36 protein-coding genes and 1 riboswitch are annotated in these 46,447 nt (G+C 46.3%); of the genes, 14 read left to right on the top strand and 22 right to left on the bottom strand.

Annotated features, from left to right (window positions below):
• Nucleotides 1–681 precede the first annotated feature (681 nt).
• The 12 genes from NFR98_RS09355 to NFR98_RS09300 form a co-directional block, all read right to left on the bottom strand.
• Entirely contained in the window at nucleotides 682–1,128 is a 447-nt protein-coding gene (locus tag NFR98_RS09355) for a threonine/serine exporter family protein (RefSeq protein WP_014096684.1), read from the bottom strand.
• Nucleotides 1,129–1,203: 75 nt separating this feature from the next.
• Nucleotides 1,204–1,953, bottom strand: a complete 750-nt coding sequence (locus NFR98_RS09350) for a threonine/serine exporter family protein (protein ID WP_014096683.1) — start codon at nucleotides 1,951–1,953, stop codon at nucleotides 1,204–1,206.
• A 660-nt stretch (nucleotides 1,954–2,613) separates the two neighbouring features.
• Nucleotides 2,614–3,687, bottom strand: coding sequence for a branched-chain amino acid aminotransferase (locus NFR98_RS09345; RefSeq protein WP_017552060.1), 1,074 nt, complete (start codon nucleotides 3,685–3,687; stop codon nucleotides 2,614–2,616).
• Nucleotides 3,688–4,026: 339 nt separating this feature from the next.
• Nucleotides 4,027–5,829, bottom strand: coding sequence for a carbon starvation CstA family protein (locus tag NFR98_RS09340; protein WP_251460000.1), 1,803 nt, complete (start codon nucleotides 5,827–5,829; stop codon nucleotides 4,027–4,029).
• A gap of 130 nt (nucleotides 5,830–5,959) precedes the next feature.
• Nucleotides 5,960–6,676: a LytR/AlgR family response regulator transcription factor gene (locus NFR98_RS09335; protein WP_251459998.1), complete on the bottom strand. Its 717-nt coding sequence runs from the start codon at nucleotides 6,674–6,676 to the stop codon at nucleotides 5,960–5,962.
• Nucleotides 6,670–8,433 carry a sensor histidine kinase gene (locus NFR98_RS09330; RefSeq protein ID WP_251459996.1) on the bottom strand — a complete coding sequence of 588 codons (1,764 nt, stop codon included), beginning with the start codon at nucleotides 8,431–8,433 and terminating at the stop codon, nucleotides 6,670–6,672. Before NFR98_RS09330 ends, NFR98_RS09335 begins: the two co-directional genes overlap by 7 nt.
• Nucleotides 8,434–8,668: 235 nt before the next feature.
• Complete coding sequence (locus tag NFR98_RS09325) at nucleotides 8,669–9,511, bottom strand: MetQ/NlpA family ABC transporter substrate-binding protein (RefSeq protein WP_071452179.1); 843 nt, start codon at nucleotides 9,509–9,511, stop codon at nucleotides 8,669–8,671.
• Between the two features lie 60 nt (nucleotides 9,512–9,571).
• Nucleotides 9,572–10,234: a methionine ABC transporter permease gene (locus NFR98_RS09320; protein WP_071452180.1), complete on the bottom strand. Its 663-nt coding sequence runs from the start codon at nucleotides 10,232–10,234 to the stop codon at nucleotides 9,572–9,574.
• Nucleotides 10,224–11,264 (bottom strand): methionine ABC transporter ATP-binding protein, encoded by a 1,041-nt coding sequence (locus NFR98_RS09315; RefSeq protein ID WP_061565294.1) that lies wholly within the window; start codon nucleotides 11,262–11,264, stop codon nucleotides 10,224–10,226. The genes NFR98_RS09320 and NFR98_RS09315 overlap by 11 nt, the downstream gene beginning before the upstream one ends.
• Nucleotides 11,265–11,336: 72 nt before the next feature.
• A riboswitch (SAM riboswitch) is annotated at nucleotides 11,337–11,444 on the bottom strand.
• A gap of 81 nt (nucleotides 11,445–11,525) precedes the next feature.
• The gene (locus NFR98_RS09310; protein ID WP_251459994.1) at nucleotides 11,526–12,305 is read right to left on the bottom strand and encodes an ABC transporter ATP-binding protein; all 780 of its coding nucleotides are present in this window, start codon (nucleotides 12,303–12,305) and stop codon (nucleotides 11,526–11,528) included.
• A 59-nt stretch (nucleotides 12,306–12,364) separates the two neighbouring features.
• Nucleotides 12,365–12,937: a hypothetical protein gene (locus tag NFR98_RS09305; protein ID WP_061565296.1), complete on the bottom strand. Its 573-nt coding sequence runs from the start codon at nucleotides 12,935–12,937 to the stop codon at nucleotides 12,365–12,367.
• Nucleotides 12,938–12,948: 11 nt separating this feature from the next.
• Nucleotides 12,949–14,127 (bottom strand): ParM/StbA family protein, encoded by a 1,179-nt coding sequence (locus NFR98_RS09300; RefSeq protein ID WP_014096673.1) that lies wholly within the window; start codon nucleotides 14,125–14,127, stop codon nucleotides 12,949–12,951.
• A 416-nt stretch (nucleotides 14,128–14,543) separates the two neighbouring features.
• On the opposite strand from NFR98_RS09300, the gene NFR98_RS09295 reads away from it, so the two are divergent.
• From NFR98_RS09295 to pepT, 3 genes are all read left to right on the top strand, one after another.
• Nucleotides 14,544–15,893, top strand: coding sequence for an MATE family efflux transporter (locus NFR98_RS09295; protein ID WP_035183145.1), 1,350 nt, complete (start codon nucleotides 14,544–14,546; stop codon nucleotides 15,891–15,893).
• Nucleotides 15,894–16,086: 193 nt separating this feature from the next.
• Nucleotides 16,087–16,881, top strand: a complete 795-nt coding sequence (locus NFR98_RS09290; protein ID WP_035183143.1) for a glycosyltransferase family 8 protein — start codon at nucleotides 16,087–16,089, stop codon at nucleotides 16,879–16,881.
• A gap of 62 nt (nucleotides 16,882–16,943) precedes the next feature.
• Nucleotides 16,944–18,176, top strand: a complete 1,233-nt coding sequence (gene pepT, locus NFR98_RS09285; protein ID WP_251459992.1) for a peptidase T — start codon at nucleotides 16,944–16,946, stop codon at nucleotides 18,174–18,176.
• A 520-nt stretch (nucleotides 18,177–18,696) separates the two neighbouring features.
• Here pepT and NFR98_RS09280 read toward each other — a convergent pair.
• Complete coding sequence (locus NFR98_RS09280) at nucleotides 18,697–20,199, bottom strand: DHA2 family efflux MFS transporter permease subunit (RefSeq protein WP_014096667.1); 1,503 nt, start codon at nucleotides 20,197–20,199, stop codon at nucleotides 18,697–18,699.
• A 965-nt stretch (nucleotides 20,200–21,164) separates the two neighbouring features.
• Here NFR98_RS09280 and uraA point away from each other — a divergent pair.
• A complete protein-coding gene (gene uraA / locus NFR98_RS09275; RefSeq protein ID WP_014096666.1) occupies nucleotides 21,165–22,445 on the top strand; it encodes a uracil permease in 1,281 nt (426 codons plus the stop codon).
• 207 nt (nucleotides 22,446–22,652) lie between these two features.
• Here the strand turns inward: uraA and poxB are convergent, their stop codons facing one another.
• Complete coding sequence (poxB, locus tag NFR98_RS09270; RefSeq protein WP_046721055.1) at nucleotides 22,653–24,377, bottom strand: ubiquinone-dependent pyruvate dehydrogenase; 1,725 nt, start codon at nucleotides 24,375–24,377, stop codon at nucleotides 22,653–22,655.
• Between the two features lie 426 nt (nucleotides 24,378–24,803).
• On the opposite strand from poxB, the gene deoC reads away from it, so the two are divergent.
• Both deoC and NFR98_RS09260 read left to right on the top strand, forming a co-directional pair.
• Complete coding sequence (gene deoC / locus NFR98_RS09265) at nucleotides 24,804–25,508, top strand: deoxyribose-phosphate aldolase (protein WP_172653422.1); 705 nt, start codon at nucleotides 24,804–24,806, stop codon at nucleotides 25,506–25,508.
• 142 nt (nucleotides 25,509–25,650) lie between these two features.
• A complete protein-coding gene (locus NFR98_RS09260) occupies nucleotides 25,651–27,396 on the top strand; it encodes an ABC transporter ATP-binding protein (RefSeq protein WP_019720308.1) in 1,746 nt (581 codons plus the stop codon).
• A gap of 519 nt (nucleotides 27,397–27,915) precedes the next feature.
• Here NFR98_RS09260 and NFR98_RS09255 read toward each other — a convergent pair.
• The 3 genes from NFR98_RS09255 to NFR98_RS09245 form a co-directional block, all read right to left on the bottom strand.
• Complete coding sequence (locus NFR98_RS09255) at nucleotides 27,916–28,572, bottom strand: queuosine precursor transporter (protein WP_014096662.1); 657 nt, start codon at nucleotides 28,570–28,572, stop codon at nucleotides 27,916–27,918.
• A gap of 11 nt (nucleotides 28,573–28,583) precedes the next feature.
• Complete coding sequence (gene queF / locus NFR98_RS09250; RefSeq protein WP_014096661.1) at nucleotides 28,584–29,084, bottom strand: preQ(1) synthase; 501 nt, start codon at nucleotides 29,082–29,084, stop codon at nucleotides 28,584–28,586.
• 278 nt (nucleotides 29,085–29,362) lie between these two features.
• The gene (locus NFR98_RS09245; RefSeq protein ID WP_251459990.1) at nucleotides 29,363–31,567 is read right to left on the bottom strand and encodes an MMPL family transporter; all 2,205 of its coding nucleotides are present in this window, start codon (nucleotides 31,565–31,567) and stop codon (nucleotides 29,363–29,365) included.
• A 288-nt stretch (nucleotides 31,568–31,855) separates the two neighbouring features.
• Here NFR98_RS09245 and NFR98_RS09240 point away from each other — a divergent pair, with 288 nt between their 5' ends.
• Entirely contained in the window at nucleotides 31,856–33,319 is a 1,464-nt protein-coding gene (locus tag NFR98_RS09240; protein WP_061086813.1) for an alpha-amylase, read from the top strand.
• 38 nt (nucleotides 33,320–33,357) lie between these two features.
• Here the strand turns inward: NFR98_RS09240 and NFR98_RS09235 are convergent, their stop codons facing one another.
• A complete protein-coding gene (locus NFR98_RS09235) occupies nucleotides 33,358–33,618 on the bottom strand; it encodes a diguanylate cyclase domain-containing protein (protein ID WP_014096658.1) in 261 nt (86 codons plus the stop codon).
• A gap of 26 nt (nucleotides 33,619–33,644) precedes the next feature.
• Here NFR98_RS09235 and NFR98_RS09230 point away from each other — a divergent pair, with 26 nt between their 5' ends.
• The 7 genes from NFR98_RS09230 to NFR98_RS09200 all read left to right on the top strand — a co-directional run bounded on the left by NFR98_RS09230 (nucleotide 33,645) and on the right by NFR98_RS09200 (nucleotide 43,400).
• Nucleotides 33,645–34,370 carry a GntR family transcriptional regulator gene (locus NFR98_RS09230; RefSeq protein ID WP_014096657.1) on the top strand — a complete coding sequence of 242 codons (726 nt, stop codon included), beginning with the start codon at nucleotides 33,645–33,647 and terminating at the stop codon, nucleotides 34,368–34,370.
• Nucleotides 34,371–34,516: 146 nt separating this feature from the next.
• Nucleotides 34,517–36,895 carry a phosphoketolase family protein gene (locus NFR98_RS09225; protein WP_041818266.1) on the top strand — a complete coding sequence of 793 codons (2,379 nt, stop codon included), beginning with the start codon at nucleotides 34,517–34,519 and terminating at the stop codon, nucleotides 36,893–36,895.
• Between the two features lie 243 nt (nucleotides 36,896–37,138).
• Nucleotides 37,139–37,963 (top strand): STAS domain-containing protein, encoded by an 825-nt coding sequence (locus NFR98_RS09220; protein ID WP_035183129.1) that lies wholly within the window; start codon nucleotides 37,139–37,141, stop codon nucleotides 37,961–37,963.
• Nucleotides 37,964–38,568: 605 nt separating this feature from the next.
• A complete protein-coding gene (locus tag NFR98_RS09215; RefSeq protein WP_071452437.1) occupies nucleotides 38,569–39,768 on the top strand; it encodes a saccharopine dehydrogenase family protein in 1,200 nt (399 codons plus the stop codon).
• A complete protein-coding gene (gene nspC / locus NFR98_RS09210) occupies nucleotides 39,768–40,895 on the top strand; it encodes a carboxynorspermidine decarboxylase (protein ID WP_071452190.1) in 1,128 nt (375 codons plus the stop codon). Before NFR98_RS09215 ends, nspC begins: the two co-directional genes overlap by 1 nt.
• A gap of 268 nt (nucleotides 40,896–41,163) precedes the next feature.
• On the top strand, nucleotides 41,164–42,240 hold the full coding sequence (locus NFR98_RS09205; protein WP_061565307.1) for an N-acetyltransferase DgcN family protein: 1,077 nt from the start codon (nucleotides 41,164–41,166) through the stop codon (nucleotides 42,238–42,240).
• Nucleotides 42,240–43,400 carry an alanine/ornithine racemase family PLP-dependent enzyme gene (locus NFR98_RS09200; protein WP_014096651.1) on the top strand — a complete coding sequence of 387 codons (1,161 nt, stop codon included), beginning with the start codon at nucleotides 42,240–42,242 and terminating at the stop codon, nucleotides 43,398–43,400. Before NFR98_RS09205 ends, NFR98_RS09200 begins: the two co-directional genes overlap by 1 nt.
• Nucleotides 43,401–43,434: 34 nt before the next feature.
• Here the strand turns inward: NFR98_RS09200 and NFR98_RS09195 are convergent, their stop codons facing one another.
• The 4 genes from NFR98_RS09195 to NFR98_RS09180 are packed head-to-tail and all read right to left on the bottom strand — an operon-like array spanning nucleotide 43,435 to nucleotide 46,364.
• Nucleotides 43,435–44,277 carry a cysteine ABC transporter substrate-binding protein gene (locus NFR98_RS09195; RefSeq protein ID WP_046721059.1) on the bottom strand — a complete coding sequence of 281 codons (843 nt, stop codon included), beginning with the start codon at nucleotides 44,275–44,277 and terminating at the stop codon, nucleotides 43,435–43,437.
• A gap of 27 nt (nucleotides 44,278–44,304) precedes the next feature.
• The gene (locus NFR98_RS09190; RefSeq protein ID WP_014096649.1) at nucleotides 44,305–45,042 is read right to left on the bottom strand and encodes an amino acid ABC transporter ATP-binding protein; all 738 of its coding nucleotides are present in this window, start codon (nucleotides 45,040–45,042) and stop codon (nucleotides 44,305–44,307) included.
• Entirely contained in the window at nucleotides 45,035–45,724 is a 690-nt protein-coding gene (locus NFR98_RS09185; RefSeq protein ID WP_251459988.1) for an amino acid ABC transporter permease, read from the bottom strand. Before NFR98_RS09185 ends, NFR98_RS09190 begins: the two co-directional genes overlap by 8 nt.
• Nucleotides 45,705–46,364, bottom strand: coding sequence for an amino acid ABC transporter permease (locus tag NFR98_RS09180; RefSeq protein WP_251459986.1), 660 nt, complete (start codon nucleotides 46,362–46,364; stop codon nucleotides 45,705–45,707). The genes NFR98_RS09185 and NFR98_RS09180 overlap by 20 nt, the downstream gene beginning before the upstream one ends.
• Nucleotides 46,365–46,447: the final 83 nt, after the last annotated feature.

Here is a 46,447-nt window from a genome sequence, read left to right as displayed (position 1 = left end):
AAGTGCTGTATCTGAGACGTAATAGACATTAGCCAGCACTGAATTTATTATGATTTTCTAGGTGCGAAAGTTGAGTACTTAACTAAACTATTTAAAAAAGCACTTTGCTTCCATATTTTCAACTGCTGTTTGGATTAAATACCAGCAAGCTGCACCAGCGGCAAGCGCTACCGAAATACATGCTATATAACTGAAAAAAATACAAGCCCATTTAAATGCTGCCTTATTAATACCTGACGCGCTAAGGTGTACGGCATGCTGGTCATTATATACCTTTTCACTAACAAGATTCCCCTGTTGATCAACTTCTGGAACTCTTCAGGATTTTGGGAATTTGCCAAGCGTTTTGATTAATATTTGAAGGGGCTGTTTGCAGATAGCTTTTTTTAAAAGTTTTCCTCAAAGTAAAGAGTTATCTGTAGTGTGGATTTCTTGAAGTGCTCTCACTAAATTTTTAAAACGTTATCTAAACGTTTTAAAGTTATCTTTTTAAAGATACTGTTTTCTAATTTTATCTCGCAAAAAAACTGGCTGCAATCGGGAAATCATGCTGCCTGCCGCCGATTTTGCAAATATACGGGATATCCCTAATACTCTTACCGTCAATATTCGACATCGTTCGCAGAAAAACGAGCAGAATAACAAGCGTTAGCCGGGCTGTCAGGCAAACCCGGCTTAAGGCTACTTCATTCTTTTTGGCCGTCTATCCGGTAGTTTTTTGATAAACTGGTTCGCCACTTCCGAAGCCACCAGCCCGATCGCAATTGCAATAGATAGAAGCAGCACTTTAGCGGCAAGCGATACGGCGCCGTTATAATCGTTTTGGACAAAGTGCCGCATGGCGTCATACGCAAGGCCGCCTGGCACAAGCGGAATAATCCCGCCGACCGTAAAAATCAAGATCGGCGTCTTATAAAAACGGGCAAACACCTGGCTGATCACCCCGACGAAAAAAGCTGCAATAAACGTGCCATACACGACGTTCTGCTCATACATGTAAAATAGAAAATAAATACCCCACCCGATCATGCCGGTAATCCCGCACTGGATCAACAATTTTCTCGGTGCATTGAAAAGAATGCCAAATCCCGCCGAAGCAAAAAAGCTGGTTAATAGCTGTTGGAACAACTTCCGTCACCCTTTTAAAAAACTGTAATCTTTGATGTGTAAAAAACGCAGGGGCCTTAAAAAGCAGGCGGCCTTTTAAAAAATCGTGAGTATAATCGCGATCCCGGAACCGATGGCAAATGAGGTTAAAAAAGCTTCTGCGCCTTTTGTGACACCGGAAAAAAGATGTCCCGCCATCAGATCGCGCAGTGCGTTGGTAATCGCCAGCCCCGGAACAAGCGGCATGACAGAACCGATAATGATTTTATCCAGTTCCCGGCCGATGCCTGCATGGACAAGGATGTAAGCTGTAATCCCGATCACAAGCGAAGCGACAAATTCAGCAAAGAAACGCACCTTTACGAACCGGTGAATGTAATGCGTGCTGAGGAAGCCAAGGCCGCCTGCAATACATGCGGGCAGAAAGTCAATCCAGCCGCCTAAAAAAATGATGACAAAACAGCCACTTGAAATCGCCGCAGCCACAAATTGTAGCCAGAGAGGGTAAGCTTCCTCTTCCGTTTCAATTTTTTTCAACTGTCCATACGCTTCCTTAAGGGTAATGCCCCGGTTGCTGATTTGCCGCGAGATGCTGTTGACCTGGTCGACTTTTCTCAAATCCGTTGAACGTTCGGAGATGCGGATCAGCTTTGTCAGCTCCGCCCCGTCCAGTGAAAAAATAATGGCAGTCGGGGTGACAAAGCTGTGTGACCCACTGATCCCGGCAGCCGCAGCAATTCTCGACATCGTATCTTCCACACGGTACGTTTCCGCGCCGCTCATCAGCATGATTTTTCCGGCTAATAAGCAAACCCTCATGACCTGCTGGGCTTCATTCTGATACATGCTCATTTCTCCCTATCGATTCACCTGCAATTATTTAACCACAGTTTGCCGGTCAATAAAATAGCCGGGCCATTTTTCAGGGCCGGCTTCTTAAATCATTTCCTTTAACGCAGCGAATTTCGAGGTCACCCGCTTATGCTGAACAAACGAATTTTCAACGGTTTATATTATGTTAAGGAAGAGACTCATTTTTCACCGCGTTCTTAACGTAGACGCGTTCTAAGTTAAGGAAGGAAACCCATTTCCTCCGTTTCCTTAACGTAGACGCGTTCTAGGTTAAGGAAGGGAACCCATTTCCTTCGCTTTCTTAACGTAGAAGCACTCTAGGTTAAGGAAGAGGACCCCATTTCCTTCGCTTCCTTAACGTAGGCGCACTCTAGGTTAAGGAAGACCCTCATTTTCCTTCGCTTCCTTAATGTAGACGCGCTCTAGGTCAAGAAAGTGACCCCATTTCCTCCGCTTTCTTAACGTAGACGCACTCTAAGTTAAGGAAGAATTTCCATTTCCTCCGCTTTCTTAATGTAAAGTCCATGACGCTTAAACTTGCGGCATGGACGTTTCATTGCGCTGAAAATAAATGGGCGTGATGCCCTTGTATTTGATATAAAAATTCCATTTCCGATGAAAAGCTGGCTAAATGCGCCATCTTTACGATCATCATTATTTTATTTCGACCGTCCAATGAAGCGGGTCTTCCGTTTTTCCGAGCTGGATGCCGGTTAGAGCATCATAAAGCCGGTTTGCAATCGAATCCGGCGCTTCAGCATGTGGAAGCTGCATCGCAACATCCTTCCAGCCGAGTTCGCCAACAGGAGAAATTACAGCTGCCGTTCCTGTGCCGAACACTTCTTCCAGCTGTCCATTTTTATAAGCATTATAAATTTCGTCTATGGAAATTTTCGTTTCCTTTACAGGGACGTTCCAGTATTTCAGCAACTCGATAACGGAGTCTCTTGTGACACCACCGAGAATACTGCCGTTCAGTTTCGGGGTGACGACTTCTCCGTTGATTTTAAAGAAGATGTTCATGCTGCCGACTTCTTCAATATATTTTCTTTCAACACCGTCCAGCCAAAGCACCTGGTCGTAGCCCAACTCCTCTGCTTTTTCCTGTGCTTTCAAGCTTGCTGCATAATTGCCGCCTGTTTTTGTAAATCCGACGCCCCCTGGGACAGCTCGGACATATTCATCTTCCACATAAATGCGGACAGGTTTCAGCTGGTCGCCGTAATACGAACCAACAGGAGAAAGGATGATCATAAATTTATATTCATGTGCCGGATGTACGCCAAGGCTAGGCTCTGTCGCAATAATGAACGGGCGAATGTAAAGCGATGTCCCTTCCCCGTCCGGAATCCAGTCTTTTTCAAGTTCAACAAGCTGCTTAATGGCATCAAGCACAATGGTCTCGTCTATTTGCGGGATGCTTAATCTCGCGCAAGACACATTCATCCGGGCAACATTTTTTTCAGGCCTGAACAACAGAACCCTGCCGTCCTTTGCGCGATAGGCTTTTAATCCTTCGAATACAGACTGGCTGTAATGGAATACCATTGCCGCCGGTTCCAATACAAGCGGTGCATACGGTGTTATTCTTGGTTGGTGCCAGCCTTCTTCCTCATTATAGTCCATGACAAACATATAGTCCGTAAAATGTTTGCCAAACCCCAATGATTCAACAGCCGGTTTTTCTTTTTTCACATCTGCTTTAACGAATTCGATAACCTGATTCAAACCGATAGCATCCCTTTCCAATACGTGAAATTATTATTTTCAATCTATTATAACAACTTTATGAAGAAAAGACCAGAGGCTTTATAAAATTTTTAAAATTTTTTGAGTGAAGCACTTTCCGAATCAATAGCAGATGCAACCTTAGCCCCCTTGTAAAATAGACTGCAGCAAAGAGCTGTATACATTAAAAGCGGAGAGACCACGGAAAATCGTGTCTCGCCGCTTTTTTCTAATATTCTTCCTTGCGCTGAGCAAATTTGCCAGATTATACAAGAATGCATGTAGAAAAAGGGCTCCATTACTAGCTGGTGCATGCAAAGTTTTCCCTTTAAAATGGCATCAAGCTTTCCTTGCCGATACCTCCAAATCCGGCATGGCAGGCGTTCTCAGCAGGTCGTACCAGTTCTTTAAAGCGGAGATCATAATGACGATCCCGAGAATGAGCATAATGATCGACAAAATGCCGTTCAGTACATTGTATCCCGCTGCGGCATGGTTCAAGTAAACATTTTTTACCATCCAATAACCGGCATAGTTCACCGTAACATACAAATACGCAAGCGGAATCAGGCAAGTGAACATATACCGCTTTTTATCGGCAATTTTCAAAATGACAGTTGCCCCGACAATCAGCCCAATCGAGGCCATCAGCTGGTTCGATACGCCAAACAACGCCCAGACGGAACCGATATCGCCGGAGTAGAGCAAATAGCCCCACATAAAGCAAGCCGCAGCACTTGTGAGAATCGATCCTGGCAGCCAGTCGGTCTTTTTGAGTGGTTTATACAATTCTCCTAAAAAGTCCTGCAGCAGGTAGCGTGCCACCCGTGTCCCCGAATCGATCGCCGTCAAAATAAACACGGCCTCAAACAAGATAACAAATTGATAGAAATAGGGTGCAAGATTGCTAAACCAGTGGATTTTTGTAAAAATATACGTCATGCCGACTGCAAGCGTTACTGCTCCCCCAGTTCTGCCGGCCAGGTCCATTCCGATTTCACTGCTTAAATGCGGAAGGTTGACAACATGCATGCCGAGCGTCTTAAAGACTTCCGGCGTGGAGTTGATGGCAAAATAGTCGGCAGGCTGCAGGGCGGTCGCAGCGACAAGTGCCATCACGCCGACAAGCGATTCGACAAGCATGGCACCAAATGCAACCGGCTTGATATCCGTCCATTTATCGAGCATTTTCGGCGTTGTGCCGGAGCCGATAAAGGTATGGAAGCCGGAAATCGCACCGCAGGCAATCGTGATCGAAATAAACGGCCAAACCGGTCCTGTCATTGTCGGGCCGCCGCCGTGGATAAATTGCGATAACGCCGGCATATGAATCGGCGGATTAATGATAAATACACCAATAATGAGGGCAATAAACACGCCGATTTTCATAAAGCTGCTCAAATAATCACGCGGTGCCAACAGCAGCCATACCGGAAGCGCCGCGGCAAAAAATGCATAAGCTGGAAGAATAATGGCCAATGTTTTCGGATCAAACGTAAGCCATTCGCCAATCACAGTATGCCGGATCCACGGCCCGGCAAAAACGCCCGCTACGATTAGGAGGAAACCGATCGTTGTCGTCAACTTCAAATTGCCGGTTTTTTTGTAAAACAAGCCAACGCCCATTGCAACCGGAATGGTGATCCCCACGGAAAAGGTGCCCCATGGGTTATTTTGCAGGGCATTTACGACAACCATGGAAAGACCGGCCATTGTAATTACAATAATAAACAGCATGGCAAGGCCTGTACAGAACCCGGCAACCGGCCCCATTTCCTCTTTCGCCACTTCGGAAAGTGATTTCCCTTTCCGGCGCATGGAGGCAAAGAGCACGACAGCATCGTGTACGGCACCGCCGATAACAGCGCCGATCAAAAGCCATAAGAGGCCCGGCAAATAGCCGAACTGCGCTGCCAAAATCGGTCCGACAAGCGGGCCTGCAGCCGCAATCGCCGCAAAATGGTGGCCGAACGTCACCCATTTATTGGTCGGCACATAATCTTTCCCGTCGTTAAACTCATGTGCCGGCGTCGGCGTATCATTATTCAGCTTTAAAACCTTTACGGCCATAAACGTGCCATATAAACGATAAGCAATCATTAAGATACAGATGGAGCCGATTACAATTGTAATCGCATTCATTTGGTGAAAGCCTCCTTTTTGTCATTCTCATCGCTTATATTTTATAAGTTTTGCACGCTGTAAAAGCTGTTTTCCGGCAAAATGTAAATATCATAGGATAAGAGGGCGAATTCAGAGGATGAAATGCATTTTAAATGCGGATAAACTGTTTTAACACATGCTTGTAAGTCCGGCTGACCGGAATATTCGCCCCGTCCCGCATGATTAGATTATAAGTGGAATGGAACCATGGCCGGATCTCGACAATGCCATCGAGATTGACGAGATAAGCGCGGTGGACGCGGGCAATCGACGTAGATGGCAGTTTCTTTTCTACATTTACCAGTGATTCTGTTATGGTATATTTTTTATCATCTGTCGCAATGACTGTCCGCCCGTCAACCGACTCCGCGTACAACAGTTTTTCAACCGGGATGATGACAATGCGCTCATCTGTTGTGACCGCCAGTTTGCCGGGATTTTTCGGAACAGCAGGACGGTCCCCTTCCAACATTTTTTTCACCTTTGCGACTGTCTGCGCCACCCTTTTTTCTTCAAACGGTTTTAAAATATAGTCTGCAGCATTGAGTTCAAACGCTTTTACGGCATATTCATCATAAGCAGTCGCAAATACAACGGCCGGATGCTGCGGATGGCGGCTGATTTCCTTCACGAGATCTATGCCGTGCTCGTTTGTCAGCATCATATCGACAAACACAATATCCGCCTCTGTTTCTTTCAGCTTCGCAAGCGCTTCTTTTACGGATCCGGCTTCGCCCGCCAATTCCACCTGCCCCGTTTTTTTCAGCAAGTAAATCAATTCATCTCGGGCCGGGGCTTCATCATCCACTACAAATGCCTTCAGCATATTCTCCCCCCCCATATTTCCTCTAATGGTATCGAAATGGCCACTTTGGTTCCGCCGGTTTTTCTGTTTTCAATCCGGAATACAGCACTATGCCCGTAGATTTCCTCAATTCTTTTCCGGATGTTCCACAAGGCTGTCCCAGTCCCCTCGGCCGAGTCGACAGCCACATTGCCAAGCGACTGCACCTGTTCTTTAGAAATGCCTTTTCCGTTGTCCTCCGTTTCCATGATGAATTTTCCGTTTTTCACACGTGCGCGGACAACAATAAACGGATTTTTCGTAAATTGTTGTGTGAAAGCATGGTGGACGGCGTTTTCCACCAAGGGCTGCAGTGTAAATGGCGGCACCATCGCTGTGTGTAAAAGCGGATCAATATCAAAATGAACATGATACCACCCCGGAAACCGTGCCTGTTCAATGGCCAAATAAGCTTTCACATGTTCCAGTTCTTTTTCAAGGGGGATCAGCATTTTTCCCGCCCCCTGCAGGTTGCTGCGGAAAAAGGCCGCGAGCTGCACGAGCAGTTCCCTTGCTTTATCCGCATCTGTCCGGACAAGGCATGTAATCGTGTTAATCGCATTAAAGAAAAAATGTGGGTGAACCTGGGCCTGGAGCGCTTTAATCTCGGCATCTTTCAAAAGTTTTCTTTGCAGTTCCGCCTCCGCCAGTTCAAGCTGGTTGGAAAACAACTTGCTCAAACCTTCCGCCAGCTCCTGTTCGACTGCGCTTAATTGTGATGCTGATGTAAAGTAAAGCTTTAACGTGCCCGCAACTTGTTCGCGGACAAACAGCGGCAGCACGATCGCCGCCTGGAGCGGGCAGCCTTCGTGGTTGCACTGGATTTCCTTAGCCGTTCTCGCGACCATGATTTTCCCGTGCAAAAGCACCCTTTCCGTCAGCTTTGTCGACATGCTCTCAAGCGGAATATGATGGTCCGATGCTACCCCTGCATGCGCCAGCACTTTTTCCCGGTCCGTAATAGCGACGGCATCAGCTGCTGTATGCTTCAAAATTATTTCTGCCGCTTCTTTGCATGATTGCATGTTCAGCCCTTTCCGGAAATGGGCTAGCGTTTCCTGTGCAATCTGCAGCGCTTTATGGGTCTGCACCGCTCTTGTCCGTTCTTCTTCCAGTAAAATCGTCTGGATAATCAAGATAAAAATAAACGTACCAAAGCCGTTAATCGAAATCATCGGTACCGCGATCAGGCGGACGAGCGCCACTGCTTCTTCAAAAGGTTTTGCTACTGCCAGGATGATGCCCATCTGTAGCATTTCCATTAAAACCCCAGCAGCGACCGCTTCAAGCGCAGCATACTTCCCGCGCACGTTAAAGCGTCTGCCAATAAAGCCCATGATAATGCCGGCAATCATCGTCGACAGGCTGCAGGCAATATCCGTATAGCCGCCGAGTGACAGGCGGTGGATGCTGGCAAGCAGACCTGCGCCGATCCCAACAACCGGCCCGCCCAAAAGGCCTGCAATCCCGACGCCCATGATTCGGGTATTGGCAATCGCACTTTCAACCGATAAATGCCCCTGCCCGAAAGCATGCGAGACTTTCCCATGCTCAATAACGATGCCGGTATAGTTACTAATGATGCCAAAAATTCCGAAAACAATAATCAGCACCAATTTTTCTTTCCATCCGTATTCCTGATGGATAATTTGCCGGAATGTCTTCAGCCGCGAGAGTAAAAAAGCAGCAATGACAAGAATCCCGGCCCGCTCAAGCATTACCGGCAAAAGTGTTGCCATAAAGGATCCCCCTTTGTTTTCCACCCGTCCGTATTGAAAACCCTTTCTTTTATTATAAAAGACTTCACCGGTTTTAGGAAAGCAAAAAAGCAGTGTTTCAAAAAGCCCAGCCAATAGAAAAACGGCGGGATACCGTTCGAACTGTATCCCGCCGTTTTTTTCTGCTATGGGGCGGATAAACCGCCTGTCTCTATGCCCGCTGTTTTTTAGGGGGCTGCTATGAAACTATTTGCCATCATTGTGTTTGCTTATAATCTTTTAAATACGATACCGGTTTATTGACCGGGACGGCTGCACCTTTATAATGCTTTTTGATGAAGTCAGAGACTTCTTTTGAATGATAAATGTTTACAATTTCTTTCAACGTTTTGTCATCCTTGTCCTTTGTCCGAGCTGCGATAATATTGATATACGCTTTGTTGCCCGCATCTTCACGGAAGATGGAGTCATTCGTCGGGTTTAAGCCGGCATTAATGGCCATATCGCAATTGATCACAGCGAGTGCCGAATCATCCAGGCCACGCGGTGTTTGGGCGGCATCCACGGCAGTAATTTTCAAATGTTTCGGGTTTGAAGCGACATTTTCAAGCCCGCCTTTTCCTGTGAAACCTTTTTTCGTCGTAATCAAGCCGGCTTTTTGCAGCAAAAGCAAAGCCCTGCCGAGGTTTGTCGGATCTTTCGGAATCACAACTTGGTCGCCGTCTTTCACTTCACTGACCTTTTTATATTTTTTCGAGTAGATCCCCATCGGCCAAATATTGGTTGTGCCGATCGCCGATAGCTTCAAATTGCGTTGTTTGATAAAATCATCGAAATAAACAACCGTCTGGAATGCGTTAATATCAATTTCCCCGTCGTTTAGTGCGAGGTTCGGCTGTACATAGTCGTCAAAGCGGACAATCTTAATATTGATATTTTTCTTTTTCGCGAGTTTCTGGATTAAATTCCATGTCGGAACTTCAGAAGTGGTTGTCCCGACTTTGATTGTCTTTGTGCTTGTACTGCTCGAATTGTTTTTGGCCCCGCATCCTGCCAAAACCAGGATCAGTCCCAATAATAGAATCGCAAATTTTTTCATCGCTGCTAAGTCCCCCTGAATTGAATTTTTATAAAAAAGGTGTAACCCTTTTTTCCAATATTATTTTCTCCGGATTTTTTTGGAGAGAAAGTTGCCCAATGTCTGGACAAGCTGGGTGAAAATGATCAGCGTGATCACGGTAACGATCATGACGCCTGTCTGAAACTGGTTGTACCCGTACGTAATCGCCAAATCCCCGATCCCGCCGGCACCGACCGCACCTGCCATCGCGGAAGCCCCAATCAGCCCGATGGTGGCAATCGTCAAATTGAGTACCATGGATGCCTTTGCTTCCGGAAGCAAAAACCGCCAAATAATCTGCCAGTTCGTCGCACCCATTGACTGCGCAAGTTCGATTGTACCTTTGTCAACTTCAAGCAGTGAACTTTCAATGAGCCTCCCGATGTAAAAAGCAGTGTACAACACGAGCGGCACAATCGCTGCCGTTGTTCCGATCGCTGTCCCGACAACCCAGCGTGTAAACGGAATGATCGCGACAACGAGAATAATAAACGGGATCGACCGGAAAATATTGATAATCACATTTAAAATATTAAAAATCCATTTGTTTTCCCAAATGCCGTTTTCCCGGGTAATAACGAGAATGACGCCGACCGGAATGCCGATGATGATGGAAATGAGTAATGATACAGCCACCATGTACAGCGTCTGGCCCATTGCCGTGAAAAATTGCGGCCAAAACCATGACCAATCAAATGCCATTTTTCTCCACCTCCCGAATGATCGCTTCGTGATCGTTGATGTACTGAATGGCCCGCTTCATTTCTTCCGGGTCGCCTTTCAATTCGACAAGCAGGTTGCCAAAAGGGATTCCCTGAAGTTCGGTGATCATGCCATGAAGCACATTCAGGTCGATTGAAAAATGTTTTGCCGTATTGGATAAGAGCGGCATATTGGTGGAAGCGCCTTTAAACAGAATCCGGTAAATACCATGCGGATTGTCTTTGCTGCTTTCATCGATCAGTTTTTGCACCGATGGCGGAATCGAATCATTCAGCACAGTTTTCACAAAGCTTCTCGCAATTTGCGTTTTCGGTTCTGTGAAAAGGTCGATTACAGGGCCCTGCTCCACAATTTTTCCGCCGTCCAGCACCGCCACTTTATCACAAATATCACGAATGACATTCATTTCGTGGGTAATCATCAGGATCGTAATGCCCAGCTCGTCCCGGACTTTCCGCAAAAGGTCCAACACGGCTTCGGTCGTATTCGGGTCAAGGGCAGACGTTGCCTCGTCACAAAGCAAGATGTCCGGATCTGTCGCAAGGGCTCTTGCAATACCGACCCTTTGTTTCTGGCCGCCTGACAACTGGTCAGGGTAGTGATGCATTCTCTCTTCCAGCCCGACAAAAGACAATAATTCTGCCACTTTTGCCTTTATTTCTTCCTTCGGGCGATGTTCCAGCACAAGCGGCATGGCCACATTTTGAAAAATCGTCTTTGACTGAAGCAGATTGAACTGCTGGAAAATCATGCCGATTTTTTTTCGCTCTTGACGTAGCTTGGCAGGCGGCAGGCGCACAAGGTCGACCCCGTTAACGAGCACTTTCCCGGAAGTCGGCCGCTCGAGCAGATTGACGCACCGAATCAGTGTGCTTTTCCCGGCACCACTGTAACCAACCACCCCGAAGATTTCCCCTTTTTCAACACGCAGGTTGATGCCTTTTAACGCTTCAACCTTTTTGTCCTTCCCTTTTCCGTATACCTTATGAATATCTTCTAATACCAGCATGTTGAAAACTCCTTCTGTTCCTTTTGGCAAAAAAAAACCTTCTTTCATTCGAAAGAGGTTTGCCGGTCAAGTGACTTATCTCTCAGAATGAACCATTCTGCAGGAATTAGCACCTTTCAAAAAAGATTTGAAGGTTGCTGGACGTCATCGGGCCTGTCCCTCAGTCTCTCTGGATAAGTTATTCATTTGTTATATTTAAATATTAGTGGACGGCTCGGGATTTGTCAATTCATTATTTTACATTTTTTTGTTTTTCAATCGTCAGACAACTTGAAACAATGCCCGGTTTCCGCGCCACTCCACCTGAATTTCATGCTCAAAAAAGCGGGAAAGCACTTGTTTCTCAATCATCTCGGAAGTCCGGCCCTGCCGGAAAACTTCCCCGTTCCTGATCAGCAATGTTTTTTGGAAAGCGGGAGAAATTTCTTCCGGATGGTGCGTGACATATACAAGCGTCGGTCCGTTCTTATCTTTCGCCAGCTCTTCCACACTTTCTAGCAAAATTTCCCGGGCAAACAAATCCAGCCCGTTGCAAGGCTCGTCCAAAATTAAGATGCGCGGTTCCGCCATTAACGCGCGCGCAATTAAAAGCTTCTGCCGCTCTCCTTGCGAACAATGTTCATAAGCACGGCTAAAAAGGGAAGCACAATGTAATTGTTCCATCAAGCGCAGGGCTTTTTCTTCGTCTTGTGCATCCACCGCTTCATACAGCCCGATGGATGCATATTTGCCGCTGATAACCACATCGCTTGCAAGCTGGGTGCGCGGTATTCTCTCCTGGATGGAGGAGCTGACCCAGCCGATTGATTTCCGCAGTTCCGGCAGGCTTGTTTTTCCGAACGTTTTTCCGAGCACCTTGATGCTCCCCTTTGTTGGCCAAATATACCCATTGATCATATTAAGCAAAGTGGTTTTGCCGGAACCGTTTAAGCCGAGGATAGCCCAGTGCTCCCCTTTTTTGACCGTCCAGTGAATGTCCGAGAGCAGTTTTTTGCCGTCGCGCACAAGGCTCACATCGGCAACTTCGATTACATTTTCCATCTGTGCCATCCCCTTACATTTCGTACAAGTTTTAAACACAGGGGTTCACCCTGCGCTCTTTATTTATTCATGCTGGCGAGAAAATCGCCGAGCAGGTCTTCCGCATCTTCTTCTTTTTCCGGCGCTCCCGTTTCGGGCGGTGCCGGTTCGACGGCGGCAGTTCTCCAGTCGAATGCATCAAGATCATCCGATCCAGGCGGCTCACCACCGGATCGAACCGGTTTCGCGTCCGCTTCTTCGCTGGTTTGCGGCAATTCGTCTTCCTGTAAAAAAAGCGTCTCATCCATAGATACAGGTTGTTTCGACAGGGCCGCAAAGAGCGAAGTCGCCCGGAGTGGATCCTGAATCAGTTCGTAAACAATGCTGCCGAGCATCGCTTCCGAATGTTCATGCTTCAGCCAGTCATGTTGCACTTTTGTCAGTTTGCGCGGCAGCGGGATTGTAATGGTTTCTTTGTCCTTTACGAGCGACTGGTTGATGCCCTGTAAGACATATCCGGCTATTTTGGCGGAGAAGTTCCGTTTCTCTTTTTCTTTTAACTTTGACAGTTCTTTTAAAATATGATCGGGCGTATCCTGGGGGATCCGGAACGCAATCGTCTGGCCCCGCTTCATCCCGCTTTGTTTTTCCATATTTTTTCACCTTATTTGGATTCGACCGGTTTCTTTCCTTTGTCTTCCGGTTTATTGTTTTTCCTCACATAATCCGAAATTAATTTGTAGTAAGCATTGGCCATCATCCAGATGCTCTCTTTTTCATCTTCAAAGAAATCAATATTGTAGCCGTCAAGGCTGTTGTTCAGCGTTTTTAAGTAATCTTTCAGGACAACAGAACCGCCGCCGACAAAATAGCAAATCTCTGTTTGTGAGTTTTTCTGCCACACGTTCCGGAGCAGGCGGTATTGTTTCTTTGCAAGGTCAAACAAGATACGGTCTGTAATGTCGTGCACGCTTGTCCGGCTGCCTTTTACCATAATATGGTTGCGGTCATGCTTTTTCGTGATAATATCGACCACATCACGGCGGCTGTCCAATTCGACCCCGTATTTGACGCGGATTTCTTCACGGATCTGTTCAAGCGCTTCTGATACGCCGAGATTAAATCCCTGCGCCCGGTCATCATCGACTGTCCTGTTTTTGATCACGGCGATATCCGTTGAGAGGCCGCCGATATCCTGGATTAAAATGCGTTTGTCAATCAATTCGCGGTTAATAATGTTTAAATCGTTATCCATGACAAGATTGATAAAAGCGGCAAAGCCTTCCGGATACACTTTGATTTCGTCAAATTTCAGATTGACTTTCAACCCCTGATATTTCGGTGTGACAAGAAATTCCACCTGGTGGACGGATCCAAGCAGCTGCGAGCGGTAGCCCGCATCTTTTCCCTCTTTTACTTCGCGGAGCGGCAGGCCTGTCCCAAGCGTGTAATTGGCATCAATGACATTCTGGTTGCGGGTAAAAACTTTGGCGTTTTCCTCCCTTACTGCGTCAAGCGCAAGGCTTGTAAAAAGCAGGACGAGGGTCTGATCCTCTTCCGACTTGCTGCTTCCCGGGTCAAGTTCGGTTGCATTATCGCTTTTGGTTGCGAGATCCCCGACACGGTAAATCACGTTATTTTCCTTTAAAGCAGGGGAGTGGACTTTTACATGGATGCCTTCAAGCGGATCTTTGCTGTCCAGTTCCTCAATGCCAATTACCGGCCGGTCTTCAATATCCCGTGCAATGACGTTCGGGATATTGAGTTCATACTCCATTTTTCCAAAAATGCCTTTTAAAGAATCGTTGCCTACATCGACTGCGGCAATCCGGGTCTTCCCCATTCACTTTTCCTCCCTGTATCGCTTTCTTTGGCTTACTCTAAGAATATCTGAGTCTATAAAAATAATCAATACTCTGAACTTTTTTAACGAAAATGTAAACTTGTTTGCGGCTTGTAAACTTTTGAAAAGTGTTGTTATAAAGCCATGCTTACATGTTTGCAAACATGTTTGCGTTTTTGTTTACAAATGTTTGCGTTTGTGTAAACATGCAAACAGCTTTGAAAACATGTAAACAAATACGCAAACACAGCCAATATCCCTCATCCATAAAAAATTCACGGGTTTTTTTAAGATTCCAATTGACAGCACGACAATAAAGACTACAATGTTTCATAGTATTGAAGAATGAACATCCGCCAGACCCGGCAATATAACCGGTTTAAAAGGCTGGGGTATCAGATAAAGGGGGAAAAGTGTTGACAGCACAACAGCAATATTACAAAGACCAGACCCTGTTTCAAATTTCTTGGCCGCTCTTTATTGAGCTTTCTTTGCATATGGGAATCGGGATCATCGCAACCCTTATGCTCGGCCACTACGCCGATGATGCGGCTGCCGGGGTGGGCGTGGCCAACCAGCTGTTGAATATGTTTATACTCATTTTTAATGTCACATCCGTCGGCGCGATTATCCTGATCGGGCAAAATCTTGGCGCAGGGAAAATGAAAGAGGCGCGCCAGGTCGCCCATTCCGCTTTCGGTCTCAATTGTTGGTTCGGCCTTGCCGTCGGGCTTTTTGTTTTTCTGTTCGGGCAACTGCTTCTCGGGTTTTTCGACATTCACGGCAAGGTTTATCAATACGCGCTGACATTTGTCAAAATTTGCGGGGCTTCCCTTTTTCTCGAGTCCATCTCCCTCGCTTTAAGCGCAGTACTGAGGAGCCACGGTTTTACAAAAGAATCGATGCTTGTCACCGTTTTAATGGATTTAATTAGCATCTTTGGGAACATTTTGGCCATTACGGGGATTTTCGGGCTCCCGGTTACCGGCGTCATCGGGGTATCGTGGGCCATTGTTGTTGCACGCGTTTTTGCGGTATCGGCGCTTCTTTTCCTTGTCTACCGCAGGCTTGCAATGAAAATGGGCATTCGCGATATCATCACCATAAAGAAAGAAGATATCCGTGCATTGCTTGAAATCGGCATTCCCTCAGCCGGCGAAAATTTTTCCTACCAGTTTTCCCAACTGGTGATTACCGGGTTTATTGCCTTACTCGGGGAAGCATCCCTGGCTGCACGCGTTTATTTAAATAATATTTCGATGATCTGTTATTTGTTCACCCTCGCCATTGCATCCGGCACCCAGCTGCTTATCGCCCGGTATGTCGGTGCAAAAACGTATGAACGTGCTCTGAAACGCGGGATGAAAACTTTAAAGATTGCCATGATGGCTTCTTTCTTTACTTCACTGGTGATTGCGCTCATCGGCTCACCTGTTTTGCACATATTTACGAAAAGCGAAGACATTCTCGCCGTCAGCATCCCGATTCTTTGGGCCATTGTTTTTACAGAACCAGGGAGAGCGATGAATATCGTGCTGATGAGTTCGCTGAAATCAGCAGGCGATGTCCGCTTCCCGGTCATGATTGGCATTTTTTCCATGTGGGTATTTGCAGCCAGCTTAAGCTATGTCCTTGGAGTGCATTTCGGGCTTGGGCTGCTCGGTATTTGGATTGCCCAGGGCATTGATGAATGGTTCCGAGGCATCTTTGCCACTCGGCGCTGGCTTTCAAAGCCTTGGGAAAGACTGTCGCTTCTCAGAGCCTGACCATTTTTATGGCAGGCTTTTTTCTGTGGAAACGCCAGAGGGTGCAATGTTTTCTCACCTATAAGGGCACAAGCAAGCAGCCATGATTGTACGATGAAAAAGGCCCATACCCGGAACCCAAAAGGATTGTTAGCGGAAAAAGAAACCTGTATCATGGAAGTAGTTGAAACTACAGCCAAAAGGTGGAAAAGCCATGAATATCCTTGTTACATTAAATGAAAATTACCTTCCTCCCCTAAAAGTGTTAATAAACTCTCTTGTCCAAAACAATCCTGAAGAAGCGTTTTCGATCTACCTGCTGCATTCCACCATTTCTGAAGAAAAGCTTTCCGAGTTACATCACTATGTTGAAGAGAAAGGACACCATTTTTTCCCGATCCGGATTCCGCCGGATCTGTTTAAAGATGCGCCTGTCCTCAGGCATTACACTTCAGAAATGTACTACCGGCTTACTGCCCACTTGTTTTTGCCGGCGCATCTTGACAGAATTCTTTACCTCGATCCTGACATTGTCTGTATCAACCCTGCCGCCGCATTTTATTATACAGATTTTGAAGGGCATTTTTTTATTGCATGCGAACATGAACACTCGGCAAAAAAGGCCCGCCTGATCAATAAAATGCGCCTGCGGACACCGAATGCAAAAGGATATTTTAACACCGGCGTTCTTCTCATGAATTTGGAACTGATCCGGCAGCATGTTAAAGTGGAGGAGATCTTTCAATTCATTGAAGAAAATAAACTGAAACTGCTCCTACCCGATCAGGACGTATTCAATGCCTTGTTCTGGAACAAAATAAAACCTGCCGAAAGCTACCGGTATAACTATGATGCCCGGTTTTTTGAACGTGCCGCGCTAATCAAAAAACAAGATTTAGAGTCGATCAAAAAACACACCGTATTTATCCATTATTGCGGAAAAGACAAACCGTGGCACCCGAATTATAAATACGCGCTCGGCACTTTTTACCAAAAATATTGCGAATAAATACAAGCTTTTGGGCTGGGTTTGGTAAAATATAGACATACTAAAAATGAGGAGTGAAGATGATGAAAGAATCGTTAATGAAAAGATTTACTACATACGTGAAAGTGGACACCCAGTCTAACGAAGACAGTGAAACCTGTCCTTCTACTGACGGGCAATGGACACTCCTCCGCATGCTTCGCGATGAGCTGGAATCAATCGGCATGGAAGAAGTCCATCTGGATGAAAACGGCTATCTTTTTGCCACTTTGCCAAGCAATACCGATAAAGAAGTCCCGGTAATTGGATTTTTGGCACATGTCGACACGGCGACAGATTTTACAGGGAAAAACGTCAATCCGCAGATTGTCGAAAACTATGACGGGAAAGCCATCGTTTTGAACAAAGAACAAGGGGTTGTCCTGTCTCCGGATGAATACCCGAACTTAAAAAATTATATCGGCCAAACTTTGATTACAACGGACGGCACGACCCTGCTCGGCGCCGATGACAAAGCCGGCGTGGCGGAGATTGTGACGGCCATGGACTATTTGCTTAAGCACCCTGAAATCAAACACGGCAAAATCAGAGTCGCTTTTACCCCGGATGAAGAGATCGGCAGAGGGCCGCATAAATTTGATGTGAAAGCGTTCGGTGCCGATTTTGCCTATACGATGGATGGCGGCCCGCTCGGTGAACTCGAATACGAAACGTTTAACGCCGCTTCCGCCAAAATTACGGTACGCGGCAATAATATCCACCCGGGGAGTGCAAAGGGGAAAATGGTCCATTCGGCAAAAATTGCGATGGAACTGCACAGCCTCCTGCCCGAGGATGAGGTACCGGAACGGACGGAAGGTTATGAAGGATTTTATCATCTCCTGTCCATCCACGGAGATGTCGAGCAAACAAAACTGTATTACATTATCCGCGACCACGACCGCGAAAAATTTGAGGCAAAAAAGACAAACCTCCAGTCGATTGTCAACCGCTTAAAAGAAAAATACGGTGAAGAAAATATTACGCTGGAGTTGGCCGACCAATATTACAACATGAAAGAAAAAATTGAACCGGTGAAAGAAATTGTCGATATTGCGCATGATGCCATGAAGAGCCTTGGCATTGAACCGGTTATCTCTCCTGTCCGCGGCGGCACGGACGGATCACAGCTGTCTTACATGGGGCTACCGACACCAAACATTTTTGCCGGCGGGGAAAACATGCACGGCAAATACGAATACGTTTCAGTGGAAACAATGGAAAAAGCCGTCCAGGTCATTGTCGAAATTGCAAAACGTTTTGAAGCAAGAACGTAAACAAAACAGCGGCCGATATTTCGACTGCTAGGGCTTTTAAAAAAGCCAAAAACGAATAAAACCGTTGGAATAGGTGAATTTCCAACGGTTTTTTTGTATTTAGGGCTTGCTGAATAAGCGAAATTCCTAGATTTGGAAAGGATGCTGACAGCTTTGGCGATCATTTAAATGCAAGGGGTTTACAACAAATCCAGGGAAATGCCTGCACGCGAAAGCCGATTCAACGTCCGGAGAAGATCAAATCACCCCTTTTCGCAAATGGATTCTTCTATATTTTGAGACAGAGGTTGCAGATAAATTGGGCACAAACTCAGCGTCGGATTCGTTCAGCAAGCCCTATTTATATTTTTCCACCAAAACCAAACAGGCATTTGCAGAGATTTTAAAATCATTTCAGAGAGGGCTAGTTTGAACACCCCGCTGCACCAGAATAAAAAGGCAGGCCTCTTTCATGCCGTTGGACAAGATAAAAAGGTGTCCTTTCGCCAGCTACTGCCGGCTTTAGGACACCGCATTTTGATTATGATTCCGTTATCGGTTTTACCTGCTGGGCTGTATTTTCCGGAAGGCTGTCGCGCGGGATGGTTTTCCGGATAAAGAAAGCAAGAATAAAGGCAATCACAGCCAGGTAGGTGGCAACCATAAAGGCATCATTGATCCCCATCACCGTTCCCTGCCTTGCAGCAAGCGCCGCATGAATTTTATCCGCAGGGGAAATTTGACTGGAGACCATAATATCCTTCGTATGCGCAATCCCTTTATTCGTCATGACCGAGACAAAAAAGGCCGTCCCGACAGCGCCTGCTACCATCCTGAAGGTGTTCACCATCGCAGTGCCGTATTTATTCATCGCAAGCGGCAGGTCATTCAACCCGGCCGTAAAGATTGGCATCATCAAAATAGAAATCCCGAAACTACGGATCGTATAAATAGTGACGACATAAGTAAAAGAGGTATCCAATTTCAGACGGGTCAATGCAACAGTAGTCACAATGGTAATGGCAAGCCCGATTAAAGCAAGCCATTTTGCACCATAGCGGTCAAACAGCCGACCTGTAATCGGCGACATAATTCCCATGATGACCCCGCCCGGCAAAAGCATCAGCCCGGACATAAGCGGCGAGAAACCGCGCACGTTTTGCATATAAATCGGCATTAAAATCATACCCGAAAACAATGCCATCGTCACAATAATATTAATCACCATCGTTAACGTAAACACCGGATAACGAAAAATGCGGAATTCCAAAATAGGATGGTCTATGACCCACTGGCGCCAGACAAACAAGCCGAAAGCAATCACCCCGACTGCCAGCGTCGTCATTACTTCCACACTGTCCCAGCCTTTCGTGCCGCCGGTTGAAAATCCGTATAAAATACCGCCGAAACCGAGCGAAGACAAAATAACACCGATTTTATCAAGTTTCGGCCGGCTCGTTTCCGTCACATTTTTTACAAAAACAAAAGCGAAGATCAAGTCAATGATTGCGATCGGCAAAATAATGAAAAACAGTGTCCGCCACGAGTGGTTTTCCACAATCCACCCGGAAAGCGTCGGCCCGATTGCCGGTGCAAAGTTCATGGCGACACCGAAAATCCCCATTACAAAACCGCGCCGGTCAGGTGGAAATAGCACGAAAATGACGTTTGTCACCAGCGGAAAAATAATCCCCGCTCCGGCCGCCTGGACCACCCGGCCAATGAGCAGCACAGAAAACCCTGGTGCGACTGCACAAATCAGCGTCCCCACCGCAAACAGCCCAATGGAAAACAAAAACAGCTGTCTTGTTGTAAATCGGCTCATAAGGTACGCCGTGACCGGAATGACAATCCCGTTTGTGAGCATGTAAATCGTAGAAAGCCAGTTTGCCGTAGAAGCGGAAATATGTAAATGATTCATAATTTGCGGGAGGGCAACATTAATCAGCGTCTGGTTTAAAAACGCCACCAGTGCGCCAGCCATCATCACCGCAAAAAAAGGGACAATCCTGATAGAACTATTTTTTGTATTCATTGTTTCCATTCCAATCCCCCATTCATGATGTTAGTGTAAACGTTGTATACCGGAACTATGCCGGAAATGCAGATGGTTTTCTTTTGGCAGAAGTTTTGAAGAAAACTCCCGCCACTCAAGCGGGAGAAAGAAAGCGTTTCGATTATTTAGAGAGGGTAAACTTTCGGTACTCTAACTATTTTATTCATTTTAAGCCTGAAGTCAAGAGAAAAGTTTACTTAATTAGGGCAAAGTGCGATTGCGGAAAAAGCGCTGCCCATCAAAATTTTACCGGGTAGAATTACCGTTACATTCGGTAATCAATCTTTTTTGCAATCAAAGACAAGCAAAAGCGGGGGAGCATTTTAACAGGGCTGGTTTCGCGATTAACAGATGTAATATCAATGATGGAAATCAAAATGCGATCACAGTATGTTAAGATTTTAAAGGAGCGTGGAAAGTTGAAGGCCTTCCTTCACATAGAGCCCGGCTATGTTAGGGCTTGCTGAACGAATCCGATTCTGAGTTTGTACTCGATTTGTCAGCAAGATTTGTCTTAAAATATAGAAGAATTCCTCTCCGAAAATGCGTGATTCTGTCTTCTCTATACATTGAATCAGCTTTCAAATGCAAACTTAAATTTTTGCCAAAGCTAGGAATTTTTCTTATTCAGCAAGCCCTAAATAACCAGAACCAGACCCGATAAAGCATCTGGAAAGAGGGGCGCGGTGGTGACAATACTTGGCGCACCCGCGGTCCCAAAGCTGGCAAATGCAAAATAAGAATTGACAAACCCGGTTGGAACTGCCATAATAGCAAGGACAAAAGATGAATGAATGCCTTTAAAACAGTCCCGTGAGGCTGGCAAGGTTCCGGATAAATGTGCACTTCCATGCACCTTGCTTTCATTCGGGCAAGGTGCTTTTTTTTGCCAAAAGGGCACTTCCTGGAAAACCCCTGCCTCGCATTTTACCAATCCATTGAGGGGGAGAAATATGGAACAGCATGAAATTCAAGTTAACCAAAAACTACCTTTTCTCAAAAGCCTGCCGCTAAGTTTTCAGCATTTGTTTGCCATGTTCGGTTCAACCGTTCTCGTTCCTGTCCTGTTTAAAATTGATCCTGCGACCATTTTATTCATGAACGGGATCGGGACGCTACTTTATATCCTGATCACAAAAGGAAAAATCCCGGCCTATCTCGGGTCCAGCTTTGCTTTTATCTCGCCGGTATTTGCCGTTCTTGCAAAACATGCGGGCCTTACCGGATACAGTTACGCATTGGGCGGATTCCTTGCAGTCGGCATTATTCTTGTCATCATTGCACTTATCGTTAAAATTGCCGGCACGGGCTGGATTGAGGTTGTCTTTCCGCCTGCTGCAATGGGCGCGATCGTGGCCGTGATCGGGCTCCAGCTTGTCCCGACTGCGGCACAGATGGCAGGCCTTGTCCAGACGGATGCTTCCGTAAAACACTGGAGCCCGGACCCTGATACCATCACGGTTTCCTTATTAACACTTGCAATTACAGTGGTCTGCTGGGTTACCCTGCGCGGCTTTCTTAAAATCATTCCGATCTTAATCGGGATCATTTGCGGCTACCTGATTTCCCTGGCATTCGGGATTGTCGACCTCAAACCCGTCCAGGAAGCAGCCTGGATCTCATTGCCGACGTACTATCCGATCAAACTGAACTGGTCCGATATCATGATGATCGTGCCGGCAGCGCTCGTCATCATTCCGGAACATATCGGCCACTTAATCGTCACAGGCAATATTGTCAAAAAAGATTTAACCAAGGACCCTGGGCTTGACCGGTCTTTGCTCGGAAACGGCATTTCCACGATTCTGTCCAGTTTTGTCGGTGCCACACCAAATACGACGTACGGTGAAAATATCGGTGTGCTCGCGATTACGCGTGTCTACTCCACATGGGTGATCGGCGGCGCTGCGGTTCTCGCCATTATCCTTTCCTTCTGCGGAAAATTGGCGGCGCTCATATCATCGATTCCGCAGCCGGTTATGGGCGGCATCTCTCTCCTCTTGTTCGGTGTCATTGCGGCAAGCGGACTCAGGATGCTGGTCGAACAAAAAGTGGATTACGGAAAATCGCAAAATTTGATTCTCACCTGCCTTGTTCTCGCTGTTGGCTTAAGCGGCGCAACGATCAATATCGGCACCGCCTCATTAAGCGGGATGGGGCTTGCAACAGTCGTTGCCATTATCGTAAGCCTGTTCTTTAAACTGCTGAACGTGCTCCATTTGGAAAACGAATAAATAAGGGGCGCCCCAAAAGCCGGAAACTGGCGGATGGGACGCCCCTTCTGTAATATTGGACGGGGTGCGCGAGAGCCCGCATACCATTTGCCCGGCCCGCTTTTCCGATAGCTTATAGCAGCCACAAACACCACTCCAAAATATGAAAAAACCTTTGTTTAAAAGAAAAAGCCCGGTTTCCCATACGGATACCGGGCTTATTTTTGATTATCGAATCAAGTTTGTTTTAGCCAAATCAATTAATTCATTGGCACGGCCGTTTAATACGGCTTTCAGCATCCACAGCGTAAAGCCGTGTGCTTGTTCATACGTAATTTTAGGCGGCAAGGACAATTCCTGGCGGTTTACGGCAACGTCAATAACGGCCGGTCCGTCATGTTCGAATGATTCACGGAGTGCCCCTTCCAGATCAGCTGGGTCTTCCACACGGATCCCTTTCATGCCCATCGCTTCAGCAATCGCTGCATAGTTCGGGCTGTCAAGGCCTGTTCCAGTTTCCGGATAGCCGGCTGCTTTCATTTCCAGTTCAACAAAGCTTAATGCCGTGTTGTTAAAGACAACGACTTTAACTGGCAGCTTATGCTGGCGGAGCGTTAACATGTCACCCATCAGCATCGACAGGCCGCCGTCCCCGCTGAGCGAAACAACTTGCTTGCCAGGTTGTGCAACAGCCGCGCCGATCGCTTGTGGAAGCGCATTAGCCATCGTACCGTGGTTAAATGAACCGAGCAGGCGGCGTTTGCCGTTCATTTGCACATAACGTGCTGCCCACAATGTTGGTGTACCCACATCGCAAGTGAAGATAGCATCTTCATCTGCCAGATCACTGACCAGTTTTGTCAAATATTGCGGGTGGATCGGTTTGCGTCCCGGTTTGCCAACAGCCAATTCATCGAGATCTTTTCTTACTTTTTGATAAGCTTTGACATGTTTTTCAAGATGCTTGCTGTTGTCTTTTTCCTGAATCATTGGCAGCAAAGCTTCAACTGTATCTTTTACATCTCCGACAACGCCGAGTGTCAGCGGTGTCCGGCGTCCCAAATGTTCGGAACGGATGTCGACCTGCAACACTTTTGCGTTTTTCGGATAGAATTGGCGGTACGGGAAGTCTGTGCCGAGCATCAGCAGCGTATCGCATTCCATCATGGCGTCATAGCCGGAAGAATATCCGATCAAGCCTGTCAACCCTGCAAAGTAAGGATTATCGTATTCCAAAAACTCCTTACCGCGCAGTGCAACGACCATTGGCGATTTCAGTTTGTTGCACAGTTCCATAATTTCGTCATGGGCACCCTGGCAACCCGCACCGCAAAGCAGCGTTACTTTTTTCCCGTCGTTTAAGTAAGAAGCAAGCTGTGTTAAATCTTCTTCTGACGGTTTCACGACCGGTTTGGCAAAATGGACCGGTACTTGCGGCACTGCTACGTTGTCATCCAGGCCTGCAACATCACCAGGCAAAACAAGAACGGAAACGCCTTGGTTTGCGACCGCCTGTTGCATCGCCATATTTACCATTAAAGGCATTTGTTCCGGGCGTTGTACTGTTTCAATAAAATGCGCACAGTCTTTGAAAATCAATTCAGGCCGTGTTTGTTGGAAATACTCGCTTCCGATTTCACTGCTCGGAATATGGGCGGCAATCGCCAATACCGGCACACGCGAACGGTTGCAGTCATACAGCCCATTGATAAGGTGCAAGTTTCCAGGGCCGCTGCTGCCTGCGCAAACCGCAATGCTGTTATTTAAGGTAGCCTCTGCGCCGGCTGCAAAAGCGGCCACTTCTTCATGGCGCACGCCGACCCATTCAATCCGCCCGGAACGCCGGATGGAGTCGAGCACTGCATTTAAAGAGTCCCCGACGATCCCATAAATTCTTTTTACACCTGCATTTAATAATGAATCAATCAGCAAATCCGCTATCGTTTTTGCCATTTGTCAATCCCCTTCTTTTCCATTTATTTTTCGTTAGTATCCCCTAAATGCCGGCTTTCAATCTCCTAATTCCTTTATCCGCATTGCGGCAAACCTAGCCAATGATCCCTTCTTTCTCCGCTGTTCTTGCACCCTTCGGCATTTGGCATACAAACTGTTATAGTAAAAAATGAATCTGTACTATATTTGTTCATAAAAAGTTCACATTTATATATTAAACCTATATATGCGGTGAAAACAAGGTTTTTGCATGAAAAAATTTATAAAATGCTTGTTTTGCACAAAACTGTATTAGTCCATATGCAAAAGATATTAATACACATTTTTAAAGCGGTTGCATTTTTTCGCGTCCGCAAAACAGACAAACCCTTTTTCATGCAATTTGCGTTATGATGGTATTGATGGATGATGAAAGGAATGAAGAATATGAAACGTTATACAATTGACCAGCTGGCACAAATGATTGACCATACCAATTTAAAACCGTTTGCGGATCAAGCGGCAATGGAATCACTTTGCAGGGAGGCGCAGCAGTTCCATTTTAAAATGGTGGCAATTAACTCCGTCCAAACTGCCCTTTGCAAACACTTGCTGGAGGGTACAGATATCCATGTCGGCGCAGCCATTTCTTTTCCGCTCGGGCAGACCACGCTTGAAACCAAAGTGTTCGAAACACAAGATGCGATCGAAGACGGGGCAGACGAAATTGACTATGTCGTGAATCTGTCCGAAGTAAAAAATAAGAACTACCGTTATATCGAAAAAGAGATGGAAACCATTACGGACATTTGCAGGGAAGAAGGTGTCATTTCAAAAGTGATCTTTGAAAACTGCTATTTGGAAAAAGATGAAATCGAAGCGCTGGCCCGGATTGCCAGAAAGGTGAAGCCCGATTTTATTAAGACTTCTACCGGGTTCGGAACAGGCGGAGCCACAATAGAAGATGTCCGGTTTATGAAAGAAATTGTCGGGGACGATGTAAAAGTGAAAGCTGCAGGCGGTATACGCGACGCTGAAACGTTCCTGGCAATGATTGAAGCAGGCGCCGAACGGATCGGCACAAGTTCAGGCGTACAAATCATGGCCAGTCTCCAGACAAAAGAAACAGATGGCGTGATGACGATCGAATAATGGTAAATCTAGAGCCTTAGTTATAGATTCATTTCGCATATCTTTTTTAAAGCCATCCTTTAAAAAAGATATGCTCCTTTTAGTTCATTAGAGATTTATTTCTAAACTATCCGTATATTTAAAAAGGAGACAATTTAAATATATGAATGATAATAGCAACGGAAGCAGCCTTTCGTTCGTAGATATAATTAAGACAACTAAACCATCTAAGATTCTCTTTTTTTCAGCATCTGTTCTTTCCCTTTTGGGATGTGTGATCAGTCTTACTGTCCCTCTGCTTATTGAAAGATTAATTGATCAGTTAAAATCAAATATAGACATCAAACTGATCGTTTGGATTATTGCCTTTTCATTATTAGAGAGTGTGGCATCTTCAATTTCACAATTTTTACTTTCCGTATCTGCAGAAAAAGTAATATTTAATCTACGGGAAGCACTGTGGAATAAAACATTACAATTGCCCATGAAATACTACCAGAAAAATAAATCTGAAGAGCTTGTGAGTAGATTAACAAATGATACAACTACTGTAGCGTCGATTGTAACGGATGAGATGGTTGATCTAATATCCTCATTTTTTACGCTCTGTGTTTCTATCGTCATTTTGTTGTTTTTAGATATTCCAATGACGCTTGCTCTCATTATTGTTGTCCCGCTATCCCTTTTTATTATTATTCCATTTGGTAAACGTTTTGGGGAGATTGCCTACAAATCACAAGACAGAATATCTGAACTTACAATGTTCTCTTCACAAATATTGAGGAATATTAAAATAGTAAAGTCATTTGGAGCCGAAACAAAAGAGTTGCAAAGTGGGAAAGATAAATTTTATTCACTTTACAAACTGGGAGTTAAAAGTTCGATTCTTAATGCTGTTATTGGTCCATTTCTGGGTACATTTGGTTTCTTATTACTCATTTCAGTTGTCGGATTAGGGGCCTTGCGGGTCAGCAACGGGGATATTTCAATTGGAAAATTAGTAGCATTTATTATTTACTTATTCCAAGTGATTGCCCCATTTATAAATATCAATATGTTTTTTACATCTTATCAGGAAGCAAAAGGCTCTCTAAAAAGGATTTTTGAAATCCTAAATGAGGATGTTGAACCTGATCACTTCTTAACAAATTCCGTTAAGAATAAAAATTCATTTAACACCTTAATATTGTCTCATATTACATTCTCTTATCATGAGGAGCAAGTTTTAAAAGATATCTCTTTTCATGTCAATAAAGGAGAGATCGTTGCATTAATCGGAGAAAGTGGGGCTGGAAAATCAACAATCTTTAATCTTATTGAACGCTTTTATGAACCGCAATCAGGAGAAATGTACTTAGATCATGTTTCTTTTAGAGAAGTGGAGCCGGGATTATGGAGACAGTCCTTTAGTTATGTACCACAGGATTCACAACTTTTTGACGGCACGGTAAAAGATAATATCACTTATGGTTTATCATCAGTAACGGAAGAAGAAATTGTTCATGCAGCAAAACTTGCCAATGCACATGATTTTATATTAGCACTTCCTGATGGATATGGAAGCGAGATAGGGGAGTACGGGAATCGTCTATCAAGCGGGCAAAAACAAAGAATTGCAATTGCCAGGGCTTTTCTAAGAAAACCTGATTTTATACTAATGGATGAATCAACCGCCAATTTAGATTCAGAATCTGAATATTTATTACAAGATTCTTTGAAACATTTATCTGAACATGTGGGCGTCATTTTAATTGCCCATCGTTTATCAACCATCATGAATACAGACCGGATTTTGGTATTGGAAAATGGTAAAATTACTGGAGATGGCAAGCATGAGACTCTATACCAAACCAACGCTTATTATAGAAATTTGATTCAACATCAAGGACTGAATAAGAATCAATCCTGAATTTCGAAAGAAAAATAGAAGTTTAAAATGAAAAAGTTCCCAAACCTGCCTTATTCCCAAAAATGTTAGGATCTGCTTCTCTCCTAAGCCAAATATAATCCTCAGCTGCCTCTGTGTAGGCAGCTGGAGCTAAATGGTGAGCTAAAATGATTTTTTAACCAATTTTATATAAAGCATACTTGTTTCCTCATTTTCCAACTATAATACCACGTTTATGGACAAATTGTTGCCCTTATCATAGTAGTGTTCGTTTGGTTCCGCAGTCCGTTTTCGTCATATTCATACTGGGCAATAGTTGTCCCGCTGATTGTCGTGACTTTTCCTCATTCTGGTAATTAGCAAGATTGCTATGTGCTGCTTTTTATGCTGCAATATTTCATTTCCGGTTGGTGCTGGGAATGATTTTTTTATCGGTAAATCGGCATTCGCAACCCGTTAATTTCGCCGGAAACAGTTGCGGCTTCTTTCATACCCGACCAGGCCGGGCACAAAAGAAGCCACTTCCGTTCGTGTAAAGTTTTATGCGTTTCCTTTTTCCACTGCTTCCGGGACGGTTTGCAACCCATTTTCGCTCCGGGTTTTGCGGATCAGGCCGACAAGCAAATAGACAACCGGGGTCATGATGATCGAAGCTGCAAATTTAAAAATATACTGGGTGAGAATCAGCGTTCCAATCATCCCAGGCGGCACCGTTCCGTAAAAAGCAATCACGATAAAAATAGACGTATCGATCAACTGGCTGAACATCGTGGAAGCATTGTTGCGCAGCCACAGTTTTTTTCTGCCGTGCCTTGTTTTCAGCTTATGAAATACAAAAACATCGAGATTTTGGCTGACCCAATACGAAATCAGGCTGGCCAACACGACGCGGAAACTGCCGCTTAAAATCGTTTTAAAGGCATCTTGGTGCTGAAAAGAAGGGGCAGCCGGGAGATGGATGGCGGCCACGATAAAAACCAGGGCAAGGATTTGGGTGAGAAAACCTGCCTGGACCGTTGCCCGGCCCGCCTTTTTCCCGTAAACTTCCACTGTAACATCAACAAGGGGATACGTAAAAATGTAAATGATGGCGGCAGCGGGCAGCACAATCGCATCGCCAATATGAAACAGCTTCACAGAAATGATATTCGATAAAATCAGCAGCCCGACAAACATGCCATTTAAGTATGCATTCATCTGTATCCCCCTCACCGGTTATCCACTTTTTCAGGATACAGATCGTGATGCATCAGGCGAAAATGGGCCATGTCTTCATATTTGGTGCCCGGCTTCCCGTAATTGCACCACGGATCGATGGAAATACCCCCGCGCGGCGTAAATTTTCCCCACACTTCAATGTAGCGGAGATCAAGCAGCTTGATGAGATCGTCCATGATGATATTGACGCAGTCTTCATGAAAATCGCCATGGTTGCGGAAACTGAAAAGATACAGTTTCAGAGATTTGCTTTCGACAATTTTTTTGTCCGGTATATAAGAAATATACATGGTTGCAAAATCCGGTTGTCCGGTAAGCGGGCACAGACTTGTAAATTCCGGACAATTGAATTTTACAAAATAGTCACGGTCCGCATGCAGATTGTCAACCGCCTCCAATACCCCGGGATCGTAATCCGCCGGGTATCTTGTTTTTTGGTTGCCGAGCAACGTTAAGTCCTGCAATCCTTCTTCTTGTTTTCTTCCAGCCATAAAAAAACCTCCTGTCAAAAATGTTCCCCTCATTTTTTCCAAGAGAGGCGCAGACCCGTGCCAGAATAAGATGAAAAAAGCCACATCCCGTATGGACATGGCTTTTTGATCCATTTATCCATAGTTTTTTATAGAGGGTTTGCTATGAACCTCATGCTTATGCAACTGTTCAATACCTCTCCCGGTCGGGTAGGTGTTCCTTACCATTTTAGAAAATGGTGCGGCGCCTGTAAACCCTTTGAACGAGAGAATCTTTCATTCATTCGAAATAAAAGCGATCAGTCTTCACTTTTTACAGGTTCCGCTTTCGCAAATAATTTTCCCGGCCAGAAAGCATAGCGGCCGAGCACGGTGGTAATCGCCGGCACGAGCAGCGGGCGGACGACAAAGGTATCCAGCAGAACGCCAATCGCGGTTACAATGCCGAACTGGACCAATATTTGGATCGGGAGCACCGTTAAAACCGCAAACGTTCCGGCTAAAATCAGCCCGGCTGAGGTAATGACGGCACCTGTTTCTGTGACGCCAAGGGCAATCGCGCGCCTGTGCGGCAAATGCTGTTTGTTTTTCCAAATGCCCGAGATCATGAAAATATTGTAGTCTTCCCCAAGAGCGACAAGAAATACAAATGCATAGAGCGGAATAAGGTCCTGGATGGCAGAAATGCCCAACCCATAATGGATCAGCAGCCAGCCTGCGCCCAATGCCGCCACATAGGAAAGCAGAACTGTCACAATCAAGTAAACCATGGCAACGAGTGACCGCAAATACAGCAGCAACAAAATGGCAATGATGAAAATGACAGACGGGACAATGACCTTCATATCCCTTTCAGTCACCTTTGCCGTATCATAAAGGGAAGAGGTAACGCCGCCGATCCAGATTTGGTTTTTGGACAGGCCGGCCTTTTGCAATTGCTTTTGTATCACCGGGTTGGATTGAATTGCTTTTTCACTGTACGGGTTATCTTTTAATCTTACATTGTAAGATTCATATTGTTTATTTTTTTTCCCGTATTGCGGCCCGGTTACGGTGTCAACAAACGGCAGTTTTTCAAGCGCTGCCTTTACATTCGCGCCTTTTCCTTCCGTATTTGCGATTACCTGGACAGGCGCCAGCTCGCCCGGCGAAAAATGGTCTGCGATGATTTCATAGCCTTCACGCGATGGCATATCTTTCGGGAACGACTCAATCAAGTTCTGCGTATACGCGATTTTAGGTGCGAAGGAAGCGAGCCCGCCGAGAATGATGACGCTCAGCACAATGATCAGCCACGGCTTTCTTGTGACCGCTTCTCCCACTTTCCGGCTCCATTTCCCATGCGCAGCATGACGGCGGATCTTTTTCCCTTTTTTCGCTTCCAGGGCGCGGGCCATTTGTTCTGTTCTCGGGATAAACGGAAAGAAAGAAGCCCGGCCTAAAATGGAAAGCAGCGCCGGCAGCAGTGTCAATGCAGCAATGCCCATGATAAAAATGGCAAGGCTGAACGGAACGGCAAACCGCTGATACGTCCCGTAGTGCGCAAAAAGCAATGTGAACAGGCTGAGCACGACCGTAATCGCACTGACCATGATCGCGCCGCCTGAATGCCGGATGGCCGTGTGCAGCGCTTTTATCTTATCTTCTTCTTCCAGCAAACATTCACGGTATTTCGAAACAAGAAATAAACAGTAATCCGTGCCGGCCCCGAATAAGAGGACAGTCATGATCGAAGTGGCCTGGGAATCCACTGTAATGATGCCTTCTTTTGCAAGAAAACCCAATATCGGCCCGATTGCCCCATAAGCAAATACGACACCGATAAGCGGAACAAGCGCCAAAATCGGCGACCGGTACAATACAATCAAGAGCACTAGCACAAGCAGCACGGTAGAAATCAACAGGGTGATATCCGCTTTGCTAAATAGGGACACCGCATCCGTGGATATGCCCGCAGGCCCTGTGAAGCGGACATGCAGGCCGGTATCCGCCAGTTTCTTATTCAAAACGGCTTTCGATTCGAGGGATGTCACTCTCTTTTTCAATTCTTTCAAGTTATCAGCGAGTTCATCCGTTCCTGCACTTTTTTCCATAAATACCGGCGTAACCATCGTAGTGCCGTCTTTTGAAGCCTGCCCGCCTAGTGCCTGCGGCGGCATTTTTTCGTACGGTGGGATAAAACTTTGTGCGGGAAGCGGGTTTTTCTTTAAATCCCCGTACAATTTAGCAATCGTTCCGTAATCCTGCTGCGTGAGTCCGCCTTCACGGTACCAGGCGATAAGAAGCGGCGTGCCCGCATTCGGGAACTGTTTTTCAGCCACCTTTTCAGCCCGGACGGACATGGCTGAATCCGGCAGATTTGCTGCGCTGTTATCCGTGACTTTATTCACATTCGGAAAAACAGCAGACAAAACGGACACGACCAGGATCCATGCGGCAAGCGTTACCCATCTCCCTCTCCTTCCTGCACATGCTCCCGTGAACTTTACCAGTAAATTTTTCATTGGTTCCCCACCTTTTTTACAGACTTATCACTATATTATTATAGATAAACCGGCCAAACAACCAAATCGGGGCGCAAAGGAGAGCCGGGGGCTGGATTTAAACCATTTTTGGAAAAACAAAAGGAAAACCTGCTTGTAAAAAGATGTTTTCGCGAAACGAAAGCGGGAATAGTACCTTTGTTCTCTTCGCCTTTTGTCATGCTTAAAATCATAATTGATTGAAAATTTTTTCATGTTCACTTATACTAAACGCATCAACTATTACTTCTTTTGGAAGGGGCAGTTTTCTTGGAACGGAATCATACAATCATGCAGTTTTTTGAATGGAATACGCCAGCAGACGGCAGCCATTGGAACCGGCTGAAAGAAATGGCGCCTGAATTAAAGAAAAGCGGGATTGATGCCGTCTGGCTTCCGCCGGTGACAAAAGGACAGTCAGACATGGACAATGGTTACGGGGTGTACGACCATTACGACCTCGGGGAGTTTGACCAGAAAGGCACCGTCAGGACAAAGTACGGGACAAAACAGCAATTACATGAAGCGATCAACGCCTGCCACGAGCACGATATCCAGGTCTATATCGATGTCGTCATGAACCATAAAGCGGGCGCGGATGAAACCGAATCTTTCCAAGTGGTGGAGGTCGACCCGATGGACCGCAACAAAGAAATTTCCGAACCGTTTGAAATAGAAGGCTGGACAAAGTTCAATTTTACAAACCGGAAAGGCAAGTATTCTGATTTTACGTGGAATCATACCCATTTCAGTGGCGTCGATTACGACAACCGGACAGGGCGGAACGGCATTTTCCGTATTGTCGGGGAAAATAAGCATTGGAGTGAGCATGTCGACAACGAATTTGGAAACTTCGATTATTTGATGTACGCGGACATTGATTACAACCATCCGGATGTAAAAAAAGAAATGATCGAATGGGGAAAATGGCTGGCCGATACGACCGGTTGCGACGGCTACCGGCTCGATGCCATTAAGCATATCAACCATGACTTTATCCGCGACTTTGCCGCTGCCTTAATGGAACACCGCGGAGACCATTTTTATTTTGTCGGCGAGTTCTGGAATCCGCAGCTGGAAGCGTGCCAAAAATACCTCGACCATGTACAGTTTAAAATCGATTTGTTCGATGTTGCACTCCATTATAAATTGCATGAAGCATCTAAAAAAGGGCGCGCGTTTGACCTCACGACGATTTTTCATGATACACTCGTTCAAACGCACCCGCTGAATGCTGTTACGTTTGTCGATAACCATGATTCACAGCCGAACGAATCGCTGGAATCATGGGTGGACGACTGGTTTAAGCAGAGCGCCTATGCCTTGATTCTGCTGCGGAAAGACGGTTATCCGTGCGTCTTTTACGGGGATATGTACGGCATCGGCGGCGACAATCCGATTCCCGGAAAAAAAGACGCCCTTTCCCCGCTTTTATCTGTCCGGCGGGAAAAAGCGTATGGCGAGCAAGATGATTATTTCGACCATCCGAACACAATCGGCTGGGTGCGCCGCGGCGTTCCGGAGATCCCGCATTCCGGCTGTGCCGTCGTTATCTCAAACGGCGAGAACGGCGAAAAAAGAATGCTTGTCGGAAAAGAGCGCGCTGGCGAGGTTTGGGTGGACGCTACCGGCAACCGGCAGGAAAAAGTTACAATTGGCGAAGACGGCTATGCAGGATTTCCGGTTAACGGCGGCAGCGTTTCTGTCTGGGTACAGGAAACGGATGAAAACTAAGGAGGGGCACTGTTCCATCTTCCGGAACGGTGCTTATTTCATTCTTTCAGCTTATAGCTGTTTTTGCCGCGTTTTTTAATTTCGTACATCGTTTCATCCGCTTTTGCAATCAAGGTTTCTTCATCGCTGCAATGGTCCGGATACAAACTGATCCCGATGCTGCCTGTTGCTTCTATTGAGTGGGGGCCGATTTGGAACGGGCGGCTGAACGCTTCCACCATCCGGTTTTGCAACGCGGTCAAAACTTGGCGCCTGTTGTGATTCATTGAACCAAAAAGAATCTGTGGTAAACTGTTCATACAGAAACCTTTAGAAGGGATACGCCATGGCACAATTCGTATACAAGCAAATTATCGATGATTTGAAACAAAAAATTTTTGCCGGACAGTTCCCCGATATGAAACTGCCGGATGAACGAAGCCTGAGTGAAGCCTATCAGGTCAGCCGCAGTTCCATTAAGCGGGCGCTCTCGAAAATGGCCAACGACGGCATTATTTTTAAAAAACGCGGTTCCGGAACATTCATCAATCCTTTGTATATAAAAAACGCGTCCATTTTTAATTACGAAGGCACAAACCTCGGTGTCACCGACAATTTTCACATGTATGGCCAAAAGCCGGCCACAAAAGTGCTCTGTTTTGAGGTCATTCCGCCGACAGAAGAATTGCAGCGGAATTTGTTTTTGAACCCCCATGATTTTGTTTATAAAATACGCCGGCTCCGCTTGTTTGATGAGGATCCGTTTATGATCGAGACCGGTTATATTCCGATAAAAATCGTCCAAAATTTAACGCCCGAAATCATTGAAGGCTCCATTTTCAACTATCTGGAAGATGTCCACAATATGGCCGTAACGAAATCTTTTTTATCTATTTTTGCAGAACCGTCCAACGCGAAGGACCGTGAACTTTTGCGTTTAAAAGAACATGAACCGGTCGGTATTATGGAAGGCATCTTTTTTCTCGACAACGGCACGCCGTTTGAGTTTTCCCATATGCGGCTCCACTATCAATATTTAAAGTTCAATACATTTGTATCGGTGTCAGAGTAGGCTGAATGCATTTCAGCTTTTTTAGACATGATATGTTCATAATTTCACGAATTTGGACCGTATTAATTTGTAAAAAGATTGATTTTTTAGGTGTAAGCGGTATGATGAACGTAGATGATAAATGAAAGGAAGCGGTTGAAATGGAAATGGCAGCTTCGCAAGTCGCTTATTCCTCCCCTGCTTATCTGAAAAATTTAGATGTATACTGGCGTGCAGCCAACTATATTTCGGTTGGCCAGCTTTATTTAAAAGACAATCCGTTATTAAAAGAACCCGTAAAGCCTTCTGATCTGAAAGCAAAACCGATCGGGCACTGGGGGACGATTTCAGGGCAGAACTTTATTTACGCCCATCTGAACCGAGTGATCAACAAATACGATTTAAATATGTTTTATATTGAAGGGCCGGGGCACGGCGGCCAGGTGATGGTATCCAATTCTTATCTTGACGGCAGTTATACTGAAATTTATCCGAATGTAACACAGGACATAGAAGGGATGAAGAGACTGTTTAAACAGTTTTCATTCCCGGGCGGCATTGCTTCCCACGCGGCACCGGAAACGCCGGGATCGATCCATGAAGGCGGCGAACTGGGCTATTCCCTTTCACACGGCACCGGCGCCATTTTGGACCAGCCCGATTTAATGGCCGCTGTTGTCGTCGGCGACGGGGAAGCGGAAACCGGGCCGCTTGCCACTTCCTGGTTGTCCAACCGGTTCATCAACCCGGTAACGGACGGCGCCGTTCTGCCAATTTTGCTTTTAAACGGTTTTAAAATCAGCAATCCGACCATGCTCTCCCGTATGTCTGATGAACAACTGGCGCTTTATTTTGAAGGGATCGGCTGGCGGCCGTATTTCGTTGAAGGAGAAGACCCGGAAGAAATGCACCGCGATATGGCGTATGTAATGGACCAAATGATCGAACAGATCCAAGCCATCCAGTCACATGCCCGGAAAACCGGTGACACCACCCGCCCCGCTTGGCCAATGCTTGTTTTCCGTGCGCCAAAAGGGTGGACCGGCCCTAAGGAATGGGACGAGAAGCCGGTTGAACATTCATTCCGCGCCCACCAGATTCCGGTGCCGGTCGACCAGGACCATATGGAACATCTCGATGTTTTAATCAACTGGATGAAAAGTTACAGGCCGGAAGAATTATTCAATGAAAACGGGCGGCTGAGACCGGAAATTGCCAAGATCGCCCCGAAAGGCAGCAAACGAATGGCGATGAATCCTGCCACCAATGCCGGCTTCCATATCAAAGACCTTGATCTGCCGGATTTCCGCGATTATGCGCTGGACAACAAGGAACATGGAAAACAGATGGCGCAGGATATGACCGTTTTAGGGACATATTTAAAAGACGTGATTTTAAAAAATGAAGCCAAACGCAACTTCCGGATTTTCGGCCCGGATGAAACGATGTCGAACCGCCTGGCGCCAGTATTTGAGGCCACAAAGCGGCAATGGGTGGGAAAAATCAAAGAACCGAATGATGAATTTTTGGCACCGGACGGCCGTGTCATTGACTCGCAACTGTCTGAGCACCAGGCGGAAGGATTTTTGGAAGGCTATGTTTTAACCGGCCGCCACGGTTTCTTTGCAAGTTACGAAGCGTTCCTGCGTGTCGTCGATTCGATGATCACCCAGCATTTCAAATGGCTGCGGAAAGCAGCAGAACAAAAGTGGCGTGCGGATATCCCGTCATTGAATGTGGTCGCCACTTCCACTGTATTCCAACAAGATCATAACGGCTATACCCATCAGGATCCGGGTATTCTTGGCCACCTGGCTGATAAAAAACCGGAATTTATCCGGGAATATTTGCCGGCCGATGCCAATACGCTGCTCGCTGTATTTGACAAAATCCTGAACGACCGTGGGAAAATCAATCTGATTGTTTCGTCCAAACACCCACGCCCGCAATGGTTTACCGTTGAAGAAGCGGAAGAGCTGGCAGACCGCGGACTGAAAATCATTGACTGGGCAAGCACGGACGAAGGCGGCAATCCGGATATTGTCATTGCCGCATGCGGGACAGAACCGTTGCTTGAAAGCCTCGCTGCTGTTTCGATTTTGCACGAAAAACTGCCGAAATTGAAGATTCGCATGATCAATGTGCTCGATATTTTGAAATTAAGAAGCCCGGCATTGGATCCGCGCGGCCTTTCGGATGAAGCGTTCGACGCCTATTTTACAAAGGACAAACCGGTTGTTTTTGCCTTCCACGGTTACGAAGGCCTGATCAAAGACTTGTTTTTTGACCGTGCAAACCACAATCTGCATGTGCACGGCTACCGTGAAAACGGGGATATCACAACGCCGTTTGACATGCGCGTGATGAACCAGATGGATCGGTTTGACCTTGTAAAAGAAGTGGTGTCAAGCCTGCCTGATACAGCCCGGCACGCAGCCCTCATCAGCGAAATGGACAGCATGCTGCAAAAACATCATGCGTACATCCGCGAAGAAGGCACAGATCTGCCGGAAATCGAAAACTGGCAGTGGCAAGCGATAAAATAACAGCAAGAAAAACCGGGCGGACGTATCGAAACCGCTGAAAAAACCAATGAAATATAAAACGGCGGGACACCATCATGAATCGTGTCCCACCGTTTTTTCATTCTATAGAGAAAACGGGTTTTTTCTTTTCCAAATCCAACATTTCTATTTCAATAAATAGAATTTTATTTTAAAATAGAAAGACAAGAAATGGCGAAAACGATCATGACCATCAATTCAATCTTACATCATGCGGGTGATAAAATGGAGCTAAGACAGGCATTGCATCATTTTTTCCTTGAAAAAACATGGCAATTGACGGAAGACTGGTACGCATCTCTCGACAAAAACAGCGTGCAGGGGGTTTATGCGTCCACCGACCCCGAAGTGGTTGCAAGACTGAAAGAGCAGAACCACGAGTTCCACGTCCAGTTTTGTGAAGTGTTTTTAAAAGATGAAGATACCTTTTTACACCATTTTGAAAAGTGGGTAATGAGCGTTGCACAAGATGAAGAGCATCTTGCCACACCGAACCACTTCATTTTGCGCGAGTTCTTCCACACGCAGGAACAGTATCTCGACCTGTTCGATTCATTTGTTGCAGCTCACGAAGGAGAGTATACATATGAGGAATTGAATTTTTGGCGCAGGGCGATCATCCGTACATTCGAACATGTCATGATCTGGTTTATGAAAGAAAACCACCACTATTCCTTAAAGCGGCTGGAGTCCCAGCAAGAAACGATTAAAGAGCTAAGTTCCCCTGTCATTATGGTCGGCAAAAATACCGCGCTGCTGCCGCTTGTCGGGGAAATTGATTCCAACCGTGCGAAAATCATTCTGGAAAAAACCCTTGAACAATGCGCAGAAAAAAGCGTTCTCCTTCTGTACATTGATTTATCCGGCGTGGTCGTCATCGATACGATGGTCGCCCAGCAAATTTTCCGGCTGATTGAGACGCTGCGGTTAATCGGGGTAAAATGCATTCTTTCGGGCATCCGTCCGGAAGTGGCGCAAACTGCCATTCAATTGGGCATTGATTTTAATGACATAACGATCCACTCAAAACTGGAACTCATGCCGGAATGATGAAAAATCTATCAATCTACTGCAAAAAGGATGCAACAGAGCGTTGCATCCTTTTTGCTGTTTCCCCAACCGCCCGCTTATGATTATTTTCATAGGAACAGGGTAAAAAAACGATGAGCCAAGGCGCCATGAAAAATTTTCTTCTTGCTATTTTAAGTTCGTGCTGATACGATAGAAGAGCATGATTTGGAAAGCATATATAGAGCATCAGGAGTCTTTCCAAGCAGATAATTTTGGCCAGTGGAGTAAAGGCATCGGTGTGCCGGGCCAAATGCCGAATCGGCAACTTTTGGTTGCCTTATTGATTGAGTGGGAAACTCAAATTTTATAAGTTGGTTACTTTACAACCGGTGCTTGTGCACATCAACTTGTGAAACGATCAATAAGAGTGGTAAAAGTAATTATTTGCTATATAGACTCTGATCCTATAAGAATATAAAGCTTTCTTTCATATTGTCCACGGACTTTTATGGCAGGCGTATATCCGTTTTTTGCAGATATGCATGCTTTTTTAGGATGATGATTTCAAGCAAGTGTTGTGCGCACGTATGCGGATTGCACTTGCTTTTTATTATGCAAAAATTCTTTTTGAAGGAGACAGACGAATGGGAAAAGCATTGATTATCGGGGCCGGCGGCGTAGCATCGGTCGCTGCGCATAAATGTGTCCAAAACAGCGAAGTCTTTGAAGAAATCTGTATCGCAAGCCGCACGAAATCAAAATGCGATGCGTTAAAAGCAAAGCTTGACGGCGGCAAAACGAAAGTGACGACTGCACAGGTCGATGCCAATCATGTCGATGAACTGGTTGCTTTAATTGAAAAAGTGAAACCGGATGTCGTCATGAACCTGGCGCTGCCTTATCAGGATTTAACCATCATGGAAGCCTGTCTTCAAACCAAAACAAACTATCTCGACACCGCGAACTATGAGCCGGAAGACACGGCCAAATTTGAATACAAATGGCAATGGGCGTACCGCGAACGTTTTGAAGAAGCCGGCATTACCGCCCTTCTCGGCAGCGGCTTTGACCCGGGCGTAACAGGCGTATTTTCCGCTTATGCCCTAAAACACCATTTTGACGAAATCAATTATATTGATATTTTGGACTGCAATGCCGGCGACCATGGCTATCCGTTCGCAACAAACTTCAACCCGGAAATCAACATCCGCGAAGTTTCCGCCAATGGCAGCTACTGGGAAAACGGCAAATGGGTCGAAACAAAGCCGATGGAGATCAAACGCGTATATGACTTTCCTGAAATCGGCGAACGCGATATGTACTTATTGCACCATGAAGAGCTGGAGTCGCTTGCCGTAAACATCCCTGGCATTAAAAGGATCCGTTTCTTCATGACGTTTGGCGAAAGTTACCTGACCCATTTGAAATGCCTGGAAAACGTCGGCATGACTTCGATTGAGCCGATTGAATTTGAAGGCAAGCAAATCGTGCCACTGCAGTTTTTGAAAGCTGTGCTGCCGGATCCGGCTTCCCTCGGCCCGCGCACAAAAGGGAAAACGAATATCGGCTGCATTTTCCGCGGCAAAAAAGACGGCAAGGACAAAACCTATTACCTTTACAATGTGTGCGATCATGAAGCCTGCTATAAAGAAGTCGGCGCGCAGGCGGTATCGTACACAACTGGCGTGCCGGCAATGATCGGCGCGATGATGCTGATCCAGGGCAAATGGGATAGAAAAGGCGTTTATAATGTGGAAGAATTTGATCCCGATCCGTTCATGGAAGCCCTGAACAAATGGGGCCTGCCGTGGAAAGAAAGCTTTAATCCGGAGCTTGTCGACTGATGAGATTTGAAGAACTGCCGACGCCTTGCTATGTGATTGATGAACAAAAGCTCGAAGACAATTTGAAAGTTTTAAACGGCGTGATGAAACGGACCGGATGTAAAATTGTTTTGGCACAAAAAGCTTTTTCGATGTTTGCTTTGTACCCGCTCATCGGCAAATACTTGAGCGGGACAACCGCAAGCGGCTTGTATGAAGCACGCCTCGGGCATGAGGAAATGGGGAAAGAAAACCATATTTTTTCCGCCGCTTACCGTGAAGGTGAAATCGATGAGATAGTCTCGATTTGCGACCATATTATTTTTAATTCATTTTCACAGCTTGAGAAATTCAAAGGCCGTGTCCTTGCAGGCGGAAAAAAGGTGGGCCTGCGCATCAATCCGGAATGCTCCACACAGACCGGGCATGCGATTTATGACCCTTGTGCGCCGGGTTCGCGCTTCGGTGTGACGCAGGCACAGTTCCGCCCTGCGCTTTTGGACGGCGTCACCGGCCTCCATTTCCACACGCTCTGCCAGCAAAATGCGGACGATCTGGCGACAACGTTGGATGCCGTCGAAGAAAAGTTCGGGGAATGGCTGCCGCAAATGGAATGGATCAATTTCGGCGGCGGCCACCATATTACGAGGGAAGACTATGACATGCCGCTCCTCGAAAAATGCATCAAGCGGATGCAGGAAAAATACGGTTTGGAAATCTACCTTGAGCCGGGCGAAGCTGTTGCTTTAAATGCCGGCTATCTTGTCACAACAGTGCTTGACACGGTGAAAAACGGCATGGACATCGCGATCCTCGATACGTCTGCGTCGTGCCATATGCCGGATGTGCTGGAAATGCCGTACCGCCCGCCGCTCATCGGGGCCGGGGAGCCGGGCGAAAAACCGTATACGTACCGGCTTGGCGGCCAGACATGCCTCGCCGGCGATACGATCGGCGATTATTCCTTCGATAAGCCGCTTAAAGAAGGCGACCGCCTTGTATTTGACGATATGGCCATCTACACCATGGTGAAAAACACCACCTTTAATGGCATGCCGCTTCCGGCCATCGCGATCCAATATAAAAATGGCGATTGCACAATTGTCCGTGAGTTCGGTTATCACGACTTTAAAATGAGACTCGGGTGAATGCCCGCCGTTCCAAATGCAAGGGGCTTTTCCAAATGCCGGATTGGCAGCGGAATTGCCCCTTTTTTTGCTGTCCTGGTTGCATGCTTCCTGCTTCCCTTTTTACTCCGTCATTGTTATAATAATATTTGGAAGCTTCCAATAACCTCAGGTTTTCCGGCATGCCCATACGTAAACGCGGACAGCTAACTTCTTTAGTATTTTACTATTTGAAGCCATTAGGTGTTCTTTTTGTGTTGCCTGAATTTCAATAAATGGAGGGATGGCAATGAAAAAGCGGGCAATTGTATATTGCGAAAACCAATTTGGCACAACAGATGGCAAAACAGCAAACGGACTCATCCGTGAACCCGGGAATTACACCATTACGGCTGTCATTGACAGCAGCAAACACGGGCAGGATGCCGGCATGCTCCTCGACAACAAATGGAGCGGCATTCCGGTTTGCAAAGACCTGGAAGACGCACTCATCCACTCCGGCCCGAAAACGGATGACTTCATTTTCGGCATCGCGCCGGCGAACGCCTTTTTAAAACCGGAAGAAAGAAAAGTCATTCTGCAGGCAATGGAAGCCGGATTGAACATCATCAACCCGCTCCAGGAATTTTTAACAGAAGATGAAGAAATGGCGGCCCACGCACAGGCTTGCGGTGTCACGATCCGCGATATCCGCAAACCGCGGCCGAAAAAAGAATGGACTTTGTTTACCGGAGAAATTTTGAAAATGAACACCCCTGTCGTTGCCGTGCTCGGAACAGACGGGGCCTGCGGAAAACGGACAACTGCCAAATGCATTGAAAAGGCATTCATGGAAAAAGGCTACCGCCCGGCATTTATCGCAACCGGGCAGACAGGCTTGATCCAGGGCGCCAAGTACGGGTTTGCGATGGATGCTTTCCCACTCCAATATTTAATCGGTGAACTGGAGCGCGAAATTTTGCGGGCCAATAAAGAAGAACATCCGGATATGATCATCGTGGAAGGCCAGGGCGCGCTCAGCCATCCGGCATATGCAAGCTCAACCGGCATTTTAAAAGGGGCAAGGCCGCAAGCAGTCATTTTACAACACGCCCCGAAACGAAAATATTTATCCGATTTTCCATTTGCCGAAGTGCCGAAAGTGGAAGATGAAATCAGCCTGATTGAACATTTCGGAAAGACAAAAGTCATCGGCATTACGCTCAACCACGATGGGATGTCAGAGCGCGAACTGGAAGAAACCATCCGCCGCTATGAAGAAACTTACCATCTTCCGGTTACGGATGTGTTAAAAACCGGCACAGACAAAATTATAAACGCCTTGCTCGATTTCTTCCCTTCCCTGAAAAAGGCAGTGGTTTCCTGATGGCCGTTCTTCCACGGGTGGAAATCAATCTGGAGAAGATCCGGCACAATGCCAAAACGTTAAAACAATTATTTGGGAGGAAAGGAATCAGCATTACAGGCGTTGTGAAAGGCGTTACAGCCGATTTAAACATTGCCGGCGCCCTGGTGGAGGCAGGCATCACAAGCCTCGCAGACTCGAAGATTGCAAATATCGAAAAAATGAGAAAAGCGGGGATCAAAGCAGATTTGATTTTGCTTCGTTCCCCCGGGATCAGCGAAGTAGAAAAAACGGTCCGGTATGCGGATATCAGCATGAACACGGAGCTGGATACGATCCGTGCATTATCCGCTGAAGCGGTGCGGCAACAGAAAACCCATAAAATCATCCTGATGGTGGAAATGGGAGATTTGAGGGAAGGCATATTATTAAAAGATGCCCCTGCGATGATCAGAGAAATATTCACCTGCCCCGGGATTGAACTGGCCGGAATCGGGACGAACTTTGCCTGCTTTGGAGGCGTGCTCCCGACCGAACAGAAGATGCAGACGTTTTCCCGGTTTGTCCAAGCTATGCAGGAGCTGTTTTCCCTCAAACTTCCTTATGTTTCCGGCGGCAACTCCGCCAATTACAACTGGGCCGTGAAAACAAAAGATGCCGAGGCCGTAAACAATGTACGGCTCGGCGAGTCCATTTTGCTGGGCCGCGAAACATCAGGCGGGCATATCATTCCGTCATTATATCAGGATGCCTTTTGCTTTGTTGCCGAAGTCATCGAATCAAAAATCAAACCTTCCGTGCCATATGGGACAATTGGCAAAAATGCATTTGGGGAACAAGTCACCTTTATCGACAGGGGCAACAGACGGCGGACCATTATCAGTGCGGGCCGGCATGATGTGCTTGTTTCAGGCCTTACCCCTGTCCGGCCGTTCCATATCATTGGCTCAAGCAGCGACCATATCATTTTGGATACAAAGGATGCGGTTCTCGTGCCGGGCGATGAAGTAAGGTTTTATATGAACTACGGCGCGATGCTGAGAGCCATGACGTCCCCGTATGTTTATAAAACGTATGTCCATGGCGCGGCCACAACCGAGCCTTACAAACAACAGTTTCTGCTTTCGCGCGGAACAAGGCAAAACCGTCCCCCAGAAACCGAAAAAAACCCTGCAAATTAAAGAAAGACAGGCTGCGAGCACAGCCTGCCTTTTTTTACTTCGTTATAATAATATCTTCCGCGCGGATATCACTGCCAAAGTATGGCGCCAGATTGTTGTTGTAATCATTTTTGAAAAAGCCATTGTTGTTTAACTTCGTAATTTCTTTGTTCATCCAATTAAGGAGCGATTTGTTGCCTTTTTTCACAGCAGGGGCAATATATTGGTTCGGCCCGAGCGTTTTAATGCCGACCGTATAATCCGGATGGTTTTTCACCCAAGCATACAGATAGGAATTGTCGTCCGCCAGTGCAACGGCCCGCCCGTTTTTAAGCGCATTGAACTGTTCTGTTTTGGAATCGTACTTTTGCAATTTCACATCTTTTTGCTTGCTTGTAAAATAGTTTTCCGCAGTAGTGCCCTTGTTGACGATCAAAGACTTGCCCTTTAATTGGCTGACATTTGTGATCGGGTTTTTCTTCGGTGAAACGACACCGATGGAAACTTTCATGTATGGCTTGGCAAAATCAACAACTTGCTTCCGTTCCGGTGTGACTGTGAAATTTGCCAGAACAAGATCCACTTTATTCGATTTCAATGCATCCACACGGCTGTTGGCGTTCACTTGCACGAATTTCACTTTTACCCCAAGATCTTTGGCAACCTGTTTGGCGAGCGCAACATCATATCCTTGCCGTCCCCCGTTTTTATCGACCCATCCGTACGGCGGAAGATCTCCAAATACGGCAATTTTGATCGTGCCATTTTTCTTAATTGCTGAAACACTGGACGGATTGCTGCTTGAAGAATTGCCGGAACTTTTGCCGCAGCCTGCAAGCGCCAGCGACAAAATCAATAAAAATGCTGAAACCAAACCAAACAAACGATGCTTTTTCATAGTCTAACCCTCCAAAATATTTTTCTTTTAAAAATCCATGCTTTCCAAAAAGCTTTTCGCCCGCTCTGTCTGCGGTTTAGTGAAAAATTGGCGCCCCGGGGTTTCTTCGAGAATCTTCCCGTCTTCCAAAAACAAGATTTTATCCCCGATTTGCCGGGCAAAATTCATTTCATGCGTGACGACAATCATTGTCATCTTTTCTCTTGCCAACCGCAGGATGATCTCGAGCACGCCGCGCACCATTTCCGGGTCAAGCGAGGCGGTCACTTCATCAAACAGCATCAGCTTCGGGTTCAGCTCAAGCGCGCGGACAATCGCCACCCGCTGTTTCTGCCCGCCGGAAAGCTGGCGCGGGTAGGCATTGGCATACTGCTCCATGCCGACTTCCTTTAACAGGCTCATGGCCTGGCGCGCTGCTTCGTCTCTTTTCCGTTTCTGGACTTTCACTGCACCGAGCAGGATGTTCTCCAACACCGTCATATTCGGAAATAAATCATAGCTCTGGAAAACCATTCCGATCTGCTGCCTGAGCCTGCGCCAGTTTTTCGGCGACGGCCGTACGGTTTCCCCATTAAACATAATGGTGCCACCCTGGAAGGCTTCGAGACCGTTTAAGCAGCGGATCAATGTACTTTTTCCCGATCCGGACGGCCCGAGGAGAACAACGACACTGCCTTCCTCCACTTCGAAAGAGATATCCTCCAGCACCCGTTTTTCGCCGTACGACTTTTTTAAATGTTCGACTTTCAGTAAAGGTTCAGCCATTAGCCCCTGCCTTGCCCCTCCTTTCTAATCGCCTTGCCAGCCGGGAAAGCGGATAGCATAAAATGAAATACAGGATAAAGATAAAACCGTATACCCAAAACGCGCCGTCCTGATAACGGTGGCTGTTCGCTTCGATAATTTGCTGGCCGACATTGATGACATCCACGACGCTGATCAATAGCAAAAGGGAAGTCGTCTTAATTATTCTGGTCATCAGGTTAATGGTCGCCGGAATCATTAAGTGGACCGATTGCGGCACAAGCACGTACCGGTAAAGCTGAACCGTGCTTAAACCGACCGCTTTTCCAGATTCCACCTGATGCATCGGAACAGAAATCAGCGCGCCACGGACGATATCGCTCATTTCGGCAGCCATCCACAGGCTGAAAACAATGGTCCCGACCGTATCCGCCTTATAGTTGATGTTAAAACTTTGCGGCAGAATATAGTAAAACAAAAATAACAGGACAATCGTCGGCACAATGCGAAAGAACTCCAGATACAGCCTAAGCAAAAGGCGGAGCAACGGATTGTGCAATGTCCTTAAAACCCCCAGCACGATGCCGAGGATACCGCCGAAAAAGATGGACAGAAAAGCAATTTTTGCCGATACATATAATCCGCCCAATAAACGTAAAAAATTGGCTCCTTCAAAAAAGATACTAATTCCCGAATGTCCCATAACGCACCTTCTTCTCCAGCCATGTCAGCAAGATGGACAATGGAATTAAAATGATGGCATAAGCCACAACGAGCATAAACAGATACTCATTCGTGTTGTAATACATCCCGATCAAGTCAAGTGCCGTGTTGGTTAGTTCCGGAATCGCCAGCACGGTAAAGATGGATGTTTCCTTGATTAAAAAAATAACATTTGCGGCGAATGCCGGGACACTGAGCATCAATCCCTGCGGAAAGATGACGTAGCGTGCCAGCTGGAACCGGCTCAGACCGATCGCAAGCCCGGACTCAATCTGCGTTTTAGAAACGCCTGCAAGCCCTCCGGAAAACCCTTCTGCCATATAACTGCCGCCAAGAAAAATAATCCCGATAATCCCGCAAGTCTCGGCGGAAAATTTGATCCCGACTTGCGGAAGCCCGTAAAAAAGAAAAAATAACTGGATCAATAAAGGCGTATTGCGGGACAGTTCCACATAGGCCGTTACAAGTTCCCGTAAAACCGGCACCTTAAAATACTGGATAAAACTGCATATCAAGCCAAGAACACCTGCCCCGATAATGCCGAAAAAGGAAAGCCGCAAAGTGAGCCAGAATCCTTTTTCAAACATGGGCAGGCTGTTTTGCACAACGGTCCAGTCCATCTCACCCCTCCTCGTATAATAAGTTTAAATCCAAAGTGGATGTCAATTTCCAGTTCATTCTGCTGCTCATTGACAAGTGAATA

Source organism: Weizmannia agrestimuris, assembly GCF_943193165.1.
GTDB lineage: Bacteria > Bacillota > Bacilli > Bacillales > Bacillaceae_C > Weizmannia > Weizmannia faecalis.
The sequence above is the reverse complement of the archived record's forward strand: the minus strand, read 5'-3'. Positions and strand labels throughout refer to the sequence as shown.

Coding starts and splice junctions, on each gene's coding strand:
- NFR98_RS09340 (WP_251460000.1), bottom strand. CDS start 5,829: ATGAATGCGATTACAATTGTAATCGGCTCCATCTGTATCTTAATGATT.
- NFR98_RS09280 (WP_014096667.1), bottom strand. CDS start 20,199: ATGGAAACAATGAATACAAAAAATAGTTCTATCAGGATTGTCCCTTTT.
- pepT (WP_251459992.1), top strand. CDS start 16,944: ATGAAAGAATCGTTAATGAAAAGATTTACTACATACGTGAAAGTGGAC.
- deoC (WP_172653422.1), top strand. CDS start 24,804: ATGAAACGTTATACAATTGACCAGCTGGCACAAATGATTGACCATACC.
- NFR98_RS09290 (WP_035183143.1), top strand. CDS start 16,087: ATGAATATCCTTGTTACATTAAATGAAAATTACCTTCCTCCCCTAAAA.
- NFR98_RS09310 (WP_251459994.1), bottom strand. CDS start 12,305: ATGGAAAATGTAATCGAAGTTGCCGATGTGAGCCTTGTGCGCGACGGC.
- NFR98_RS09305 (WP_061565296.1), bottom strand. CDS start 12,937: ATGGAAAAACAAAGCGGGATGAAGCGGGGCCAGACGATTGCGTTCCGG.
- NFR98_RS09205 (WP_061565307.1), top strand. CDS start 41,164: ATGAAAAAGCGGGCAATTGTATATTGCGAAAACCAATTTGGCACAACA.
- NFR98_RS09260 (WP_019720308.1), top strand. CDS start 25,651: ATGAATGATAATAGCAACGGAAGCAGCCTTTCGTTCGTAGATATAATT.
- NFR98_RS09330 (WP_251459996.1), bottom strand. CDS start 8,433: ATGGCAACACTTTTGCCGGTAATGCTTGAGCGGGCCGGGATTCTTGTC.
- NFR98_RS09200 (WP_014096651.1), top strand. CDS start 42,240: ATGGCCGTTCTTCCACGGGTGGAAATCAATCTGGAGAAGATCCGGCAC.
- NFR98_RS09235 (WP_014096658.1), bottom strand. CDS start 33,618: ATGAACAGTTTACCACAGATTCTTTTTGGTTCAATGAATCACAACAGG.
- NFR98_RS09220 (WP_035183129.1), top strand. CDS start 37,139: ATGGAGCTAAGACAGGCATTGCATCATTTTTTCCTTGAAAAAACATGG.
- NFR98_RS09245 (WP_251459990.1), bottom strand. CDS start 31,567: ATGAAAAATTTACTGGTAAAGTTCACGGGAGCATGTGCAGGAAGGAGA.
- NFR98_RS09225 (WP_041818266.1), top strand. CDS start 34,517: ATGGCAGCTTCGCAAGTCGCTTATTCCTCCCCTGCTTATCTGAAAAAT.
- NFR98_RS09325 (WP_071452179.1), bottom strand. CDS start 9,511: ATGAAAAAATTTGCGATTCTATTATTGGGACTGATCCTGGTTTTGGCA.
- NFR98_RS09300 (WP_014096673.1), bottom strand. CDS start 14,127: ATGGGGAAGACCCGGATTGCCGCAGTCGATGTAGGCAACGATTCTTTA.
- NFR98_RS09320 (WP_071452180.1), bottom strand. CDS start 10,234: ATGGCATTTGATTGGTCATGGTTTTGGCCGCAATTTTTCACGGCAATG.
- NFR98_RS09255 (WP_014096662.1), bottom strand. CDS start 28,572: ATGAATGCATACTTAAATGGCATGTTTGTCGGGCTGCTGATTTTATCG.
- queF (WP_014096661.1), bottom strand. CDS start 29,084: ATGGCTGGAAGAAAACAAGAAGAAGGATTGCAGGACTTAACGTTGCTC.
- NFR98_RS09185 (WP_251459988.1), bottom strand. CDS start 45,724: ATGGGACATTCGGGAATTAGTATCTTTTTTGAAGGAGCCAATTTTTTA.
- NFR98_RS09195 (WP_046721059.1), bottom strand. CDS start 44,277: ATGAAAAAGCATCGTTTGTTTGGTTTGGTTTCAGCATTTTTATTGATT.
- NFR98_RS09350 (WP_014096683.1), bottom strand. CDS start 1,953: ATGTATCAGAATGAAGCCCAGCAGGTCATGAGGGTTTGCTTATTAGCC.
- NFR98_RS09215 (WP_071452437.1), top strand. CDS start 38,569: ATGGGAAAAGCATTGATTATCGGGGCCGGCGGCGTAGCATCGGTCGCT.
- poxB (WP_046721055.1), bottom strand. CDS start 24,377: ATGGCAAAAACGATAGCGGATTTGCTGATTGATTCATTATTAAATGCA.
- NFR98_RS09180 (WP_251459986.1), bottom strand. CDS start 46,364: ATGGACTGGACCGTTGTGCAAAACAGCCTGCCCATGTTTGAAAAAGGA.
- NFR98_RS09230 (WP_014096657.1), top strand. CDS start 33,645: ATGGCACAATTCGTATACAAGCAAATTATCGATGATTTGAAACAAAAA.
- NFR98_RS09335 (WP_251459998.1), bottom strand. CDS start 6,676: ATGCTGAAGGCATTTGTAGTGGATGATGAAGCCCCGGCCCGAGATGAA.
- nspC (WP_071452190.1), top strand. CDS start 39,768: ATGAGATTTGAAGAACTGCCGACGCCTTGCTATGTGATTGATGAACAA.
- NFR98_RS09190 (WP_014096649.1), bottom strand. CDS start 45,042: ATGGCTGAACCTTTACTGAAAGTCGAACATTTAAAAAAGTCGTACGGC.
- NFR98_RS09315 (WP_061565294.1), bottom strand. CDS start 11,264: ATGCTGGTATTAGAAGATATTCATAAGGTATACGGAAAAGGGAAGGAC.
- uraA (WP_014096666.1), top strand. CDS start 21,165: ATGGAACAGCATGAAATTCAAGTTAACCAAAAACTACCTTTTCTCAAA.